Source organism: Bacillus sp. bc15 (assembly GCF_900142585.1).
In the GTDB taxonomy this organism is placed as follows: Bacteria; Bacillota; Bacilli; order Bacillales; family Bacillaceae_G; genus Bacillus_A; species Bacillus_A cereus.
The window spans coordinates 1-57,671 of record NZ_FRBJ01000013.1 but is presented as its reverse complement, the minus strand read 5'-3'; the positions used below and the strand labels follow the sequence as shown (position 1 = coordinate 57,671).

The window sequence follows — 57,671 nt, the reverse complement described above, 5'->3', positions numbered from 1 at the left end:
GAAACTAAACTTGAGCCTAAAAAAGAAGAACCTAAAAAGGAACTTTCTAAAGAGGGCGAATCTTCTAAAGTTAAAATTGCGGTAGGTTCTGTTGAATCAAAAGATTCAGTAGGTGGAGAATACTTAAACGAAAAAGCGCAAGGCGTGTTTAAAGTAGTTGAAATTACAATTACAAATAATCAAAAAGACGCTATCACTGTTGATGCTAACAGCTTCAAATTAGTTGATAATAAAGATCGTGAATTTACATACTCTACACAAGCTCAAACTGCTTTCGATGTAGGCAACGGTGGTAAATCTGATTTCTTCTTAAAACAACTTAACCCTGGCTTATCTCAAACAGGGAAAATTATCTTTGATGTTCCCGCTGACGCACAAGGCTTAGTTTTAAAAGCTCGTGGCGGTATGATGGGTAAAGAAATTAAATTAAAAGTAGAATAGTCGAAGGCACTCGAAAGAGTGCTTTTATTATTTCAAATTAAGAGGACATGTATTCTTGAGTATTCGGGTGAATCCGTAACGAAGTGGAAGAATTGCACGAAATGGAAAGGTAAAAAAATAATGGATATGTTAGGGAGGAAATAACAACATGACAAGCAACAAGAAAAACATCAAACAAAAAGCACTATATGGAACATTGGCGGCTTCTCTGCTATTCTCTGGATTTATGGTTTATACCTGGGATAAGGTAGCAAATGACTATAACAATTTAGTAGACGAGTACAACAAGTTAAAGAAAACGGAAGGGGGTACGGCCACTACTAAATGGGACAGTAAGAATATTAATAAGTTCTTATATCATGCGGAAAAAATGGTAAACGAGGCTAAAAATCCTCTTTATGATGAAATGACAGCGGATATCATTCTAATGGAGATAAAAAACGCCTTTTTGGAGGTAAAACAATTGAAGTTACCGAGAGAGTATGAGGATGCTATTTTCTGGGTTTATTCTTCAGCTGATACTTTACAAAGTGTATATACTAACGATTCTTTTAGTAGCCAAACGAGGGAAACACAAAGAAAAACGTTAGAGAAGCAAATTGAAATTGTAAAGGAACTTACTGACAAATACAAGGCCTAGAATACATAAAAAAAGATTTTTATTAACATATGGACTTGGAGTAACCTCCTTAGACATCCCAAGAGATTTTTTACAATAATATAATTACTAGGAGGAAGCATATTGAAGAGAGTTATTTTAACAGTAGGATTATTTACAATACTATTAACAGGCTGTAAATCAGGAGAACCAACAACAGAAAATTATAAAGTAACAGAGGTAGGACGTGACTATGTTTATGCTAAATGCATCGAACATAATGGAAAACACGATCTTGAATTTGATACATCAGATGAACGCTTTTGGGATAATAAAGAATACGGTTATATAGCCAAAGGAGATGTGTTTGAGATAGTTTCCTATGAAGAATCAGACGAGGTAATTTCACATCGTAAACTTGATGTAGAAGAAGCTATGAAGGTTGAAGGGCTTATTGACTAATAATCCCCTAATAAAGTAAGGAAAAGGCACCTTAGGGTGTCTTTTTTCATTTCAACATAATACGACAAAATAGTTATGATTATATTTGTTATGATAGTTCAGGTGAATCTTACATTTTAAACGCTGGGGGATACATACTATGAACAAAAAACTATTAACAATACTTACTTGTTTAGCTTTATTCATGGGATTAGCAGCATGTTCATCTAACGAGACAGCAAGTACTTCCAAAGAATCTAAAGCTGAGCAAGAAGCACAAAAGGAAGCTGAGAAAGCGAAGAAAGCTGAAGAAAAAGGGACTGTGAAAAAGGAGAAAGCTGAACAAGAGACGGCTGAAAAGCAACGCAAACAGCAAGAAGAGGCTACAAAAAAGGAACAACCAACAACTACTTCTGGTAACACTATTAAAGGTTTAAAAGACGAACTATCCATTGGTATGCCATTTAAAGATTATCTTGCTAAAAAGAAATCATTAAATGTAGAGAATCCCTTCAGTATTTCACTCGGAAAAGGTAATGTAGGTAGTGTTCTTCAAGCTCAAGATGGAGTATTAGTTGTATGTATTGATGGAGAAAAGATATTCGATTTAAAAACATTTAAAAATGTTGAAGAAGCTAAAGAATACGAAAAGAGCTTAAAAGTAAAATAATAGATTCAATTCATATTTCTCAATCACCAATATAACTTAACATGGTAAAATATTATTTGGATGAAAGTCCAAATGCATATTATTAAAATTAAAGTGGTTCAAGTCGCAGGAAGGCACCTTAGGGTGTCTTTTCTTTTGTACATTAAAAAGCTCACCATCCAACAGAAATGGCGAGATCCTTGTATATTATTTAATATCTTGTTTTCTCTAATACTTTTCTTCTTAGTTAAAAATTTATTAGCGTCATAAACCAATAACCAAAAATTATTACAGAAATTACAAGTCCCATAGCAGCACCTACCAACATTTTCCCCTCAGGACCATTAATAAGCTCTTTTAAAACTTCTTTTGCAATTCGCTGACCTTTACCACTTAAAGATATAGAAAGAATAAAGAATACTACCACTAATAAAAATGAAGAAATTATTAGCTCCATGACTTATGTACCTCCCTCATATATGTGAACCATTAATTAACCAATAATTGCCTTATACATTATATCAGCTAGGGTACACGGAAGTATAACAAATTATTTTTATAATTTAATTTATTAATTGGAACGGTATTAATACAGGATAGTTCAAGTCGGAGGAAGGCGCCTTTGGGTGTCTTTTTTTTATGAAAAAACCCTACATGATATGTAGGGCCCAAAATTACTTTTTATGAAATTTCAATATTTTAAGAGAAACTCCACCACATTCCACCCTTACCATAGAAATAAGGTCGTAATCCAAGTGCAATTGGCATTGGACGTAAGAAATCATAAGGATGTACAATGTAAAAATTGCTTACTGGGAATAAATCTACCCCTGCTCCATCTCTAAATGATAAGTAAACTAATTTAGAACAATATGTTTTATAATCGTTACTCTTTGCAGAAGTTCCGAAAATATCATATCGATATTTAGACCCATTCTGATAAAAATGATTATACGCGTAATCAGCAGCTCTAAATGCAGCTCCCTTATCCTTTTTATACCTTAAATATACAAAGTTAGAGTATTCCTGATTTCCCTTATGGATAAACTCCCATTTTGATAAAGGCATTATTTTAATTGCAGGCGATGCTGATGTTCCTGGTGCATGTACTAATAGATATTCTCCTTTATTAGTACCAGAGAACCCTTGTGTTTCAGTGAAGTCTTTACCAATAATACCAGAATGTCCTGTAACACCATAGTTAGAGTCTGGTGTAATAACAATGTCACCTTTTTGCACCCAATCATCTGGTATGTTCCAGGATGAAGTTACTGTTCCAGCACGTGCTACGCCTTGTTTTGGATTCTGTTGTTTTTCTGCTTCTTTTCTTAAAAACTCAGCTTTTTCTTCTTCTGTAGGTATTCTTACAGGTTCATATGTATCATCAAGACCTTGTGCTTTTAAGGCAGCTCTTGTTTCCACAATTCTTTGTTGAGGTGTTTTATCTGGTCCAATATCATTTTCGTTGTATCCTAATGCCTGACGTAGAGGTTCCCTTTTTTCATTGAACTCTTTTTCACCATTAAGAGACATCCATTTCTGTCCCAAATACGTACCGACTAGATAAAAATCTCCCTGCTCTGTCTTTTTTCCATCGTAAGCAATTAAATTTTGTGGATCGAAAGTACCACTTTTCTTTGCTTCTAAATAAGGCTCATCGAAAGTCGTGAATTTAGTATATACTGACATTTTAATTCCATTAGGGGCAACCCATTTGTCACCTTCTGCAGTACTAATTCTCCACCATCCATCAGAACGTTGTTCTTTTACAACAACAAATTGCGGATTATACTGATTTCCATTGTTACCTTTTTGAGCGATAAATGAAGGTTCATTATATACATAGAACTTTTCTTTTACTTGGATTTCTTCCATATTGGGATTAATCCACTTATCGCCTTCCCATGTTGCTATTTTTAACCAACCATCTGTATTTCCATCTCTTACATTCACATTTTGCGGATTTAATTGAACACCCAGATTAGCTTTGGCAGATGAAAAAGATGGCTCATTATATACATAAAATGCTTTTGACATCGCTTTCACTTCACCGTTTAATGAAATCCACTTATCTCCTTGAGATGTAGCGATTTTCCACCATCCATTAGAACGCTTTTCTTTAACTGTAACTACCTGTGGATTAAATTGATTACCCCAATTACTTTTTGGAGATGTAAATGACGGTTCATCATATGCATAGAATTTCTTTGTAATGTTCTCTTGAACACTAGTTTCAGCTGATGCAATTCCATTAAAAGAAGATATTACTAGAATAAATAATAAAAACGATAGAATTCCTTTTTTAAACACACATTTTTCCTCCTTATACAAAAATATTAATATACAAAACACAATACCTAGTAATAATGGCATATTTTACATTTTGTTTCTACATTTTTTTACAAAATAAAACAAAATATGGTCATCTGATGAAATCTGAGAGTGTCTTTTAATGAGGAATACTATTTGGAGGGGAGTCCAATACATATTATTAAAATTAAAGTGGTTTAAGTCGGAGGAAGGCACCTTAGGGTGTCTTTTTTCTACCTATAACTGTTTAATTGTTATATAATAATAATATTGTATTTTAGGAGGAACATAAATGAATAAAAAACTAATCATTGGAATTATCGCTGTACTAGTAGCTATCATTGCTTCCGTAGCTATTTTTAAAGATTCCAAATCAGAAGATATGAAACCTAAGTATTCACAAAAAGATATGGATAAACTTATCGATCAACACTTTAATGAACAGCAAGAATTAAAAACACAAATCAAAGAGTTGAAATCTAAAGTAGACTCCTATGAAAAAGAGCAAACTAGGTCACTTCAAAAAACTACACAGCCGAGTCAAGAAACACCTAAACCGCAAGAACAAGAACAGCCTAAAAAAGAAGACGTAAAGCCGGAGTCTCAACCGGAAAAGAAAGAAGTACCTAAACCAGAACAAACTACTGGAACATTAGCGAACCCAGTAAAGAACATCGACAAAACAGAAGCTATGAATAAGGTTAAAGAAAAAGCTAAGAAAGACTTCCCAGATGATTATTCTACTCAAAATTATGTTGCAAATAAACAATCCAAAGCATTTGACTATTTAAATAACATTGAAATTAAATCGCAAGAAGAATTAAATATTATAAATAAGGCACTACGTGATTTTCCTACTGATTTTTCAACAGCAAAATATGTATATGAAAAACAAATGAAAGCTAAAGGTGAGCAAGAGGCCCAGTAATAATTTAATAAAATAGATAATAAATATGGTAAAATAATATTTGGATGGGAGTCCAATACATATTATTAAAATTAAAGTGGTTCAAGTCGGAAGGCACCTTTGGGTGTCTTTTTTTATAAAAAAGGACTCATAAAACGCCTTGAATTATTTAATTCAAATATTTATATTATATTAATACATTATAACTAAATATATTAATATAAATACTAAAAATTTGTTATAATTAGTAAAGAATTCTATTAATTAGATAGAGAGGATACAATATTATGAGTTATAAATTTCGTAGAATTATCCAGTTTTCCCCGGGTGTGAAAATTAACTTTACATACACAGGTATGGGAGGGAACTCTATTTCACCTGAATCAAGAACAACAACTTATGTACCTGGAACTGGAATCTCGTATACACCACGAATAGCTGAGTCAAACAACTATTATATACAACGAGGGTATCAAGGACCAAACACTTCCTATCCCACTATGGATGAACAAGATTACAATACGGTAAATGCATTTGAGCCAATAAAAGAAACCCAAACTTACCTTGTTACTGCTTTTCGTAAAAAGGATAATCAAGTAAACTCCGTAGGTAGAAAACTAATGAAACCACTTTCCATAATTACAGGCTTGTTTGCGGGCCTATTCTTAATTATGATGCTTATTATACCTGCTCTAATCATGGCATTCTTTTCTTTCCTATGCTATAAAAATATAAAAACACCATTTGCAGTTGTATGCCCAGAATGTGATGCTGAAAATCTATTCATTTTTGAAGAAGAGAAGATTGCTTGTCGTAAATGTGAGAGTACTCTTATAATCCAAAAATAAATGGTTCTCAAATTAACGTCTCTTTATTAGTCAAAACAATATAAATCTAATTATAAATATAAATAGATAAAAAAGAGGGATAAGTGAATATCATTATTAACTTTGAAGCGTTTAATCCAACTATAAACGACTTAGCTATCAAACTTGCTATGGTACTGTTTATACCGTTATTCTTAGCATTGATTGTCAAAGTGATACTTATGAAATTTATGAAAGAATCAATTGCTGGCAGATTAGCAAGTCTATCTTTGTTATTCTTTATGTACTATGTATTTAAATTTATTACAGCGTAAAAGGCACCTTTGTGTGTCTTTTCTTTATGATTAGCAATAATTTTTAAATTTTGCAACGACATCCAAAGAGCTTATGAGAAGCTAGACGGACGTTAGCAATGCCGTTTTGCAAAACAAGTTTCATTGTACGTGAAAATGTTGCAAAACAAAGAGGATATACTGTGATTTGATTTCATCATAAAAGAAATCATTTCCAAAGGGAAGAGGTGATATTTTACATAATTTTACCAATTATACCAACAGGACTAATTGGTCCTGTTTTTTATTTTTCTCCGACAAAATATGACAATATAGTTGTAACTGTTTTTGTTATGCTTGCTGTAAATCTTACATTTTGAAGGGGAGTAAAGTCATGGGGAAAAAGAAAAAAGAAAAACAGCCAAGTGAATTAGAACTTGCTAAACAAACTATAGCTGCTAAGTATCAAAAAGAATATGGAATTACCCCTATTATCGTAACTGTTGCTCTTGGGGGAATTAAAACAGGGTACGCTGCGGTTTCAAAAGAACACATTCAAACATTCACTTACGATAGAGATGCAAAGGATGTAGTTAGTATCTCTACACATCATTTCAATGACTATACTGATGTGTTTATTGATCACTACGCTATTAAATCTAACTTTGAGTTCAAGGGGATAAAAGATACTTTCGCCTTTATTCCAAATGGATCTGGAAAAGAAATAGAAAGCTTGATCAAAAGCTATACAGATATTGAAATACATAAAACTGAGCGTAAATGGTATCAAAAGATACTTGGATTCCGCTCTGGTAATAAAGCGAAAATGGTGCTTGCTTCTTTAATTTATCTGGTCATTGTTGTTTCTATCTTTAATACGGTTACTGGAAAGAAAGAAGAACCAAAACAAGAAGTGAAACCTGCTGTCACTACAAAAACAGCCCCTGTAAAGGAAGAAAAACAAGTTGAACCGAAGCTGGTAGAACAACCAGTTGATAAGAAACAAGATAAAATTAATAAATTTAAAGATGATACTCAAAAGAAATTAACAGAAACCTATAAGAAGATTGATGGTGTTAATCCTATGGTAGCTATTAGTGATGATGGGAAATTAATTACTTTGGCTTTCGATTTGGATGCATATGCAAAACACGATAAGGTAGACAAAGAGTTGTCTGTGTCCACTTTTAAAACATCTGCTGGACCATACGAAAGGTATAGAGGTACAGCATTCAGAGCTTATGGAAAAGAAGCCAATATTGCTAGCAAAGATGACATTGTGGTTAAAATTGTAGATTCATCTAATAATCAAGTGGTAATTGATGATGTAAGGAATTATAAGGAAGAACAAAAACAGACTACTACTCCAGCAAGTCAGCCTGAGGAACAACAAAAACAATCAGAGCAAAATAATGTGGTGTACGAAAATTGTACGCAAGTGAAAAAAGCCGGTAAAGCTCCAATTAAACAAGGAGAACCTGGATATAGCAAGAAATTAGACAAAGATGGCGATGGGATCGCTTGCGATAAGTAATGGGCACTCCAAAAAAGTGCTTTTCTTTATTTTCAAAAGGACCTGCTCAATTCATTCTTAAATACATAAGGTAATGTAAACCCATTAAATCACATGGAATGAACCCTAGTTTTTCCCTCTGAGCTAAAGGAGGCACTATTGTTATGGGATATGGTGGTAGTTGCGGCGAAGGCTGCGGTTTCGCTGGAGGATTTGCTTTATTAGTTGTATTGTTTATTTTATTAATCATTATCGGATGCAGTTGCTTCTGCTAAAAAAACTATTGGAAAAGGCACCCTTATATGGGCGCCTTTTTGTATATTAAAAACCTACCTATTTTCATAGGCAGGCTAAATATAATTTTGCACATTTGAATTATAGCAAAATCATTTATATTGAAAGTAATTAAATTTAACTTAGTAATCCTAATACCCTAATAATCTCAATTGTTTTATTATCTTTTATTTTAAAATGAAGTCTTTTCCCTATACGTTCACTAATTACAATATTTCCAGAGGCTAATTTACGTAAATGTTGTACAATCAAATCTTCTGTAATTTTTGTTTGCTTACTTAAATCAGAAACTGACAACGATCCATATGTAATCAATTTACAAACAATTGATAATCGAGTAGAATTCCCTAATAACCCTAAAACTTTTATATTTTCTGTATAGAAACTAAAATCCATATGAAAAGCATGTAACAGATCTTCCAACCTCCTAAAATAGGATGAGTATCAACCAAAATATCTTAACATAAAAATAGTAAAAAACACCCTAAAATATACCAATTATTCATTGAGAAAAATGATACTTGAATGGGGTTCCAATACATATTCTTAGAATTAAAGTGATTCAAATCGGAGGAAGGCACCTTTGGCGTGCTTTTTTATTTATGGATTTTTTTAGAAAATATTTGAAATATAATACAGTATATTATATTATTGTGCGTATGATTTCTGGTTTTAAAAATTACAAAAATTAATAGGGGGAAACAATAATGAAGTTAGGAAAATTAGCATTAATTGGGGCGTTAACTTTTAGCGGTTTTACTGCAATAGAAATGAGTAAGCCTACCTCACAAGCAGCTGCAGCTTACTCAGATCCACTTAATGATGATTGGGGATTTAAAACCATTGTGGATTTACAAAATTCAGAGGAAAGTACATATCAATCAGATTGGAAGATTGGGAATTTAATAACTGGTGATACATTTTATTTAACACAGCACTTTGGTAGAGAACATTTTGGTGCGCAAATGAAAATTTTTAAAATCCACACAAATGGTACCCTAGAACGATTCCAAACAATAGCACCAGAATTTATTCCTGGAACAGAAATTTGGCAAACCCCTATCACAGATAGCTATACAAGCGGTACTTATGTCGCTGCAATTAAATATCGTGGTGAATTCACGTATTCAAACCAATTTACAATCAATTAGGGATGTAATAAATTGAAAAAAGGCACCCTTGGGTTTCTTTTCTTCTGTACATTATATCTATTACGTGCTCATTGATTTTTTATGTACGTTTGAATTACTGTAGTAGTATTACAGTAATAGCTTGTGTATATAATAAAAGAAGAGATGCGCTAACATCTCTTCTAATAACTGCTACCGTCAGGGTGGTGGTTATATCATTAATTTTTTACGAAACCCACCCTTTTGCTTTGGACGGCGACGAGGAGTGGGTCTTTGTTATCTTTTTCTAAAATTTGTTTCCTAAAAACTTACCCAGAAACTTCACGTACAATGGCTTTTACAAATTCTTTTAGAAGCTCCAACAAAAACTCCATAGGTATATCACCCGCTTTCCTATCAAATGGAAAGAAGGGATAACTAATCACCTCACAATATACAGTTAAATCTACCCTATTATACTAGTACAATCTTACCAATATAAAAAAGACCACCAATACTGGCAGTCCTTTTTAGGTAGTTTTAGAAATTAAATTATAACATATCGATATATGGATTATAAATATATTTTTCCAAAAGATACTATAAGTTTTTGATAATTCTTGATTTCTCAATCTTCATTGCATGATAAATTTTCCTATAAGGATTAACAAATAACATTAAAATTATCAATCCACTAGATTATTAGAAAAAACTGGTTATCTATATAATTATTTGGTAAAATATTGATATAATTTAAGAGAGTAAAGTTAATATAGCTCAACTAAGTAATGGAAAGAAAATGTTTTATTGCATAGAAAAAGGCTCCATTGCTGGAGCACTCAAAATAAATAAATAAACGAATTAAAACAAGAAACAGACAATTTAATTATATAGATAAAATATAAAAAAATCTATATATATGCAAAATTACATATAAAAACTCTATTTATTAATGCTATAATAAACTTACTCGATGAATGTTATATTTTTTTATGGTTTTTAAGCAATACAATACCTTCTTAAACCAAGTGTACAAGTAAAAGAAGACATCTAAATCAATGTCTTCTTTTCTTATATAATAACAACACAATAAAATTAAGATGGTTCAAGTCGGAGGAAGGCACTTTTGGGTGTCTTTTTTTATTTTCATTCGACACTATATGACAATATACGAATATCAATTTTGATAAGATTGTGCAGAAATAGTACATTTTATATATCTTGGAGGAATTAAATTATGAGCAAAAAATTATTAATGGCTTTAGCATGCAGCGTGTTACTTATGGGATTGGCTGCTTGTGGTTCAAATGATAAAGCGAGTACATCAGAAGAACCAAAACAAGAGACTAAAAAAGAAGATGAACAAAAGAAATTAGATGAGCAAAAACAGGAAGAGGAACAAAAGAAAATAGAAGAACAGAAAAAAGCCGAAGAACAAAAGAAGTTAGAAGAACAGAAAAAAGCCGAGGAGCAAAAGCAATTAGAAGAACAGAAAAAGGCTGAAGAGCAAAAGCGATTAGATGAACAACGCAAACAAGAAGAGACTCAAAGACAACAGGAAGAACAAAAGAAACAACAAGAAGCAGCTCGAGCAAAAGAACAGGAACAACAAAAAGCTGCAGCTAATACAGTACCACAGCAACAAGCTGCACCTAAGCAAGAGAAAGTTCACTTTGCAAACTGTACAGATGCAAATAATGCTGGTTACTATGATATAACTCCAGATAGCCCAGCTTATGCTTCGCATCTAGATCGTGATGGCGATGGCGTGGCTTGTGAACGAAATAAAGGACATAAAAAATCTAGTAAAAAACATTAGATTTATGGAAAAGCACTCTTATGAGTGCTTTTTTCTTTTCGTTCGACAGAATATGAAAATATTCAGATTGATTGTTTGCTATGATAGGCTCGGAAATCTTACATTTCATTCAAAAAATACCAAAAAAGGCGGATTGCATATGGAAACACTAGCGGTATTAATTTTTCTAGCTTCAATAGTGCTGTTTGTATTATTTATCATTGCTCTGTTCAAAAGAAAACCTAAGGCGAAACTTTTTATTAGTTCGATTGTATGCCTTGTGTTAGCTATGATATTAATACCAACAAAAGATAAAGAAGAGAAACCTAAAGCTAAAGAAACAACTCAACAAGCTTCTACAGAGGTAAAAAAAGAGCCTAAAAAAGAAGAACCTAAAAAGAAGGATGAGCCAAAGGAAGAGGAACTTAAAAAAGAAGAGCCTAAAAAGGAACTTTCTAAAGAGGGAGAATCCTCTAAAGTGAAAATTACTGTAGGATCTGTTGAATCAGTAGACTCTGTTGGTGGAGAATATTTAAATGAAAAGGCAAAAGGTATATATAAAGTAGTTGAAATTTCAATTACTACTAACCAAAAAGATGCTATCACTGTAGACGCAAATAGCTTTAAATTAATGGATAATCAGGACCGTGAATTTAAGTATTCTACACAAGCTCAAACAGCTTATGATATTGGAAATAGTGGTAAATCAGATTTCTTCTTAAAACAACTTAACCCCGGTTTAACTCAAACAGGTAAAATTATTTTCGATGTTCCTGCTGACGCACAAGGCTTAGTTTTAAAAGCTCGCGGCGGAATGATGGGTAAAGAAATTAAATTAAAAGTAGAATAGTTGAAGGCACTCGTAAGAGTGCTTTTATTTTACTCTCTGACATAAATAAAATTAGAGGTGATGTGGTTGAAAAAACTATTACTTATTATTTCTGTTCTTGGAATACTAACGGTGGGTTGCGAAAATAAAACTGTTGAAAAAAAAGAAAAACCAAGTTCAAGTGAAACAACCTCTAGTAATACAAACGATAAGAAAGAAACCTTAACCGATTCTGAATATAGAGCCAAACTGGATCAATCGTTTAACGATATTGATCCATATACAACAGCATACTTAAAAAGTGTAAACTCAGGATCTATACAGATGGATAATGAAGACTGGAGAAAAGAAGTAATTACTATTTTAAGAGGATTTGAAACAGTATCAAATGATATGCTATCAATTAGCGCATCTAATAAGTACAGCAAGCTACATAGTACGATGGTAGAAGCAATGCAAGGATTCTCAGATGCATCTTTTATTATGAAAAACGCATTAACAGCTAAAGATGTAAATGAATTTCAAAAAGGTCATGATTTGATGCAAAAATCAGCTAGAAAATATACAGAAATTTTCCCTTTGTTACGCGAAATCGACGGAAAACAAACTACTACACCAAATATCCCTAATCCAACACCAAAAACAACACCAGTACCTAAAACAGAAGAGCCTGCTGTTCCTAAAGAACAAGTTCCACCATCTACTTATGACCCTAAGAAAGATTCGGCCAACTATGATAAACACGGAAATTATAAACCAGTTGACCAACTGACTCCAGAAGAGATAAAAAAAGAAGCCGAAGAATTCATGACAGATTATTTAAATCGATAAAATATAGATTTTGTTCACTTTTACGATACATTTATGAAACATTCGTATGTTATGTTATATAAGTCCTTTTTTAAAATCATTTTCATTCTGTCAAAAAGTCCTAGCCCCTCTAGGACTTTTTACATTTAGATAAAGAGGTATAACAAATTTCTCAATGTACAACATTACTTAATGTGGTAAAATAATAATTGGATTGGCGTCCAATACATATTATTAAAATTAAGATGGTTCAAGTCGGAGGAAGGCACCTTAGGGTGTCTTTTTTTTATGAAAAAATCCCCACACATTGTGAAGGGATTATCATGCTACGAATATATATAACTAATTATTTAATATATAACGAAGTGCGCCACGTATCTCTTGGATAGTTTATTGAAGTCTTTTGATATTCAAAAGTCCCTTCTTGATGATTTGATGCGTCCCATTTATATTCCCAACCTATAATAGGATTACCACCAATTATTTGTGAACCAATACTTTTTACATCAAATCCATTCATTTTGGCAAAAGGAAACTGTCCATACCCTATTTCTTTTGTGTAAACATATAAGTAACTTCCCCCATGATCTTTAGTTGTACTAAAACTATTAGGGGTAATGTATTCAACTCCACCCAATTGTGATTCTACTTTTACTACACTTAAAGAAGTTAGAGGTGCTGCTGGCCCTGCTGATGCCTCCGATGCCATTCCTAACCCAACTACTGTTGCCACCGCTAATGATGATATCCCCAATGTAACTTTTTTAAACATATAAACATCCCCTTGTTTTATAATAAGTACAAGTTTGATATTAACAGAAAATTATAAGAATATTCCTTATTTTGAAAACGTTAACAAATTCTACTTTTTTAGATATGCAATTTAGCATATTGATTGACATGCAGGATAATTAATCCTCTACTTTCGATATACAAACTATTTTCAAAAGGACCTGCTCAATTAATCCATAAAAACATAAAGTAATTTGAATCCATTAAAATACATGAGTGACTCCTTATTTTTCTCCTACTATTTAAAGGAGGAATTATTATGGGCTTTGGTGGTAGCTGCGGTGGCGGCTGTGGCTTTGCAGGAGGGTTTGCTTTATTAGTTGTATTATTTATTTTATTAATTATTGTTGGAGCTTCTTGCTTCTGCTAAAAACTATGGGAAAAGACACTCTTATTTGGGTGTCTTTTCTTTTTTCTCAATATAAGAGCTATAAAAATATGCTATGGTTTTAATAGAAATTCCCTTTTGTGCAATGAGATAGAAATACCCAACAAAAAACCCACCTATTTCCGTAGGTGGGCCTTATCTTTATTACACAATACCAAATTATACTCTCATTTTTTCATAAACTTTATGCAATTATACATATTCATAAAAATTACACCAAATAAATATTACATATAGTAAAATATAAAATGTGGATACATTCTATAAAGCAGATTCTTTTGAAAGGCGTAACATGTCGATCGTTATAGAAGGTGTGGCGTCACTCTAATACTGATCTCAAATCTCTTGTACTTTATGAACTAACAATCTGGTGTATATAGACGATTCTGTTTTATAGGATGTGTTTACACGTATAACAAAGGGGTAATACGTGTATATTTATATAAAATTAAAGTGGTTCAAGTCGGAGGAAGGCACCTTAGGGTGTCTTTTCTTTATGCATACAAAAGCCTTATCTTCCTATAAAAAAGATAAGTCCTTTATATACTACCTATTATCCGATTCATCAGTTTTATTATAAACACATTTAGCTTCTCCAAAAAGACCATCTGTGTCCCATCCTCTACCATAATGAGCACATCCTAAAGGATTACGATCGTCTCGCATACTTGGATGTGTATTTGGTTCATAGCCAGTATTCACAATACTACCAACAATAAATACGCCTCCAATTACAAATACCACAGCAACGATTAATAGTGTCTTCCCATTAAGACCAGTAACAATGTCGTTTATAACTTCTTTTGCTTCTTGCTGAGTTCCGATTTTTGAAAATAATGGAAAAATAATAGAAGGTTATAAATATGAAAAATAGCACAATTATAAATTTCAGAAAATATTTCTAAAAAGCTTAGTTTCTTAGCTAAAAGTAACAATAATTCAAGTAGAAGTATTATTTTTGAACTTTATAAATATTGAACGAGGGAGAGGAGATATTTTTATGGATTCAAAAACGTATAAAAAGCTACAGGGACTACGTAGATATAAAGAGCCAATTCAAGCCGTATTGAGAACGGTTAAAAGACACGATAAAGACGATCCAGATACTGAATATGCTGAGTTCGCCCTTGAAAACGGAAAGATTATAGGTATTTGTAAAAAAGAGGACTTCTCAGATTATTCTTTTAGAGGTATTACACAATTCACAGGTAATATTTTTAACGTAGTAATTACTCAAATGTCTGATGAACTGGATGGAAATAAAGTTCAGGTTTCAGTAAAAGAAGCAAGTAGACGATCTGCAGATGCTTTAATGCGTGAGTTAATAGAATTGGAACAAGATGAAAGACTGCAAGAGCCAATCTACGAAGCAGAAGTAACTGGATACAACATGAATGCTCAGGTTCCAACTATATTCTTACGCATCAATGGTGCCGAATGTTTCATGAAATTACATGAACTAAACTATGGAAGAGTGTATAAAAACGCTGTGGATCGTTATGCACCTATTGGTGAACGCATCCCAGTTAAGGTTCTACAATTTAATCCAGAGCAACGATTAATCCACGTTTCTAGAAAAGCAGCAGTGGAAAACCCTTATCAGTTATTATCTGAATTAGCTGAAGGAGATACAATTGTAGGAAGGGTAGTAAATGTTGACCCGCGTTTTGGAGTTTTTGTTGAATTGGACCAAGGCTGCACAATTAAAGGAATTGTCCCTAAAACAATCGAACAGCCAGTATTGGATGAAGTAGTAAGTATGAGAATTGTGAATGTGGATGTAGAAAAAGAGCGAGGGTCGGGGGTTATCTTCAAGTTTCCTTTTGGACGCAAAAAAGTTAACGACCCAACGGCATTTTTATATAACTAATGAGTGCGCCGCAGGTTTCCGTACAAGAGAATGGAAAGGCGGTTCAATATTGGCTTAATAGGGATCAATCTTTATCACTTTGGGATGACCCCTCTTTGCAGGGGGGACCAATTCTTCCAGATAAATTCAAACCACTCACAGATTTACGTAGTATTTATGACAGAATTAATTCAGGTTTTATAAATGAAAAAGATAATTTAATACTAAAGCTTATTTGGGATTCATTAGCGATTACTGAAGCTCAAATTAAGAATTTTGTGGAATCTAAAATTAGTAGGTCACAGGTTTCAGAATCGCTGAAAAAACTGGTACTGTATGGATTTGTTAGTAGATGGGAGATAAAATCGGAGCTATTTCCGGATCAGCCCAAAACCTCTGCTCCAATCACTTTAAATACTGCTGGTCATTTGATGATGTGGGCTTATCATAACCGTAATACAAACTATTCTTTAAAGCCAGAACAGTGGTTAAGGCTTGGAGTAGCAGGGGTACAAAGATTTGTCACTATGAATCAAATAAAATATGAGTTTGCAGTAGGCCAACAGCTATTAAAAAACTGGTGCTGGTATCCAAGGCTAAAAGGTACTGGTAATGGATATAATCCAATTGCTGTTGGGGAAATTAAAACTCCGATTGGAAATCAAAACTTCATATTTGAAAGGGTACAACAAGGTCAGCGATATGCACAACATTTAAAATCGCGATTGAAAATTTGGGAAGATCAGATTCAAAATGGACCAGATAATTTATTGAATTTCGAAAATACGAAGAGTTTACCAGGTATTTTTATTTTATCTATATCAAATCTCGCTTTAGCAGAACATGTTAGAAAGGAGCTAATGTTAGACTTACGAAAGATTCCTATAATGCTCATAATAGACGAATGTATTCACAGTGAGGGATTCGCAAAATCTTTTTATATTTCAACTCAAAACGGAATTCAGCAAGCACCATTACCATTTTTAAGATAACAAGAGCTGCTTCAGGTAAATATGCTGAAGCAGCTCTTTTAGTTAAAAGGTAAAGTAGATAACAGTCATTTATAGTGTACTAAATAAGATGAAGATGAATGAACTGAATGATTTAAATCGAGGTCAAAAATGATTAGTAAGATACAAATATAAAACTAACTTTGAAGATTGGCAGTTAGAGTTAAGTGCCGATGAAGAAGAATTATATTATTTTGAAGAAGCAAAACCAAAAAAGGAACCTATAGAATTTGCAATTTATATTTAATATAGGAATTGTTTAACAGGAAAGGCGGTAGTGAAAAGCATTGAAAAAAACAGTTGTAGTAAAGGGAATTACTGTTTTATATGGTTATAGATATGTATCACCACGTTGAAAATATTTTAACTTTTAAACAAAATAAACAACAAGGGGTAGATAAAATGGGGAAATATGTGAAAGACCAAAAGGTAGTTGCCTATACACTATTAGGATTAGAACCTTGTACAGTTGTAAGAGTTGGTTGGATTTTTATTACGGTAAGAGAAGAAGAAACGGGTCATCTATATTCTGTTAGAAAAAGTAAAATGACACCTATAGAGGAAGAGGAACACTATCTTGTAGAAGAAAGTATTGATGATGAAGGGTTATTCGGTATAGGTAGATTGTTTGCTAAAATAGAAGCAGAAGACATGGAAGTTGCAAAGAAATCATTTGAAGAGAATGAAGACTTCCCTAAATACGAAGATTTCCATAAACCATCAGAAGGGAAACTGTATGGTGGAGAGTACTATACTACAATTAAAACAGGTAAAGAGTTACTAGAACAATACTTTAATCGAGAAGAGCTAGAACGTAATGGTACTAATTAAATTAGATGTGTAAACAGTTAAAGGTCAAATCTTATTTATGTTAGGTATATAGACTAAGAAAATTTATATTTGTTTTTTGGGAGGACAAAATAATGGATTTGGTAAACAAATTTTTAAACGGTTTGAAAGCAGCGTTATCAACAGATGATCTCGAAGCACTAAATAAAGCATACGGTGCTACAAAAGGAGATATTGATATATTAAGGACGAAATATCCAAATTGTCCAGAATCATTAATCACTTTACTTGAAAATATCGATGGTACATATTGGCGGAAATATGGAGAAAACGAAGTCACGGTATGTATTTTAGGTTCAGATGTTGAAGAGTATCCATATTATTTGCTTTCTACACAGGAGATGATTGAAAGTTCAAAAGAAGAAGAAGACGTCTCCTATCTTTTAGAATACCAAGATGACGAGGATGCTGTTGACTCCAAGATAAATCCAGAAGGACTTCTCCCTGGCACGTATATTCACTTTTCAGATTGTATGAACAACGGTGGAACATCAAAGCTGTATATTGATTTTAACCCTTCTGATGAAGGTGTATGTGGTCAAATCATTCGTTTTTTACATGATCCTGATGAATATGAAGTGATTGCAAACAGCTTTGATGAGTATTTACAGAATCTTATTGATGGTAATTTTAATTTTCTAGACGAAGAAGAATCTTAATAATGTGTGAAGAATTTTACTCAAATATTGGAGGAGATTGCGATGAATCAAGATCCAATTTTACAAAAGGAAATAAATAAAGGGGAAAATATGAGCTATGATTCTTCTTTCCGAACAGCATATGAAGCTCGAGAGAAATTACTTCTAGATGAACAAGCTAAGTTAGCGCATGCAGAACAAGAGGGCATGGAAAAAGGAATTGAGCAAGGTAAGATGCAGATAATCCGAGGGATGTATGAAGTTGGTGTACCGCTTGAAACTATTGCAAAAGCAAGTAAGTTGAGTGTGAAGGAAATAGAACGTATCTTAAATCTAAAATAAATATATGTGAGTATATAGAACTCATGAGTAGAAAAAAATAGACGTTCGTTATCATAGTACGTTTAATGGGAAAGCATTGCTGAAGATTTTGGCAGTGCTTTTTCTTAATCAATTTTTTGATGTTTTTCATGCTGCTCACAATTATATAAAAAATTCGAAAGAAGAACGTGAAATGTATTCACGATTAATAAATATGATGCAAATCTAATGTAATGTTGAGAACAGAATTCTTTAGTAATTCAATATGTTTTTTAATGATTCTTCTCCCTGAGATTTTGTAGGAAGAAAATACAAAAATGTTTACTATAAGGTCTCAATATATGAGGTTTTTTATATGTGTAAAGTTACTTTCCAAAAAGAATAGTTAACTTAAGGAGCCCTTCTCAAACTTGAACCGTCTTAATTTTATTATATGTATTGAATTCTCATCCACATCTTATTTTCCCGCGTTATGTAATGATGGTCAGTGAGAAAAAAGGTACTCTTTCGAGTACCTTTTTTCTATTCTACTTTTAACTTAATTTCTTTACCCGTCATACCACCACTAGCTTTTAAGAAAATTCCTTCAGCATCTTTTGGTATATCAAATACAATTTTACCTGTTTGTGTTAGACCAGGATTCAATTGTTTTAAGAAGAAGTCAGTTTTTCCACCGTTAGCTAAGTCAAAAGATGTTTGACCTTGTGTTGAATATGTAAATTCGCGACCTTTACTATCTACTAATTTAAAGCTGTTAGCATCAACAGTGATAGCGTCTTTTTGATTATTAGTAAGTGTAACTTCTAAAATTTTAAATACACCTTGTGCTTGTTCTTTTGTATATTCATTGCCCACAGAATCTACTGTTTCCATAGACCCTACAGCGATTTTTACATCAGAAGATACACCTTCTTTTGATACTGCTTTAGTGTCTGTTGAAGTTGTTTCTGTTGAATCTCCGCCACCAGCAACCATAGCAATTATTCCGATTACAAATAAAGCTATAATGCCTAGGCATCCAAACTTAAATATTTTTCCCACGTTTGTTCCTCCAATTATGTAAAATTTAAGATTGCAACATTAATAATAACACATTATATATATTTATATTGTCATATTATGTAGAATGGAAATAAAAAGATAGTTTGGAAGTTTCAGATTTCATTTTTGTTCTATGACCTATCTTTCCCCGTATTTCGTCTGTATCTCATATTCATAAAGGTAAATGCGCTATAGCCAAAAATTTTCATCTATTTTTGGTAATTGATTCATGTAAAATTTGTTTGTTGGTACATAACTTCATCTGTTTTTAATATTGTGTTATTAGGATATATGAGTGAAAATATTTATGTATATGGGTTTTGTCAATCAGGATGATTGATAAAGTATTGAGAATTACTGGACTGTCTGGCCAAATTTATGAATTTAAACAAATGCATTATTAAAAAAGGAACTCTTATGGAAAGATAAGGGTTCTTTAAAAAATGTTGTATTTGAAACCCTTGATGTTTCACAAAAATATTACGTATATGTAATATAATGAGTCAATGAAAATAATAAAGGTGCATATAATCTATATTTTAATTAGTTCAGCCCCTTGGAGGGCGCTCCAAGGGGCTGAGATTCGAGAATTTTTAAACTCTTGTTAATTTATATGAGAACTCCGTGAACTACTCGCCACTTAGCAAAGCTTGAAGTGGGAGCTTCTCAGTTCCACGACGAAAGTAACCTTTCGTCTCCCTGAGCGTTACTTCGGGGTGTTCCACCCCTAGATGTCCAACGCATGGATGCTCTGTTGGTACGGTTGATATTTTATGCAGGAACCGAATGGCTTGGTTTTCGCACTCTATTTTCTTCCTGCAACCTTCTATACCAAGTTATCAAAGAACTTCATATAGCAAGTTTATCAAAAGTTTTTGGCTATGCCAAACCGAAAGTCATCTCCCACCTATCGTAGGGCTACGCCCTTCACACGCTTGAGGAAGGAGAATTCTTTCGGGGAATACGTTAAAGAGTACCTATGCAAATTTAACACTCAACCATATATTTTTGAAACTATATATAGAGATTTATATGTTAGTAGGTATCATGTTGCGTAACCATAATTGGTGAGAGAAGGTGAGGGGACAAAAGAAGTACTGACTGGACCTACGGAGTATAAATGAGAAGATTCTTGGTTTTCTCCCAACCACCAAACATAAAGCGATTAGTTAAGAAAGATAGAAAGTTATATGATGCAGGTGCTTTTTTTAGTTATATAGAAATTATACATTAAACATACTTAAGGAGTCATTTAAGTATAAAGATAATTGATAATCATACAATGATATGGAAAGGTCTTTTCGAACATGTTAGTTAATTCAAAGTATATGTATTATTTGGAACCTGTGCGAGGGTGCTTTTTTAATTCACATTATTATAAGGACAAGCATATTATGTAATAGGACGAGTTCCTCGTGTCCTATTCAATGCTCAGGATAACCCCGATTCACATTGAGAGCACCGGTAGCGGGGGTGCTCTCTTTTTATTGAAAAATATATTTAAATGTATATAATATGATTATTAAATTTATTTTTCAATATAAGGGGTACAAATTCGATGCGACGTAAAGAGGATTTGTTAAAACAATGGAAGGTGGATCTGCAAGCTGTTCAAGAAGAAAAGAGGATGAAGAAGAAAGCTAAGAATAAAAAATATAGCATTCCTGGTAATACAGCGGGATTCATGAATGGAAAGAATACTTATCGTAAAGAGAATGGGGTATGGAAACAAAGAAGTAAATGACGTGAAGGTAAATAAGTTTAGTTAAGTTTATAGCAAGTATTGTAGGCGCTTCCGTGATCTGGTTGGCGTCTTGTTTGTTGTTAAGGAAAAATAACAAAATCAAAGAATATAAGTACGGGATTAGGAGAAAAAATAATAGTCTTGTCGTTTGCTATAACCTACTAGGAAAAAGATAATAGACAAGTAGTGAGAGGGAATTCCCATTCCCGATTGAAATAATATTGCGAAATCCAAATGCCGTATAAGAAATATTAAGATTATAAATGAAAAAAGAAACATGCTAGTGTTCCAAAAACATAAGTTTTTAAGATTCTACCAGGATATGAATTGCAGGTACATCCCCGTATCGGTATGACGTGGAATATAATGTTCTTGGAACGATAGACAGTAGTTGTCACGGAGAAGTCGGAGTGTTAGTTGTAAACAATGAAGTGCCTAAAGAGGAAAATTATGCAAGATCATGAAATTGAAAGAGGTACTCGTATTGCTAAAGGCGACATAGCTTCGGTGGAAAAAGCTCATTTATAGAAAAAAAGAATGAGGAAAGTGGATTGGATTATTAGCTAAATCCAACCATAATCATTTCTTCATTTTTTATTTCAATATCATAAGCAACCCAATTATTATATAGAAATACAAATTCAATGACTTGAATTCAATGTTTTGTTACGCTATAAATAGCTTGATTTGTTTTTGACTTAAACATATTAAGAGTACTTAATAATTTTTAGGAGGCTTTTTTGAATGAAGTTATGTAAGGCGAAAACCTGGTTACCATTATCTGCTGCAATGATTACAGTAGTATCAAATCCAATAGGGACTGCGGCTTCAACGGTTTATACGGTTCAAAAGAATGATACCCTAGAAGCGATAGGTAAACAATATGAGGTGTCCGTACAATCACTTAAACAAGAAAACAATAAAGCAAATGATCAAATTAATATTGGAGAACGTTTAACAATTCCAGTATCATCAACTGCAAACAAATATTTTCAAAAAACTAATTCAACAGTTTCAACTAATACATATCAAGCAATTTACCAGGTGAAAAGCGGGGATACATTAAGTTCTATATCACAACAATATAAGGTTTCAATACAGTCCATAAAACAAAACAATAACGTAGAAGAAAATCATATTTTTGTCGGTCAGCACTTAAAGATTGATACTGGTATTTCATTACAAGAAGTGGATTTAATGGCTCGATTAGTAAATGCAGAAGCAGGGGGAGAACCGCATGCAGGAAAGGTTGCAGTTGCAAAGGTAGTATTAAATCGTACTAACGCAAATGGTTTTCCAAATACAATTACAGGCGTAATTTATGAACCCATTAAAAATGGTTATGCATTTACTCCTGTTACAGACGGTAGAATTAATCAGCCTGCTACACAGGAAGCAAGAATGGCAGTAGAAGAGGCTCTCACTTCAAAAGGAACAAATTCTGATTGGCTTTATTTCTACAATCCAAAAACCTCGACTGATAAATGGATTACAACACGTCAAACCGTTGCACAAATTGGGAACCATTTGTTTGCTAAATAAAATAATCGTACATTAATAGGTTTCCAATGAGATAAGGAGAGGTTATTTTTGCGTGTAGTTCATTCACTATTAGCAATATTAGCTGTTATATTTTTAATTTGTGGTGTTATTATTCACGAGTATGTATTGGTTTTTTTAGTAGGGATTTGTTGCATGGTGATAGTAAGTTTTATAATTTCCAGTATACGTAATTGGAAAGAGAATAGAAAGCGTATTTCTATCGTGTATTTTACTTGTGTATTAATATTATTGCTATTGACAATATATCTTTTGTTTGTCACTTTTTATACACGTTCTTTGGAATTTTAGCACTTTTATATAAGCTAACATGGCACAAAAATCAAAAAGAATGATGAATTCTTCAAAAAATAATCAGCTCGGTTTAACGAGCTGATTATTACATCCAGAAATCCTCAAAGTCTACGCTGTAACCTTTTCTTTTTAAGGCCCTAATTAATTTTTGGCCATTCCCTAATGAAGGTTTGTATGTATTTGAACGAGAAATACGACTAATTGTATTTTGATTTACTCCACTCCATTCCTTTAATTCGGTTTGAGTAATACTATTTCTTTTTAAAAATTTACCAAACCTTGATAATGGTTTCCCCAAGCCAAACATTGTGAACACTCCTATTCATAAATTCTCTATTAATCACATCTTTACCAAAGCATGATTTTTTTAAACAAAAGTGTTAATAATGTACAAGCCCCACGCAATATGATGTATCAAGGTAGCCACTCTGGTATTTAGCAAACTTATTACCAAATTAGATACCAAATCAACCAGCCTATGTACTAGAAAGGTATCTACCAAGTTAACAGTCAAGATAGTGCTATCAAGGTAATAGGCACATAAACCCTATATTTTATCTAGTTTGTTCATTTTGTTTATAGAGGAGGGCAATTAAATGCGTGGTAGGAAGGAAACAATTTCTTTTCGTGAGTGTATGAATCGATCTTACGAAGAGAAAGAAAAGAAAATACGTAAATACAATTCAGTTAGTCCTTTCGCATTTCTTCATATGTCGGATCAGGTACTACATACTTACATTGCATTAGGAGTAATGGGAACGGTTTTAATAGGGGCAGTCATATTAGAAAAATATTTAGTGCGACATGACCATATATCAGCAGCTAAATTTATAAGTGAAGGTATTTATTACGGCATGCGAATAGGTGGAGTTTGTTTGATTGGGTATGTATTTATTCGCATCCTAATCATGTTTTAGGGGGAAGTATATGAGAATGATAAAGAATTGGCTTCATGCAAAAAGGTTAAGGAATCAACTTATAGAGGTATTTGGAAAAGCAGGTCTATATACGGAACATCAAACACGCGGGGGAAAAGTGCCTATTTATCCAAAGATATATAATATATCTTCTTCAGCGGAAAGCGTGAGGTATGTATTTACCATACCAAACGGATTAGATCCACAGAAGATTGAAAAGAAGTGGTTTTGTTTTCAGCAAATATTAGGACGGAATATTACGATTGAAGGGGATGTGAAAAAGTTTGTCCTACATGTATTTCATTCGAATGCTGGGCTAAAGCCGTATACTTATTGTTATGGAGAATGGCAGCCTCAATTAAAAGGTTACGGTTTACCTGTTGTGGTAGGCAGGGACCAATACGGAAAAATAATTGCGTACGATATGATTGGTTCCAATTCACCGCACTTATTAATCGCAGGAGAAACGGGAAGTGGGAAAAGTAGTATGGTACGTGTTGTACTATCCACACTCATTCAATATATGTCTCCTGAAAAGTTGCATTTGTATCTTGGTGACTTAAAAAACTCTGAATTTCATTTTTTACGTAGAGTGAAGCATGTAAAAGAAGTTTGTATGGAAGAAATCGAAATGAAAATAATGCTCCAAAATTTATGGAAGGAAATCAGGGAACGAAGAAAACTTATGGAAGAATATGAAGTTGATCATATTGATACGTACAACAAATTAAATCCAAATCATCAAAAGCCATATATCCTACTTGCTATTGATGAAGTGGCTATGCTTAAAGATGAAAAAGAGTGTATGGCTACGATTGAAAAGATTTCAGCAGTCGGGCGATCACTTGGGGTTTTTCTTTTGCTTAGTATGCAGAGGCCAGATGCCAAGGTGTTAGATGGTAAGTTAAAACTTAATATGACTGTAAGAATGGGCTTTAAATGTGATAGTGTGATTAATAGTAATATTATGGGTACTCCTGGTTCAGAGTATTTAGAGCGAACTGGACAAATGATTTTTAAACGCAATGGATTAAAGAAAGTGCAAGCTCCTTATTTGGAATTAAGTAAGGCGAAACAAATTGTTGAACCATATCTCATGTCTAAAGGGGAGAAGATACTCAAAAATTCATTGCAAGAAGAAATTCCTTTATTTGGGGTGTTAGATGATGAAGAGTAGAGATAAAGGAATTCTGAATGATTTGAAGCAATTTAGATGTATGTCCCGAGATGATATTATTGATTTGCATTTTCAAGGCTTAAAGAATGCGATAACCTGCTGTAATACGGTTATGAAACGATTAAGAAGAGACGGTCATGTTGATGCTAACGTATTGCAACACCCATACATTTATTTTCCGCAACCTAGTTCTATCAGAAAAACCAGTCAAAAAATCCCTCATTTCCTTGGTATTGTGGACGTATACAAACAACTTGTTCATTATGAAAATCCTAAGTTATTCAAAGTGGAACCAAAGTATGGGAAGGAATATATGGAGCCGGATGCTTTTACTATATGGCGTAGGTCGCCATTCTTTATTGAAGTTCAAAAGTCAGTGTACAGTAAAAAGATAATGCAAGATAAGATATATAGATATGAGTTATACTACCATAGCCAAGAATGGCATAATGAACCTTGGCAACCGAGAACTTCTAAATTCTTTCCTTCAATTCTTATCATTACCGATAAATATTACGACGTTCAATCTTCTTATTTCCTTATATTTCAGGCGAATTCTATAGAGAGTTTTATGAATAATTTAATAGTGAAATCATAAAGAAAGCCTGCATAGTGCAGAGCTTTTTTCCTTTCAATAATGTATTAAGTCATGTGTGATGATCGTTAGACGGCAATAAATGCGAAGAGTGAATTTGAAGCAAGTTATGAAATAGTAAAAAAATGAAGAAAGTAATCGTTTAAATAATTTTTAATGGTTACGCGAATATCTCATTTATAAACATTGATATAGGTAACTTTATTATCTTTCGAAAATGTAATGTTGACGTAAGGTTTTTGAATTTCTCTTCAACCGAAAACAGATTAAGATTACAGTAGCATAGAAAATTAATGAGGTGAACAATGTGAAAAAATATATGGCAATTTTTAGCCTTTTAGTTGTATTTGCAAGTCTACTAGTTGGATGTGATATTAATCGTATGGGTAAAGATGAATATTACGTCCAAATTACAATGGATGGAAAAGAGGGAGTTTCAAAATCTATGGATGGTAAAGTGATGGGAAAGGAGTATGAATATACATTATCGGGTTTTGATAAGGAAGGTAAAGAAAAAGAGTTACAATTTATGGCACAAAAGAATCTTCGTAAAGAAGCATTCCTACGTGTATATCATTCAGATAAAAAAGGTGTAACAGCTTGGGAGGAAGTGCAGGAAGACGAGCTTCCTAAGAAAGCAAAAGAAAAACTAGGTGTGAAATAATCATTTATTTGTGATGGTGGATTCTCCTACGTGGAGGGTTCGCCGTTTTTTATTATATGTTATTTTGTAGTTTTTTATATAAAGCATATTGAAAAAATAAGGTAAATCTTCCGGAATGAGATCTCCATAATTAATAATTTGTACGTTAACCTTTCCGTTATTACTAAATCCATTTATATCAACAATTTGTCCCACATATCCCGTTGTACCAATATCTTTTAAAGTACGTATAAAAAATGCCCTTTATCTTATCTTTATCTTATCTTTACCTTATCTTTAAACTTTTATATTAAACTTAAAACCTTAAAGTATTGATGTTTGAGTCTAAAGAGGGCGGGAGATAGATGTCCATTACATAGTTTGTAAATAACCAATTACCTTTGAAAAATTGAATTTTTTATACGAGGAGGAATATATGAAGGATACAAGTAAAAAACAAATTATAAAAGTGTTCCTTATTAGTATTTTGGGCTTAGGAATTATACTTGGAATGCTATATTTTAATCATAAAACTAATATTCAACAAAATAAAGCGCTAGCCACCGAAAAACGTGTATTGCAATATGAATCTACCTTGAAAAAAGAATTAGAAAAATATAATTTAGGAGAGAAAACAGCAGTTTTATTAGGAATTATGTACCAAGAGAGTAGAGGTGAGGGAAACGATCCTATGCAGTCATCCGAATCACTTGGATTAAAGCCAAATGAAATTCAAGAGACAAGCTTGAGCATTGAACAAGGAGTAAAACACTTTGCTAAAATGTACAAATATGGAACGGACAAGGATGTTAGCATGGATACAATTATTCAAAGCTATAATATGGGGCCAGGGTATATTGATTTTGTTGCTAGTCAAGAAGTTAAACAACACTCGGAGGATTCAGCCAAAAAGTTTTCTAAGATGAAAGTTGATCAAAATCCAGCGATGTATACTTGTGGTGGAAATAAAAATAATTTTAGGTATCCATATTGTTATGGTGATTTCACATATGCCACAAAGGTAAATGAAAAAACAAAATTTATTGAAGAACTTCTTCGAAATGTACATGCCTCTTCTAAATAAGCTGTAAAATGATACTGTCAGTTATCAACAATAAAATATTAGAATGTAACTTATACTTTAAATAATTCTTTTTTGCTTATATTTTTGTTATGCTCTGATGCAGGATTCTTATAATAGGGGTCACGCAATATAGCTATCAGGCTAACAATACAAAATATTCCCTAAAATAAAAAAAGACGTTATTCTTTCTGAGAAATCATTGGAAAAAATAACGTCTTTTTATCGATGTGAAGGTATCCTATATAAAAAATTTCAATCTTATTTCAATAAGGTGAAATAAGATTGAGACTCTTTTGTTATTTACTTTATGGATAATGGAATGGTAATTAAAAATTGTACGCCTTGTTTTGTATTACTCATAGAATACGTGATAAAAAGGGATTCTAAAATTTGTTTTACAATATATAACCCTAAGCCACTCCCTCCTGTATTTCGATTTCTTGACTTTTCGATTCGATAAAATGGTTTGAAAATATGTTGTATTTCTTCTTCTTTTATTTTGACACCTGTATTGATAACTCGTATTTGGATGTTGTTTTGTTTAGAATCCTTTGTTAACTTTATATAGACTTTTTCGTTATAAGGTGAATACATAATCGCATTATGAATGATGTTTTTACAAGCTTTTTCTAAAAGAACATAATCCGTATAAACAAAAATGTCAGAATCGACTTCTTTTATTATTTGAATGCCTTTTTGAGAAGCAAAAAATTCGAGTTTTTTTGTGATTGTATCTATTGATTTCGAAAGATTTACTTCTTCCACTTGAAGTTTAAAGGTATGTTGTTCTAATCTTGACATGCTTAAAATTTCGCGAACTAGCTGTTCCAGATTTTCGATTATTTGGAAATTTTTATTTAAATATTGGTCGCGATTTTGATAAGGACCGATATTATATATCATCCCTTCTAAGTATCCTTTCATAACAGTAAGAGGAGTTTTTAATTCATGTGCTACAATAGCAAAGAATTCCCTTCGCTTTGTTTCTATTTCTCTTTCTTTTTCAATATCACTTTTTAATTGCTGATTAGCTTTTTGTAAATCAAAAATTGCCTGTTGTAAATTTATAGACATATCATTCAAGCTATTGGACAATTCCCCTAATTCATCCATAGAGCGAACCTCAATTTTTTCGGAGAAATCCAAGTTTGCCATCTTTTGTGCACCTTTATTAATATAAATAAGTGGTTTAGTAATAAACCTTGAATAGAGATAAGCACTTCCTAAACCAATAACTAGTACAATGATACTAATATAGGGTAGAAAACGTACTAAGACCTGTGAAGCTTCATCAATCGGCTGAAATGTTGCGAACACCACAAGCGTTAAGTTAACATCTTGGAATTGTATTGGCTTGCTAACCTCATATGAATTACGAGGATTATCTAAACTCCTTGCTGGTACTGTTTTAACAAAACCTTTTGCTTGAGTACCGCCTTGAATAGTACCCTCTTGAATAGTACTTTGAAGAAAAGCAATAGAAGGAGAATAAATAAGTCTTCCCTCATTATTTTGAAGGTAGATTACCGCATTATTTTTTTGTGCGTATTCATCAACAAGTGGTATTGCATTTTGAAGCGTAAGATCTTTAGATTTATCAATTATTTCTTCGATTCCCGTTTGAAGCTGATCTGTTTTGTATTGCTCATAAAATTTAGGGAGAAAGAAGTATAAAGTTACATAAATCAAGGTTGCAAAGGCTAATAAAATGAGGGATGTAGTCATAAAGAGTTTATAGGTAATTCTCTTCATCTTCATGATTTCTACAATCTTATTCATCAATTTTATAACCAATGCCCTTTACTGTTTTAATATAGGGTATATCTAATTTTTTTCGTATGTTTTTCATATGCGTATCAATCATTCGTGTGTCCCCGGCATACTCATATCCCCAAATTTTTTCTACAATATTATCTCTTGTGAGTACCTTTTTTTCATTTTGAAGTAGTAGTTGCAAAATTTCAAATTCTTTTGTCGTTAGGGGAACCTCGACTTTATTTACATATACTTTATATGCATCGCCATCGACATGTAGTTCTCTAAATACAAAATGATTATCCGTACTTTGATTATTACTTCTTCTCAGTACCGCTTCGACTCGTCTCATCAAAACATGAAAAGAAAAAGGTTTTGTAATATAATCATCGATTCCAAGATCAAATCCTTTCATTTGATCTTGTTCTTCTTCTAACGCAGTTAGCATAATAATTGGTATATTTGACTGACTTCGAATCATTTTGGCAACTTCAAATCCATTCAGGTTTGGCATCATCACATCGAGAAGAATTAAATCGAAGGACTGCTTATTAAATTGTTTCATGCCCTCTAATCCGTCGGATGCAACTATAACTTTATACTGTTGTGTCATTAAAAATTGTTTGATTAATTCTTGTATTTCTTGATCATCTTCTACCACCAGAATGTGATAGTTCTTCATAATATCACCTCTTGTAGTCATTATAACCTTCTAATCTGGAGTTGATGTGGAGACGTATTAGAAACACTATAAAAACTTCACAAGAAAACTACATGTATTTCAGATTAGCTCCAGATGCATGAGATAGGTTATATACATAACAAGACAGAGGGAGGTAATTAAGATGTCACTAGAAGCAAACATCATTCTTTCTTTATTAGATGTACAACTGTGGATAGCTCCTCATTCGAATAATAGACGCATAAAAGAGAAATAACAAAAATTGAAACCAGCATCGTGCTTAAACAAATACACAAGTGTAAATAAAAGAAAGCTATATAAGTCTAGTGAATAAAAATAGGGAGGATCAAATTGATTCTCTCTATTTTTGTATTCCATAATTAGGTACTGAAAGTCTTTACTATAACTCTAGATTAACTCCATATAGAATACAGATTAAGTTTGTATGATACATGTACCAAATAGAAAGGAATGATACATGATGTTGACGACTTACACAATCTATCAAATTTTATCCCTTCCTTCTTATTTACACACAAACCTATTACCATCCATTCTTACGAGAATGCTAGGATCTAAGTTTATAACAAAAGAATAAATAGGATAATGGATGTTTATTGTCCCTTGTTTCCACTTTTTGCAAAACACCTGTATAAACGCGCATGCTACTTTGTACATTGATTACACTATTTGTTGAGAGCCGAATAGGCTCTTTTTTTTAGAAACAAGTTCGAAGTGTGTTTGAATATCGTTATACATATATTCATAGGAAATTTCAAATATAATGTTACCCCTACGAAAAAACAGTTGATTTATGTTTAAACCATGCCCAAAGGTAAAATTTTCTTTTTTTGAAATGATGATTCTTAAATATTACATTCATACATCGTATTTCAAATATCAAGATAAAAATATTCAATTGTAAATTAAAGGAGAAAGGGATGTTCACAATGGGATACTATGATACAAATCAAACAGAAAGCAATAGGAATAAAGCCTATAAAAAAACAGGGTATTTTTTCACAGGAATAATTGGTGCAGTGATTGGTGCAATTACCATTGGATTGACCACGCCTTATATAAATGAAATCAAAGGAAGTGCAGGTCAATCTCCTAAGCATAACGAAGTAAATCAGGCTACGCCGATCTCTTACAAACCAGAAGATGTGAGCAATCCTCAAAATATGATTGAATCTGCAAAAGAAGTTGTCGTAGGTGTCATTAACTATAAACAAAATGCAGATTTATTTAATACGCAAGACCAATCAGAAGAAGCTGGTTCGGGGTCGGGGGTCATATATAAAAAAACTGGCAATAAGGCTTTTATTGTTACAAATAATCATGTGATAGACGGTGCGAATAAAGTAGAAGTGAAATTGAATAATGGTAAAAAGGTTCCCGCTAAAGTAGTAGGGACAGATCCATTATTAGATTTAGCGGTATTAGAAATTGACGGGATAGATGTAAAAAGAGTCGCAAAACTTGGAGACTCAGAAAAAATTCGTACAGGGGAAACGGTAATAGCCATTGGGAATCCATTAGGACTAGAAGGTAGTGTAACAAAGGGGATTATTAGTAGCAAGGAACGAGAAATACCTGTTAGTACCCTCGGAAATCAACAAGTGGATTGGCAAGCACAGGTAATTCAAACAGATGCAGCTATTAATCCTGGGAATAGTGGAGGAGCTTTGTTTAATGAACAGGGTGAAGTCATTGGAATTAATTCGAGTAAAATTGCACAACAAGCTGTTGAAGGAATTGGATTTGCAATTCCGATTCATATAGCCAAAATGATCCTAGAGTCTCTTGAGAAAGATGGGACAGTTAAACGTCCGATGATGGGTGTACAGTTATTAGATGTGGAGAAACTGACAGATTCTGCACGCCATCAATTAAAATTACCAAAAGAGATATCGAATGGTGCAGTATTGAGGAATATCTCAAACCAATCACCAGCAGAAAAAGGTGGATTACAACAATATGATGTTGTGATTGCATTAGATGGACAAAAAATAGAAAATGTCGTTCAATTCCGTAAATATTTATATGAAAAGAAAAAATTGGGGGATACAATTAAAGTAACAGTTTATCGAAATGGTGAAAAACTAACAAAAAACGTGGAATTAACGGATTAAATAAGTGACGCTTAAAAATATAGCCACCTTTGGGTGGTTTTTTTATATGTGCTTTTTGTGTGGGTACTAGATAGATTAGGAGTGGTAAATGTAATGAACCAAAAAGAATGCCCACATTGATATTCCATACAGGAGGTTAATTTGCCAGCTATAGAATCTCACCCTGTACTGTATGGGTCAAAAATAAAAGGAGTTATCCCTTGTTTGAATTCCTTCCTCTAGTTAATCAATCGGTGACCGTATTTATTTTATATTTATTATTATTCCGTTTGTCCTCATTCCACAATAAATGGACTGATTCCTTACTAATGTTCAAAATTGATTACGTATTTTAATTTGTGTTCCAGTTTCTCTTACTATATTAATGAATCACTACATATAAACTCCAGATAAGCCCTAATATCTTTAGATAATCTACTGAATATCTTCATATAAACTCCAGATAGTGTATTTAGAATAACAACTATCAAGGAGGTTAGGAAAAATGAATTTTATAAAACGTGCAATTCTCAGTATGAAAAAAAGAATAGGAACATCATTAATTTTGGTGGCGGTCTTTCTGATTGTTACAAACTTAGTGCTGGCAGGATTTGCAATCCAAAATGCATCAAAAAAAGCTGCGGATGCAGCAAGAAAAAAATTAGGTGCAGATGTCACTTTAGGTCTTGATTTTGATAAATTAGGTCAACAAGCTAGGGAAACTGGAGAGATGCCTAAACCACCAAAGCTTAACTCAAAAGAAGCAGATCAATTAGCTAAGTCCAAGTTTGTAAAAGATTATAATTACATAACCAATACTTTCGGAATTTCGGATGGATTTAAACTAGTAGGTGCTTCAGAAGGAGAAGACGAAGGAAAAGGTAGAGTTGGAATGGTGGCAGCAGCGGGTGGATCAGGTTCGGGCTCAGAAATAGATATGAATTCTTCTCTTTTAATAGAAGGAGTTCGTAAAACTGTATTACAAGAAACTTTTAAAAATGGAAAAAGTAAAATCATTGATGGGAAACCAATTACAGAAAAGATGAAAGATCAGAATGTAACTTTAATGGAAAAACGATTAGCGGAACAAAACAATTTGAAAGTAGGAGATAAGATTAAAATTCAATCAGGGGATAAGAAGCAAACTCTTGAATTTGAAATTATTGGTATTTATGAAACGAATGAGCAACCAATGGGTCAGCATGCTCCTCCTATGATGGATCCAGCTAATAAGCTATATATGCCTTACTCTACTTTAAAAAAATTAGAAACCGATGACGGTATGGGTAATAGTATTCAAGCCGTGTACTTCTTGAACGATCCACAATACATTGATGGATTTAAAAAAGAAGCAAAAAAATCTGATATTGATTTTAATTATTTTAAGTTAGATGCACATGATTCATTGTACAAACAAATGATTGGTCCTATCGAAAATATCGCTTCTACTTCTCAAATGATTATCTATATGGTATCTATTGCAGGTGCAATTATCTTAGGATTAATTATTATGTTATCGATTAAAGCACGTCGTAAGGAAATGGGAATTTTATTGTCCATTGGAGAGAAAAAATGGAAATTGATGGCACAGTTCGTAGTAGAAGTAGTATGTATCGCTATTTTAGCATTTGGATTATCTCTAACAACAGGAGCTAAAGTTTCTCAATTCGTAGGGGATAATTTACTTTCGAGTGAAGTTACTACAGCAGGTGAAGAAACAGACACTTCACAAAATGGAACTGTAATGGTGGCTGGACCAGGCGGAACTGTACAAAATCCAAAAGAGGATCCAATAGATAAAATTAATGTAAGTGTAACAGGAGAAGACGTAGGAAAAATGGGAGGGATTGGACTAGCTATTGCTATATTAGCAACGCTTCTTCCGGCATTATCTATTCTACGCTTAAATCCAAAACAAATTCTTTTAAAAGATGAATAAGGAGGCTCGATATGGAGACAATTTTACAATTTAAAAACTTAGATTATTATTATGAAAGTAACGGAAAAAAAGTAACGATACTAGATAATGTGAATTTTTCTTTTCAAAAAGGGCATTTCTACACGATTTTAGGGCCATCTGGATCTGGTAAAACTACAACTCTTAGCTTAGGTTGTGGGCTGGATATACCTAAAAATGGTTATGTACTGTATAACGGCAAGGATATTAGAAAAATTGGCTTGGATCGATACCGTAATCAACATGTATCTGTAATTTTCCAATCTTATAATTTGATTACCTATATGACTGCTCTTCAGAATGTATTAACGGCAATGGAAATTACAGGTGTGAAGGTACAAAATAAAAAAGCAAGAGCATTAGAATTATTAGAGAAGGTAGGGCTCACAGAAGTAGAAGCGAAACGAAATGTTTTGCAATTAAGTGGCGGGCAACAACAACGTGTAGCAATTGCTCGAGCGCTATCTTGTAATGTCGATTTACTAATCGCTGATGAACCAACCGGTAACCTTGATGGAGAAACAGCGAAAGAGATTATTGAGTTATTTCAGGAGCTCGCTCATCAAGAGAATAAATGTGTAATCGTTGTTACACATTCACAAGAAGTTGCAAAAATATCAGATAGAGCAGTTTATTTAAGTAAAAAGAAGTTAGTAGTAAACGAAATTAATAATAGTTAAGAAAAAGGTTACTATTGTTCTTAATTCACATAATTTTCGAAATTTAAATCCGTGGCTGTTAATATTTGTTATATAATGTATTTGTCAAAGCATTATCCCTGTAGTTTCTGTGATGAATCTGTAAGATAGTTTGTTTGTCACTTCTATTCATCTGAAACTAAAAAGAACTTGTAGAGATTTCTACAAGTTCTTTTTGTTTTAAGGGTTAAATATGGATTTAAAATATAATTGCAATTTTTTGAGGGGGGAAAAGTACATGTTTGTAAAAGCAGAAAGATTATTAATACGGAAATTTGAGTTCAAAGATTGGCAAGCTGTCCATGAGTATACATCAGATATCAATGTCATGAAATACATACCTGAAGGGGTTTTTACAGAAGAAGATACAAGGAACTTTGTGAATGAAAACATTGGTAAAAACGCTAAGAACTTTCCTGTGGTATTAATAGAGGAAGATATCCTGATTGGTCATATAGTATTTCATAAATATTTTGGTGAGCATACTTATGAGATTGGTTGGGTGTTCAATCAAAAATACTGCAATAAAGGATATGCTTCTGAAGCAGCACAAGCTACATTGAAATATGGTTTTAAGGAAATGAAATTACATAGGGTTATCGATACATGTCAGCCACAAAATATCCCCATCTTATCGAGTAATGGAGAAGATTGGAATGAGAAGAGAAGGATATTTCAGGAAGTGTATACCACATGGGAATGAATGGTGGGATGAATATTATTACGCTATTTTGGAAGAAGAGTAGTGTCTCAGAACGCATTTTTAAAATTGGGAAATTTATAGTTTTTATCATATTTTATTAGATTCATTCTATAAAATTCAAAAGGATTTCTCATTACAGCCTTTCCCGAACGAGAAAGCCCCTCGCCTTTAGGCATGGGATGAAAGTGAGGTTGGATAAGGAGTGCTACTAAAAACCGCAAGGTTTGTGGCACTCTAAGTATCCAAAATGTCGGTATCTTTTATTTTTTCATCTTTTGCGTTGCAGTTTTATAATCTAACTGATACAATGCAAACGTGATGAATGATTATAGAAGAACCAAAACAACCGTGTCATTAATTAACTATCATTTTGTGTTTTGCCCACGATACAGAAGAAAGATTTTTCTTAATACAAAAGTAGAAGAACGTTTCAAAGAGTTGGTTCAAGAAATATGCGGAAAATTGGATATTTCTATTGTTGCAATAGAATGCGACAAAGACCACGTTCACTTGTTCTTAAATACACCACCAACACTTAGTCCTGCTGATACAATGGCAAAAATTAAAGGAGTGACATCAAAACGTTTGAGAGAAGAGTTTCCTCATCTTCAACACTTGCCGAGCCTATGGACGCGTTCTTATTTTGTTTCTACTGCTGGAAATGTATCAAGTGAGACAATAAAACATTATGTTGAAAATCAAAAAACGAGGGGGTGAAACTTGTGCCACAAACCATCACAGTTAAAGTTAAATTGCTTCCAACAAAACAACAAATCATGCTATTGGAACAAAGTAGCCACGAGTATATAAAAGTCATTAATGCCCTTGTATCTGAAATGGTTGAAGCAAAGAAAAGCACGAAGAAAAGTACAAAGGATATTGAGGCTAATATCCCAAGTGCGGTGAAAAATCAAGCAATTAAAGATGCGAAAAGTGTATTTTCTACAAAGGTAAAAAAGAGTAAATACAAAATCGTTCCGATTCTAAAAAGACCTGTTTGTGTATGGAATAACCAAAACTATTCATTTGACTTCACGCACATTTCAATTCCGTTTATGGTAAACGGAAAGTCAACTCGTTTAAAGGTTCGCGCTTTATTAAACGACAAATATAATCGCAATTTCGAATTGTTGAAGCACAAGTTAGGTACACTCCGTATCACTAAGAAATCTGCTAAATGGATTGCTCAAATATCTGTCACGATTCCTACAAACGAAAAAACGGGAACAAAGATTTTAGGAGTAGACTTAGGTCTTAAAGTTCCTGCGGTAGTCATCACAGATGATGATAAAGTTCGTTTCTTCGGGAACGGTAGGCAAAACAAATTTATGAAACGTAAGTTTCGCAGTGTTCGCAAGAAGTTAGGAGAAGCTAAGAAACTAAATGCCCTTCGTCAACTTGATGATAAAGAACAAAGATGGATGCAAGACCAAGACCACAAAGTAAGTCGTGAAATTGTTGATTTTGCAACGGATAATAATATTTCTGTCATTCGATTAGAGCAACTAACGAACATTAGACAGACGGCACGAACAAGCCGTAAAAACGAAAAAAATCTACACACTTGGTCATTCCATCGTTTAGCACAATTCATCGAGTACAAAGCAACATTAGTTGGCATAAAGGTCGAATATGTGAACCCTTCTTATACAAGTCAAACATGTCCGAAATGTTCTGAAAAGAACAAGGCGCAAGACAGAAAATACAAGTGCCAATGTGGATTTGAGAAACATCGTGATATCGTTGGGGCGATGAATATTCGCTACGCAACTGTGGTTGGCGGTAATAGTCAATCAGCCTAAGAACCTATATGGTCTGTCTTAGGAGGGGTGATGGCGCACCCTCATCTTGAAGGCTGTTCAAAACAGAAATGGACTGCGAATGCTTAGTCATTCAAGAACCCCATCCGTTACACCGTAAGGTGTAGGACTTGCGGCTTTAGCCGTGGGAGTGTCAATCTGTCTATTATAAAATGTTAATATTGTTGTTGATATTGTCTTATAAGAAGGAATTCATTTAAGATATTAATTGAAAATATTAATTGGGAGGATGTTAGAAATGGAATTAAATAATGGGGATAGAATTAATATAGAAAAAAGTACAAGTATTAACATGGAAGAAATGGAGTTATTATTGCTAGCCGATCCCTCAACAGAAGTAGTTAATGGGTATCTTAAAAAGGGAGATTGTTTTGTTTTAAAAAAAGATGCTGTTACTGTAGGTATTATGATTTTAATTCCTACCCGAACTGAAACAATTGAGATTATAAATATAGCAGTTTCCGAAAAAGAGCAAGGAAAAGGATATGGGAAATACCTACTTAAATTTGCTATAGATTATGCTAAAAAAGAAAAATATAAAACTATAGAAATAGGCACAGGAAATTCTAGTTTAATGCAATTAGGCCTTTATCAAAAATGTGGTTTTAGAATAACTAGTGTGGATAAGGACTTTTTCTTACGAAATTATAATGAAGAAATATATGAAAATGGTATTCAATGTATGGATATGATTAGGTTAACGCAAAATTTATAAAAATTATTTACATCAAAAAAATCGCAACACCCATTAAATGTAGAGGGTTGCGATTTTTTTGATGTAATGCGTCATTATGATTTATGGGTAGCATTATGGAGTATATGTATTTGAGAATTATTACAAAATCAACAAGTGTTAATAAATTCATCTGTTATGTCAACAATTTGAATATATTTCAAATTGTTTTTTATAATTCAGATAGTTCTTTTTCCATTAATTCTAATAAAAAGTAAAAATATGAAATTCATTCATTTTAGTTATGGTAAATGTTCATTTAAACAACCAACTGATGGGACTTATTGGATAATTATTGGCGTGATTTTTTTATTTATTCAAGGATGAAAATCGTACTAAATGTAGATATAACAACTATTATATTGGTTTAATGATATAAAAATATTCGGTTTTTTAAAAAAGAATTTTCTGAATTGTAAATATTATTATATATTGAGAAAGTAAAAAAATAGAAAAATATCAATTGAATCCCAAAAAATAACGTGTGAATATTATAGATATAAATTACACCTTGATATTTCACATGAATTTCTACAAATTTAGATGTTTATTAAATTAGGAGGATTGATAGTGCTAAAAATGTAGTTTGTTGCTAATTCAGTATTTTATATGCATCCATGGGATTTTAGAACGCACAGTTATTATTTGCTAGTTGGCATTTTAATATCAAATCTTTTGGGGAAGTGATAAGTAATGGTCACAGTATTAAATAATGAAACTAAGAGTTTATTAGTTGAAAAAATTGCAAATAAAAATGCGTGTATTGGATATGTAGGCCTAGGTTATGTTGGACTACCATCAGCTCTTAAATGTTTAGAAGTAGGTTATGCGGTAAGAGGTTTTGATAAAAACTCAGCAAAAATAAGAAAACTAGAACGTGGAATAAGTTATATCAGTGATATTCAAGATACTGAAATCCAAGATGCTTTACATACAAATAGATTTTTTGTTAGTACAGAAATGAATTATATAAACGAATGTGATGTTGTAGTTATATGTGTTCCTACACCATTAGAAAGAACTAGTAAACAACCAGATTTAACATATATTCATTCAGCAGTTGATGAAATAGTTAAATACATTAAAAAAGGTACATTAATTATCTTAGAAAGTACTACTTATCCAGGTACTACAAGAGAAGAAGTTTTATACAAATTAGAAAAGAAAACTAATTTTAAAATTGGTGTAGATATATTTGTAGCATACTCTCCAGAGCGAATCGATCCTGCAAATCAATCGTTTTCAATTCAAGATATTATAAAAATCGTAGGTGGAGTTACATCTAATTGTACCGATTGTGCAGCAGCCTTCTATAGTAATTTAATTAAGGATATTCATAAGGTAAGCAGTCCAGAAGTAGCAGAGACAGCTAAGTTATTAGAAAATACGTATCGTTTTATAAATATCGCTTTTATTAATGAAATGACGCAAATTTGTAATGAGTTAAATATAAATATTTGGGAAGTAATTGATGCCTCAGGAACTAAGCCATTTGGATTTCAAAAATTCTATCCTGGTCCTGGCGTAGGAGGACACTGCATTCCGATTGATCCTATTTATTTTAAGTGGATTGCAAATAATAAGGACTTAGCAACAAAAATGATTGATGTGGCAAGAGAAATTAATGAAAATATGCCTAAATATGTTCTTAATAGAGCACTACAGTTACTAGGTGATCAAGATGGTAAGGATATTCTTATGGTTGGCGTTGCATATAAAAAGAATGTGAATGATGCTAGGGAATCGCCAGCTTTGGATATTATGAATGATTTAATGATAGAAGACTATAACGTGGATTATTACGATCCGTTTATAGAGGAACTCATTGTGGGCGATAACACATTGAAAAAATCTATAGATTTAAACATAAGTCAATTAGACAAATACACTTTAATTATTGTTCATACAGATCATGATTGCATTAATTTTAAATTGCTTAATGAGGTAAATTGTTTAATTTTAGACACAAGAAACATATTTAAAGATGAATCAGTATATAAAAAAAATATTATAAGTTTGTAGGTGATTACATGGTAGAGTTTATTCCTTTTTATCGACCAGAAATCAATGATGAAGATATAGATAGGGTAGTTTCTGCTCTTAAATCTGGATGGCTTTCAAAGGGGCCAAAAGTGATAGAGTTTGAAGAGAATTTAAAAGAATATCTGAATACTGAACATGTAGTAAGTTGTAATTCAGGGACTGCCGCATTACATTTAGCATTACTGTCTCTGGGAGTTGGATTAGAAGACGAAGTAATAGTTCCAAGTTTTACTTTTTGTTCAAGTGTAAACGTTATTATGCATGTAGGTGCAAAACCTGTATTTGTAGACATAGATGAAGAGGATTTATGTCTTGATCTTCAAGATGTTAAAAGAAAAATCACTAAAAAAACGAAAGCAATTATTGCAGTTCACTTTGCTGGATATCCGGCTAAATTAAAAGAACTTCAAAAATTATGTAAAGAATACGGACTGTTTTTGATAGAGGATGCAGCGCATGCATTGGGGACAAAATATGATAATACTTTAATTGGTACACATGGAGATGTTATTTGTTTTAGTTTTTATGCAACAAAAAACATAACAACAGGTGAAGGCGGAGCGTTAGTCACTAAAAATGAATCGATTGCTGAAAAAGCTAGATTATATGGTTGGCATGGTATCACCAAAAATGCATGGAATCGTTATGGTGAGGAAGGAAGCTGGCGTTATGATGTTCTACTACCTGGGTTTAAATATAACATGATGGATCTACAAGCTAGTTTGGGTATTAGTCAGTTAAAAAGAGCTGATGAAATGATTGAAAAACGCAAGAGAATAGCTGAAAGGTACCAAGAGGAATTAAAAGATGTTCAAGAGTATATAACGTTACCTAATTATACTAACGATCCAAGTGTAAAACACGCATGGCATTTATTTGTTATAAAAATTAATTCTAATTCTCCTGTTAGTAGGGATCAGGTAATTCAGGAAATGAAAAAGAGAAATATTGGGCTTAGTGTTCACTTTATTCCTGTTCATATGCATCCGTATTATGAAGAGGGATTTAACGTATATTTACCTAAAACGGAAGAAATATTTAATCAAATTATTTCATTACCACTGTATAGTGCTCTTACAGACAATGAAGTTGAACATATTATAACGTCTTTAAAAAGTCTATATCAATTAAAAATAGGGAGGTAAATATTTATGAAAATTGGGGTTATTGGTGGCAGCGGATTTATTGGTAAGCATGTTACAAAGGAGTTATTAGCAAGGGGTTATGAAGTAGTTATATTTGATAAATTTAAACCAAGTATTGATGTTCCTTTTAAGGAAATTGATATTTTAGATATTGCAACTTTAAGAGAAAATCTTATTAATGTCGATGGGGTAATTCATTTAGCTGCATTAGTGGGTGTTGATAATTGCCGTTTAAATGAAGAAGATGTAGTGAGGGTGAACTTTGAAGGTACGAAAAATATTGTACAGGTTTGTAGCGAAAATAGTATAGAAAAATTATTATTTTCTTCCAGTTCAGAGGTATATGGGGATGGCGTGAGTGTTCCGTTTAAAGAAAATGATATTAAAATGCCAAAATCAGCTTATGGAAAAGCTAAACTAATGTCCGAAGATTATTTGAAAGAATATGCTAGTGATAGTTTCAAAATCAGAGTGGTACGTTATTTTAATGTATACGGTTCACAACAAAATGATAACTTTGTAATTTCTAAGTTTTTAAAACAAGCTCATAGTGGTGAAGATATTACTATTTATGGAGATGGACAGCAAATTAGATGTTTTAGTTATATAAGTGATATTGTTAACGGAACTATACTAGCCTTTGAATATGAAGGAGAGAACTTTGCAGATTTTAATGTTGGCAATAACAAACCTATATCTATGGAAGAACTAGCAATAAAAATTAATGAATTAATGGGAAATAAAAGTAAAATTAAATTTCTTGATTTAGGTGAAGAGGGAGTCAGAAATTCTAGCATTGAAATCTTTAGAAGAATTCCTTCAATAGAGAAAGCTAAATTATTTTTAAACTATCAACCAATTATTTCATTAGATAAAGGACTAGAGAAAATAATAGGGGAGAAGTATGGAAACACAGTATCTATATCCTAAGAACCCAAAGAAAATTAAGTATCCTATATATTCTTCTTTTTGGAGTATATCTGATCATGTGTTTTTTTTGAAAAGTGTATATAGACCTAATGATTCTAACCTTAAAAAAAATCTTCAAGATTTTTATCCGGATGCAGAAATTATATTAACTAATAGCGGTACATCTGCATTAGTGGTTGGTTTAAAGTACTTAAAAGTAGCAAAGGGAGATGAAGTGATTCTATCAAACTTTAATTGTCCTAATGTGATAGAAGCAATATTAACAGTGGGAGCAAAACCTGTATTAATTGATTTAAACACAAATCATTCAATTTCTCTTAATAAAATAAAAAAACATTTGAATGCTAATACAAAGGCAATTATTCTTACACACTTGTATGGATGTCATGACGATTTAGAAATTATTGACTGGGCTAGAGAAAATAATATTTATATCATCGATGATGCTGCACAAGCAATGTTTTCTTATCAAAATGGAAAGCCAGTTGGTAGTTTAGGCGACATTGGTATTTTAAGTTTTGGTGGAACGAAACCAATCCCTAGTATAGGGGGAGGGGCGTTACTACTTAATCGTACCATAAGTGAATTGTGTGACATGGATGAAGAAAAGAAAGAAGAAGTGATTTTAGATTATAAGAATCATTTAAAAACACAATTCGCTATAAGAATAAAAAAGAGTAGAGTACTGAGTTTATTTACTAATTATTGGAGGAAATTCGAGATTCTGCCCTTCTATAATAATAGTAAATTAGATTCTTTACCGGAGAAAGCGGACGTTATAAATCCAAAAAGAATGTCTATAGTACGTTCATTATTAATTGATAAACACCTACAAAAAACAAAGAGGATTTTAGACATAAATATATGTAACGCTAGTCTGTGTTATACAATGCTGCAGGAAATTGAAGAAAAGTATGGCGTTAAGATTATATTTTCAGCTCAGAACGTTTATTTGAACTATTTTACCATTATATTCAAAGAACCATCTGATAGGTATGAGTGTTCTGTACATTTAGCGGAAAAAGGTATACAAACTTGTTGGAATTATTTACCCCTAAGTGAGATCCCTATTTTTTCGAAGTACGCAACTGAGTCAGAAAATATAGATTATTTATGGCCAAGGGTATTATCAATACCTTTTAAATATCCTTTAGTGAATAAGGACCTTAAGTATATATGTAGTCAAATTCTGAAATATTTAGAGAATAAGAATTAAAAGGTGATTATATGGAAATCGAAATATGTACTGACGCCCAATATTGGGATGCCTGTATGGAAGAATACAATGGTTCTGTATTTCATAGTTACGAATGGGGAAAGTTAATGGAATTATTACCTGGTGTTCAATTTTTCCCAGTACTAATAGAAACACGAGATACAGTAGTTTTAACTCCTATGTATGTACAGGATGGTAGGCTTTTGGGAAGTTTAATTGGTTATGGAGGTCCAATAATAATTGGCCAAGACAAAATAGATTTTTCAGTTTATGAATCCATAATAAATAAGAAGTTTGAAAATAAAATTCAAAAGCTTTTATTACCTATAACGATAAATCCTTTTCAAAGTTATAGTAAGGAAAAGTGGGATTATAAAGAAACTTATATGTTAGACCTACCAAATAGGTTTGAGGATTTATGGACATCGTGTTCTGGTAAAGCTAGGACAAGTGTTAGGTATGCACGTAAACAGAATGTTGAAGTTCGTCCTATAACTGTAGCGGAATTAGATGAGTTTTACCAATTATATCAAGAACATAATAATAGTATAGGAGCAAGTTATTCATTTAGTAGAGAGTTTTTTTATCATTTAGTTCTTAATTTACAAGAAAAAATCCTTTTCTTAGGGGCATTCTTAGAAGAAGAACTAATTAGTTCCAGCATTTTTATAATGGATAAACAGGTTTTATATTATTGGATTAATATTAATAATACCAAGGGGAAAAATTCGCAATCTTCATATTTACTACTAAATGATGCGTTTGAATTAGCAATTCATAATAAATTAAAGTATGCAGATTTAGGATATTCACATAATAAAGGGATTGCTAGACCTAAGATATACTGGGGGGCAGCTTTGAAAAAATGTTTTTGTTTAAAAGAGGGGATTTAAACTATGATTATTAGTGGCCACCAACCAAGTTACTTACCTTGGTATGGTTTTTTTGAAAAAATTCATAAATCAGATGTGTTTGTTTTTCATGATATAGCACAATTTGAAAAAAAAGGTTTTTTAAATAGGAATCGTATTAAAACTTCACAAGGGGCGTCTTGGCTAACGGTTCCAATACAAATGAAGAATTATAAAGAAATTCCATTTAATAAGATAAAGATAGACAATACTCAAGATTGGGAACGGAAGCATTGGAAAGCGATAAGAATTAATTATTCTAATGCACCTTACTTTAATGTATATAAGGATTATTTAGAAAGTTTTTATTCAGAAGATTGGCTTGATTTAAATGATATGAACATGAATTTTATTCATTTTATTATCCGTGAATTAAACATTGATACGGAGTTATATTATGTATCAGAGTTAGAAGGGATTACAGGTAAGAAAAGTGATTTTGTATTAGAGTTGTGTCAGAAATTTAATGCCAGTACTTATTATTCTGGAAGTTTAGGGCAAGATTATTTAAACGAAAACGACTTTGAGAATGAGAATATAGAAATTATTTACCAAAGAATAAGAGATTATTCGTACAAGCAATTATTTGGGGAATTTATACCACATTTATCTATTTTAGATATTTTACTAAATTGTGGGCCAAAGGAAACAGAAAAATTAATTAAAGGAGTCTAAAATTCTATGAATGTACTTGTATTTGCCGCTCATCCGGATGATGAAATAATTGGTGTTGGTGGAACAATAGCGAAACACGTGAAACAAGGTGATGATGTACATGTTGTAATACTTGCAGAGGGAAAATCTTCTAGAGCTAAAGAATATAAAGAGCTAGATTTAGAGGTTAAGAACTTATCTTATAAAGAAACGGAGGGGGCATGTACTACACTTGGTGTAAAAAGTTTTGCAAGACTAGATTTCCCTGATAATCGTCTTGATACATTACCCTTACTTGATGTAGTGAAAGAGATTGAACATCACATTAAAAAAATAAATCCTACAATTATTTATACTCAATATGGTGGAGATATAAATATTGATCATACTGTTGTTTACAGAGCAGTAATGACAGCGACACGCCCTCTGCCAAATACTAATATTAAATGGGTATTTGCATATGAAACTTTATCTTCTACAGAGTGGAATTATAATGAAAAAGATAAGTTCCTTCCTAATTATTTTGTGAATATTGAAGATCATTTGGAGGAGAAATTAACTGCGATGAGACATTATGAATCAGAGTTAAGGGAATTTCCTCATCCACGCTCTATAGAAGCAATGAGACATAACGCATTTGTATGGGGTGCCAAATCTGGATACCAAGCGGCTGAGGCATTTATGTTAGTAAGGGGGACATGGTAGGTGAAGAGAATATGTTAATACCACAGGTCCCGTTCTTTGGTTTAGATAGTAAACAGATTGATTTAAAATGGGTTGAAAAAGGCTATGGATTAGAAGCAAATATTTTTGATGGGAAATCTTTATTTGATAACTCATATACAAAAAGGTTTTCTGAGGTCCTTTCTTTTGTTCAAACCCTTAATCTACCCTTGTTAACGCTGCATTTTCCTACTGATAATGCAGACTATCTCAATGATGAATTTATTAAAAAGCAACTATATGAATTTATTGACCTTGCTATAAAGTATAATGCATCTGGTATAACGGTGCATGCTAATCAATTCATGAATGTCGCGGAATTTCAGAGCTATAATCTTCTTGATAATAGAAAAAGGATTATAGAATTCTTTAACATGCTAGATGAAGAAATAAAAGGAACTGATATATGGATTGGCGTTGAAAACCTACCCATTATTGGAAACTTGGGCGATGATTTTGATCCTATATTTATATATCCCGAAGATTTTACTGATTTGGTTAATTTGGAGTTATCTAACGTTGGAATAACATGGGATATATGTCATTGGTCTATAACCTATCTTACACGTTTAGGTATTTCTAAATTATTAAGGCAAGAGGAAATTGAATATAAGGATTTTCATAAGTATTTAAGCTTAATGGATCATATTAAACATTTTCATTTTAGTTCTTTTAAGCATTTAACGATTCCTTATAGTGAGGTACGTTGCTTTGAGGGAGAGAATCCGGTTAATGGATCTATTGATGAAAATTTATTACATGAAACTTTATTAAAAGTGAAGAACAATACCTTGGATAAAAACATAGGAATTGTATTTGAGGTTCAGGAAACTGATTATACGAATAGAAAGAGGTCATGGGAGACTCTTAATTGGTTTCAAAAGAATATTGCTGGTATGCAAACAAAAATGAATTTTTTGGAGATATAAAAAGCAATATCAGTTTATTTATTTTTACATGCAATTTGAGTTAGAGATTATTTTAATGAACCTTTTCTTCTAAGTAAGTGTGTTAGGAGGGAAGGTTTTACTATTAATCTTTTTTTATTATAGGGAGGACAAATGAAGAAACTAATTCTGACAAAGAAGTCTATTGTAACTTTTGGGGTTGTATTGCTTTTCCTTTTTAGTAATTTATCTGGAAAAGCAATACCAGTACATGCTATGACTAAGAACGATCAGCGTTCTCTCATGGCAGATAAGGTTCGTGCTAGTCGAGCTATTGAACATATACGTTTTCTGTCTGAGAAAATTGGTCCACGTCCAAGTGGAACTAAGGACGAACATAAAGCAGCTACATACATTGGAAATACATTGAAAAAATTAGGGTATGAAGTTGAGTATCAGGCATTTCCTGTACCAGATCAATATATTGGGAGTATTTCTTTTAGTATGTATGGAGAAAAAGAATGGCAAGTTGGAGCAGCGTCTAATGCATCTATACCTAAAGATCCTGTCGTGGGACAGGTAGTTTCTATTGGAAAAGAGAATGATATTAAAAATTCACCTGAGCCAATTCATGGGAAAATAGTATTATTAGAACAAGCTGATACGTATGAGAAATATAATGAGCAAGTTGAGTATGCAGCAGAAAAGGGAGCAAAAGCCGTATTGTTATATAGTACGATTGGGGATAGAGGCAACTATGGAGAAGCCTTTAACCCAGTTCTAAAAAAGAAACAATCAATACCTGTATTTGGGCTTGCTTATAATCAGGGAATTAGAATGAAAGAAAAGATAGTGCATAATAAAAATATAGTTAGTTTAAAGGCAAAACACGAAATGAATTTAAGTTCATTAAATGTTATTGCGAAAAAAAAGCCCAAATACAAGACAGACAATGAGGATGTAGCAATAATGAGTGCTCATTATGATAGTGTTATTGGAGCACCTGGAGCAAATGACAATGCTTCTGGCGTAGGACTTTTATTAGAGTTAGCATACAATTTTAAAGATATAGAGACTAATAAAGAAATTCAATTCATAGCCTTTGGAGCAGAAGAAAATGAATCTTTAGGTGCTTACCATTATGTTAATCAGTTATCTACAACAGATAAGAAACATATTCTAGGGGTTTTTAATGCAGATATGATAGCGACAAGTTACCAGCAGGCTAAGGATTTATATGCAATGACACTAGATGGTTCTCAAAATGAAGTAACAAATACTGCGGTAGCCACTAGTAAAGCATTAGGGAAATCGGTTGTATTAACTGGAAAGTTTGATTCTAGTGATCATGTACCATTTTACGAAGCTGGAATTTCCTCGGCACTATTTATTTGGATGGACGTAGAGAGTTGGAATCCCCTTGTTTATCATGTTGAAAAGGTATTCCATACACCTCAAGATAACGTTTTAGAAAATATTTCTCCTCAACGTATGCAGGAGGCACTAGAAATTATAGGGACAAGTTTGTATTACTTTATCAAAAGATAGGTTTTTTCGGAGGTTTTAGCATAGCCAGCTAAATTTAGATTTTAATAATAATATAGTAAAACTTTTGTTGGGATAAAAATATACTTTGAGCATAGGCGAGGTAACTATATGAGGAGTACATGGAAAGAATTAAGGGGGATGGACCTTAATGTCTGGATCCGCTTTATCGGGGAAGCTTTAAATGGTATTGCAATGATGATGTTAATGCCATTTTTTGCATTATATTTGAAGGACAAGGTGGATTCTCTACTTGAGGTAGGCATAATTATAGCCTTATCTCCAATTGCAGCAAGTTTTGGTTCATTAATTGGAGGGCATATAGCGGATACTTATGGACGGAAACCAACTATGGTACTCTCTATGGCCAGTAATGGGCTACTAATGCTTGTCTTTTTGTTTATTGATAGTTTTATAGGGTATGCCATTTTATCAATTGGTTTAGGGCTATGTAATTCTTTCTTTGAACCAGCGGCATCTGCAATGGTTACCGATGTAACAGAACCTGAAAAAAGAACTGAGGCATATGGATTACTTAGAATGGCTCATAATATAGGAGCTGCGATAGGCCCTATAATTGGTGCAGCAGTTGTGGTTGTATCAAAAGATGTCATATTTTTGATTACTTCTGGAACCATGCTGTTTTATACAATATTAATGTTATTGTTTCTAAAGGAAACAAAACCTAAAAATATAATGATACATGAGGAAACACATAAACAGTCAATAAGATTTACGTTAAGAGTTGTTATAAGAGATAGAATATTTCTATTCTATATAGTGACGGGAATCATTATATTTATGGGATTCTCACAATCGGAAGGTATGTTACCACTTCATTTTAGTAATGAGGATACAATGATTTTTGGAAATAGTAATCCATTTCCATATTTAATGACTTTAAATGGCTTATTGGTTGTATGTTTTCAATTTCCAATTTCAAAGTGGTTAACTCACAAATCAATTGGTAAATCAATGCTATATGGTGCCATTCTTTTTGGAATTGGCCTTTTAGCAATAGGATGGTTACCAAAGTGGTTTCATGTAATAGACGCAAATGATTTAGTTATCCTAAGCTCATTATTAATAGCTTATACAGTTTATACAGTAGGGGAAATGATTATGTCACCTGTCCAAATGACATTTGTTGCTAATATAGCTCCAGAACATTTGAGGGGGACTTATATGGGAGCAGCTAATCTGCAATGGATTACAGGTAATGTATTTGGACCTCTTCTAGGTGGTGTATTACTGGATCAGCTTTTAGGGCATATGTTATTTACAATCTTAGGTGTAGGTTGTATTATTTCTGGATTTGTTTACTTACTTTTAGATAGACTTATTGAGAATAGAAGTAAAGAATTACCTATAAAACAAACATCTTAATTTTAATATTGTTAATGAGTTGAAAATTAAATTTTATGTTTTAAGAATTAAATAAAGTGCACGTTTATTATTAGTAAATGTGCACTTTATTTATTAGTATTTAAAAACTCGTATATATATATTAGGTTACGACCTAAGTATATAAAAGTAATTTACTGCTTCTTTTAATCAATTACAACTAAACTTCTTGACCTATCAATATGATTAAGTAACATACGATACTCTTCTTCGTACATAGTTACACGTTGTAGAAGGGACTGGTTTTCTGTTTCTAAATTTTTTATTTGGTTTTGTAAGTTTGTAAATTCATTTGTTTTTTTATAATTTTGTAGAAAAAGAATAATATCCTCTAATGTCATAGATAAAGAGTTTGTTTCTTTTTTTTGTTGAGAGGGAGAAATATTGTTTCCCACTTTTCGATTTTGTTTTGCTTGTTGTATTTCCTCTTGGTATTGTTTTCTTACGTATGAATTCCAACGAAATCCACAAGCTGCAGGTGTCCTATTTAGTAGTTTTGCTACTTCTTTGAATGCAGCTAACTGTGTTCCACCGTTACAAATATTCTGGAGTACTGTTGATGCGAGAAGTAAATCGTTATCGTTAGTCCAGGAGTCTTGTCTTGAGATTACCACGTTTTAACCTCCTTATATGCTTTATATTACATATATGCAATTACTTAAAATGATAGAAGTCCAGCTTTTCTTAATTTAACTAGTAGTAAGTTGATAAAAGTATGTATTTTTTAAACGCGAAATTGTATAAAGGATCCTTAATTTTGTTTAGGTATTTGTAGGAGTTAAAAGGATTTTGGGTTGGTTATGATATAATAAGGTTCAAGTATACTAAGGGGGATTAATTAAATGATTTTTCAAAGCATGATTACAGCTATTATAGAAAAATTACAAGAGACGGTGAATCCCTATTGGATAATTGTATTTGGATCAACGGCTGAGAATAGAGAACGGGAAGATAGTGATATTGATATAGCTTATGTAAGTGATACAACTTTAGGGAATTATGAACGTTTTTTATTAGCACAGGAGTTAGCTAACATTGTTCATAGAGATGTTGATTTAGTTGATTTATCCGAAGCTTCTACAGTTTTTCAAGCTCAGATTATACATACAGGAAAGACAATATTTTGTTCGGATGAAAAGCGTAAGGTTATTTTTGAAATGAAAACCTTAAAAATGTATTCAAAATTGAATGAAGAACGACAGGTAGTATTTGATGATATAAAGAAAAGAGGTTCTATATATGAAGAATGAGGTTATTTTAAATAAAATTTCTACAATAGAGCGTTGTATAAAAAGAATCCAAGATGTGTATGGAAATGACCCTGAAAATTTAGAGGACTTTACAAAACAAGATTCAATAATATTGAATATACAAAGAGCTTGTGAAGCGAGTATTGATTTAGCAATGCATATTGTTGCAGGGAAAAAATTAGGACTACCCCAATCTAGTCGAGAGGCCTTTGATTTATTGGTTACAGCAGGATTACTTAGCGCTGATCTAGCAAATAAGTTAAAGGCGATGGTTGGATTTCGTAATATTGCTGTTCATGATTATCAAAGTGTAAATTTAGATATTGTTCGTCAAATTATTGAAAAACATTTAACTGATTTTAAACTATTTACAAAAGAAGTAATGGGGATATTGGAATTTTAGTAAAAAGAACAGAATAATAGGGCTAAGAAAGAAAGTAATTCTATGATTCCCAAACCAGCTATTGAAACAATCACTTAATTTCGTAAGAAGAAACGTGGTCATAAGATGAATTTGTTTATGTTGTAGTGAGGCTTTGCATGAGATGTGTGTAGATAAATAGTAGGGAAAATATCCATACACAATTTTATCAACAAATAAGTAAATATTTTCAAAATAAATTTTTATACATATAATGTATATCCAAAACAAAAAAGTTTCCGTAAGGAAACTTTTTTGTTTTGGGTGAATTTATAGCAGTTAATTTATATACAGTTTTTGAAAAAAATGATGACTCATGTCAAATCATCTTCATTTACACGAACATGAACGTAGTATAAAAATGAAGCATATCCAAAATAATTAAAGGGGCTGAAAAAATGATTAAAAAACTTATTATTAGTTCTATTGCTTTAGGTGCAACAATAGGAGTGAGCAAACCTACATTTGCTACTACAATACATTCTCCATCACAGTTTAAAGAAACTCGAAATGTTCATGTGCAATCCCTGTATTCTCCATGGCAGTATTTAGGGCAAACTTCAAGGAAACTTCAAATTAAAAGTAAGGATCCAAAAGTACTAGCTTTTGAACTAGCAAAAGAAGCACCGTTTTACGAAGAAGAATTAGTAGACATATGTTCTGAAATTTTAGATGCAAATGTAGATGTTGTATATTGGACAAGTAAGGAATGGGTTAGATTTGAAGAAGGAAATTATGAATTTAAACATGAAATTAAAATTTTTAGAGATAAAGAACGTCAGCAATTAATTACGACACTAGAATCTTAGTTCTTTTACAAAAAAGAAGCTATCTTTAGTATGCTATTCTCCCCTCATAGTAGATAGGAAAAAGAAAACACATTAACCTATTTATTATGGAGGGGATTTTTCTATGGGGTAAATTAGAATTACTTGCTATGCAAAATGAAAGGAAAAGGAAGTAGGTGTATACTTAAAAGAAGATATAAAACTGTTAAGAAAGAAATAGACATTTATTATCCAATTGTAAGATGTTAAATGAAATGATTCGAAACTTTAGGTACTAAAGAACTAGAAGAAGAACGTGGGAAAGCAAAAGGGTTATGTTTAGGTAGAATGAAACCTAAAGGTTCGGGTACTAAGACTAAACGATTGGAAGAAGAGGATGGGATGTTAGAAAAATGAAGGAAAGTATGTTGCGAAAGTAAAACTTTTAGGATAATGCACATAAAAAAGACTTCTTCATCTATCATAAGTCCGCAAATATATACAATGTTATAATCATCAAAGATTTCAAGAGATATTAAATAACCTGAGCCCATACAAATATAGACTCAGGTGGCTTAGCTGTGTTTTGAAAATACTGTCTACCTGACAAATCCCTCTCTTTTATTCTTCAAATAAACAGACTAAAACAAGACTATTTAGAAGTATTAGTGAATTAGCCTCTCTTTAACTTTTATTTCGTGTCTCTTAGCTTTAATAAGTACAAACATAATTCATTAATCTATATTACCTTTAAAACATTTATAAATTTGATGCTATAAAAGCAATAGAATTATGTAATAAGTGAATCAAAAAAACAACTCCAAAAGCAGACATGGTAACCTGATATTTTGCATTCTTTTTTTTATATACCCAATAAGCATAGTTATATAAAAGACCAATTATCGTTGTACCAACTATATAAGTGATTCCATATTGATGATTTAATCCAAATATAAATGAAGCTATTAAAATGATAAGGTAATCGCGATTTTTAATGTAAGGAATCCAACTTAATAGCCAAAATAAAAATACTTGAAAAACTACTGTTTCATACATAGGTGCCGCTAATACCCCTAATAAAACTTGAAGAATAAGAGGTGCTTCTGTTATTGGGTTTTTTTGTATTTCAGGTAAGAATAGATCTAATGGTATTACAAATAAAAATGATCCTAATAAAATAAGAAAAATAAAAGAAATTGTAGGCAAAGCAAACATAAATCTATTTATTTTTTTGAGCATATATATTTCTCCTATAATTTTTTATTACATCTATACGAAAAGTAATAAATAATTGAGTCTCTTTTTGTTTGACATGTTTTTGTCTACTATTGATGAAAACCGTTCTGTAATTGAATTCTTGGCTTATATGTAGGTGTAGCGATAAAGTAGGGATATATTAACACCATATTGTTAATATTAAAATATTAAAGAATTAAGTGAGATATTAAGGTCACACCAATTTTATAATGAATATAATATCAAGCCCGTTAAGGAAATATGCTGTATAGGACACGCTTGTACTTTTTATTTTACTATATGAATATTTAAGTGCATATAGTTTTGAAGGAGTATGTATTTTTGCATTTTTTAATACAAAAGTTTTTTATTAAAAATTTACTTTCTGCGCTACCTTATATGAATTTAAGACAATTGAAGGATAAAGGCCAAAAGAGTCCGAGTTCAGATTGTACAGGTAAATATTATAATGTTATAGAAAAATAAGGAAAAAAGTTATAAAATAGGAGATTGAATTAAACTTTCAGGTTTTATTGTTCTGCAAGATAAAAATAACTAAAGATGAGGCTCTTAAAAATTCTTATCTTTATTTAAAACTAACGATATTATAAAAAATCCTCGCTGAAGGTACTGAAACAAATCTAATTTGAAAATCTTTAGGAGATAAATATGGAATTTTAAATATTCTTAGTCGTCTATTAAACATTATAGCAATTATTATAGGCAAATCTTTTAATATCATTGATTTAGAAGAAATCAGTACAAATAGAAAAGATGAAGTGGTAGAAGTATTACGTCTTCCTTTTAATAGATTTCCAGGAGCAGCTGGACATATAAAAGATGAAATTGTAAATGAAAAAAATTGGAACGTTTGGTTGAACGATTAGTATGCTATTTTAAAGTTTAAATTAATAACAGAAAGAGAACCTCTTAATATGTTACTACTTTGTTTTTGTATTGTTGAAAATAAGAAAGGAGAAATCAATGAAAAAATATTGGCATAAGCTATCGTTGCTTCAAAAAAATGTATTACTAACGGTATTAGTAATTCTGACCCTTGTTGGAAGTATGGGAGCGTTAAGTTTTAATATGTTTCAAAGTAGTATGATGTCTATATTTGAGAGGCAGTCTTTTGAAACAGGTGATGCGGTATTAAATCAATTAGATCTAGAAATAGTAAAAGATGTAGCAAAAGACCCCACAGCTCAAAGAGTGAAGAAAGAAAAATTGACAGAGCAATTAGATAAAGCTATAAAAGATATGAAAAGTGTTGGGCAAACATATGTTACAGGAGCCAAGCTAAATGATAAAGCTGAATTACAAATAGTAGCTTTGGATACAAAATTAGCAAATACTGTTTCTGTCAAACCAGGTGAAGATTATGAGCAGCCTACTTATTGGATGAAAACATATGATAAAGTAATACAAACAAAACAGGCACAAATGACAGAAGTGTATGAAGATGAATTAGGGTTCTGGGTAACAATTTTAGAGCCAGTTACAGATGAAAATAAAAATATAATTGCAATTGTTGCAGCGGATTTGGATGCTTCTATTATTCCTCTTACAAAGAAACAATTTATGATACAAGGTTTACTATTTATTATAATTTCATTAACAATCGCAATTACAATTCAAATATTTATCTCACGAAACTCTCTATCGCCTTTAAAGGATTTACAAGAAGGGTTACGTAAAGTTGGTGAAGGGGATTTAAGTATTAAATTGAATGAAAGATCTGATGATATAGGAATAACTAATATCTATTTTAATAATACTATTAAAAAGTTTAATAGTATTATAGATAAAGTAAGGCAGACTGCTGAACAGGTGTCGACATCTTCACAGGAATTGTCGGTAAGTACAAAAGAGAATAGCATAGCCTTTAAAGAAATTGCAAGTGCTATTACAGGATTAAATTTAGGAGCACATTCTCATGAATATGTAGTGCAAAAATGTTTAGGGATTGTTCAAGAAATGGAAAGTAAGATGAAAGAAATTAAAGGAGCTGCAAGACAAGTTGGCAATGCTTTGGAAGACATGGACCAGCATTCTGTAGAAGGAAAAGATTTGATTAAGCAAATCGTGAATCAAATGAAAAGAATCAAAGATACAGTTCAGGATGTATCTTCTAGTATTTATGCAGTAGAAGTACGATCTAAGGAAATTCATGAAATTCTTACTGTAATTACAACCATTTCAAATCAAACAAATTCATTAGCTTTAAATGCTTCTACTGAATCCTCATGTGCTGGAGAGATGGGAGAAGAATTTTCAGGTGTTGCGGACGAGGTACGTATATTAGCGGAAAGAACCGAGGCATCTGCAAGGGATATAGCTAAATTAATTGGTGAAACCCAGGCTGAAGCAGAGAGAGCTGTAAGATCCATACAGAAGAGTTCAAAGGAAGTTGAATCAGGAATAACACTTGTTCAAAGTAGTGGTGCTTTCTTTGAAAAGATTTCAGAATCTGCACAATCTGTTACAAATCAAATTAAAGCGAATTCGAGTAATTCAAGAGATGTTTTAGAAAATAGTCAATCTATTGTTCAGATTGTAAATGAATTATCACATATTGCAAATACATATGAGTGTAGCAGTAGTAATGTTGAGATAAGTATGAAAGAGCAAGAAATGTATGTACAAGATATTGCAGAGCTGGCAAATTCTTTAAATTGGCTCTCCCGAGAATTACAGGAGTTAATAGGAGGGTTCAAAATTAAGTAGGATAGAAGAAGGTGTAGGTATGACCTATACCTTTATTTATTCCCACATAAGGGATGAAAGCTTAGATATATATGTAAAATAGTTAAAAGAGTAATTCTTTTGCATATTCCAATGGAAATAGAGCATTATATTACCAAATAAATGGAGGTGTGTTAGAAATGCAAATTCGAGAAAATAATAATTCAAACGAGATTTTGGTAGCAGCGGCAGCAAGTGCAATTGAGCAAATGAAGTATGAAATTGCTCAGGAGTTTGGCGTTACACTTGGACCAGATTCAACATCACGAGCAAATGGTTCAGTAGGTGGAGAGATTACGAAACGTTTAGTTCGTATGGCGCAAGAGCAGTTATCGGGTCAATATAAAATTCACTAAAGTTAAAGGTATATCCCATTGAAGGGATATACCTTTTTAATTTTCTTTTAAAGAGGATCGTTAAAATTTTTATTGTTGGTTAAGTTTAGAAACTGCAAATTTAGCTGTGAAATTCATTTTCTTCATGTAAGAAGAATTTACTCCTGCTTGAAATTGTACAGAAATATTACCGTCTTTTTGTGCTTTGAATACGCGACCATATGGTGAATTAGCATTGTATGTGCCAATTACTTGATTATCTGCATCAAAGACTGTATAAGAAATTGGGAAGCCGGAATTTTGTACAAAAACTGTAAGTTCTTCCCCTTTACTAAGATTAAATGATTCTTTTTGAGAAACTTCATAGGAATTCATAGAGTAATATTTTGTAACTTCTTGAATTTCTAAATTCGTAGTTGCTGCACTCGCTTTTGGTGCCTCTGCTCCTGGTAAATTCATACCTGATAGTACTGCAATTCCTAGTGCCCCTGCTAAAATAGCTTTTTTCATAATGCTAGTTCCTCCTTTAATATATTCTGAGATTTGAAAAGAAAGTGAAATTACCACTTCTTGAAACCATTATAGTTACAATGAGAATGATTTTCAATATAGTTTGATATGTAATTCTGCATACATAAGGTGGCGATATAAGACAATCTATCTGAGATTTAGAATATTCTTAGAAGAAGAGGAGGACAGATTTTTAAAACTATGAATGGAATTGTAGCTGTTTTTTTACATACGTCGGTTTTATAAGTAAATATTTCGTTGAGTTTATTTTTGTTCGTTTGCTTTAAATGAAATATTTTAATGTTGATAAAGTTTTATAATTTGGGATTATTAAACAAAAATGAGATATTGTATGTTATGCTAGAGGAGCAACAAAGCAAACCATCCTGATAATATTGTGTATATTTATCCTATGTATGTCGTTTGTATTAGAAATGAGAAGTCTCTTTAAAAAGGGGCTTCTTATTTTTGTTTGGAGGGGGTATTACAGATGATTGATTACTATCAAATTTTTTTAATTACTATGACAGGCATTGCCTTATTTTTTTATATACAACATGCTGGAAAACCAACGAAAAGAAACAAATGGATATTCTTTGTTGTAGTATTTTTATTTTTCTTTTTGAATTACTTATTTCTTAAATTCGTATAGGTAAATGTAGGTGGTGATACGTTATTTTATAATAGATATTTTTTAACGAATTTCCCGAAAGAATTCTCCTTCCTCAAGCGTGTGAAGGGCGTAGCCCAACGGTAGGTGGGAGATGAATTTCGGTTTGGCGTAGCC

57 protein-coding genes and 6 pseudogenes (1 of these 63 running past the window's edge) are annotated in these 57,671 nt (G+C 32.1%); 50 read left to right on the top strand and 13 right to left on the bottom strand.

Annotated elements, in window-relative coordinates; genetic code table 11:
• The 4 genes from BUA87_RS26580 to BUA87_RS26565 all read left to right on the top strand — a co-directional run.
• Positions 1 to 441 carry the 3' portion of a DUF4352 domain-containing protein gene (locus tag BUA87_RS26580; RefSeq protein WP_072941336.1) on the top strand. The gene continues 168 nt to the left of window position 1, outside the view, so the window shows 441 of its 609 coding nt (coding positions 169-609); its start codon lies beyond the left edge, outside the window; its stop codon occupies positions 439 to 441.
• A gap of 148 nt (positions 442 to 589) precedes the next feature.
• Positions 590 to 1,081, top strand: a complete 492-nt coding sequence (locus BUA87_RS26575; RefSeq protein WP_000203276.1) for a hypothetical protein — start codon at positions 590 to 592, stop codon at positions 1,079 to 1,081.
• A gap of 102 nt (positions 1,082 to 1,183) precedes the next feature.
• Positions 1,184 to 1,501: a hypothetical protein gene (locus BUA87_RS26570; RefSeq protein WP_000832199.1), complete on the top strand. Its 318-nt coding sequence runs from the start codon at positions 1,184 to 1,186 to the stop codon at positions 1,499 to 1,501.
• Positions 1,502 to 1,640: 139 nt separating this feature from the next.
• Positions 1,641 to 2,150, top strand: a complete 510-nt coding sequence (locus BUA87_RS26565) for a hypothetical protein (protein ID WP_072941333.1) — start codon at positions 1,641 to 1,643, stop codon at positions 2,148 to 2,150.
• Between the two features lie 226 nt (positions 2,151 to 2,376).
• On the opposite strand, the gene BUA87_RS26560 is transcribed toward BUA87_RS26565, so the two are convergent.
• Together BUA87_RS26560 and BUA87_RS26555 are read right to left on the bottom strand one after the other, a co-directional pair.
• A complete protein-coding gene (locus BUA87_RS26560; protein ID WP_072941330.1) occupies positions 2,377 to 2,586 on the bottom strand; it encodes a hypothetical protein in 210 nt (69 codons plus the stop codon).
• 242 nt (positions 2,587 to 2,828) lie between these two features.
• On the bottom strand, positions 2,829 to 4,439 hold the full coding sequence (locus BUA87_RS26555; protein WP_072941327.1) for a C40 family peptidase: 1,611 nt from the start codon (positions 4,437 to 4,439) through the stop codon (positions 2,829 to 2,831).
• A 292-nt stretch (positions 4,440 to 4,731) separates the two neighbouring features.
• On the opposite strand from BUA87_RS26555, the gene BUA87_RS26550 reads away from it, so the two are divergent.
• The 5 genes from BUA87_RS26550 (at position 4,732) to BUA87_RS26530 (ending at position 8,233) form a co-directional block, all read left to right on the top strand.
• Positions 4,732 to 5,367, top strand: coding sequence for a hypothetical protein (locus tag BUA87_RS26550; protein ID WP_001035532.1), 636 nt, complete (start codon positions 4,732 to 4,734; stop codon positions 5,365 to 5,367).
• Positions 5,368 to 5,633: 266 nt separating this feature from the next.
• Positions 5,634 to 6,194: a DUF4236 domain-containing protein gene (locus BUA87_RS26545; RefSeq protein WP_072941323.1), complete on the top strand. Its 561-nt coding sequence runs from the start codon at positions 5,634 to 5,636 to the stop codon at positions 6,192 to 6,194.
• Between the two features lie 83 nt (positions 6,195 to 6,277).
• Complete coding sequence (locus tag BUA87_RS26540; RefSeq protein WP_001021325.1) at positions 6,278 to 6,487, top strand: hypothetical protein; 210 nt, start codon at positions 6,278 to 6,280, stop codon at positions 6,485 to 6,487.
• 352 nt (positions 6,488 to 6,839) lie between these two features.
• The gene (locus BUA87_RS26535; protein WP_071714740.1) at positions 6,840 to 7,979 is read left to right on the top strand and encodes an excalibur calcium-binding domain-containing protein; all 1,140 of its coding nucleotides are present in this window, start codon (positions 6,840 to 6,842) and stop codon (positions 7,977 to 7,979) included.
• Positions 7,980 to 8,122: 143 nt separating this feature from the next.
• A complete protein-coding gene (locus tag BUA87_RS26530; protein WP_000540371.1) occupies positions 8,123 to 8,233 on the top strand; it encodes a YjcZ family sporulation protein in 111 nt (36 codons plus the stop codon).
• Positions 8,234 to 8,369: 136 nt separating this feature from the next.
• On the opposite strand, the gene BUA87_RS26525 is transcribed toward BUA87_RS26530, so the two are convergent.
• Entirely contained in the window at positions 8,370 to 8,648 is a 279-nt protein-coding gene (locus BUA87_RS26525; RefSeq protein ID WP_002153664.1) for an ArsR/SmtB family transcription factor, read from the bottom strand.
• 311 nt (positions 8,649 to 8,959) lie between these two features.
• Between BUA87_RS26525 and BUA87_RS26520 the strand changes: the two genes are divergently transcribed.
• The 4 genes from BUA87_RS26520 to BUA87_RS26505 all read left to right on the top strand — a co-directional run bounded on the left by BUA87_RS26520 (position 8,960) and on the right by BUA87_RS26505 (position 12,819).
• A complete protein-coding gene (locus BUA87_RS26520; protein ID WP_072941318.1) occupies positions 8,960 to 9,403 on the top strand; it encodes a DUF5065 family protein in 444 nt (147 codons plus the stop codon).
• A 1,195-nt stretch (positions 9,404 to 10,598) separates the two neighbouring features.
• On the top strand, positions 10,599 to 11,180 hold the full coding sequence (locus tag BUA87_RS26515) for an excalibur calcium-binding domain-containing protein (RefSeq protein ID WP_071714739.1): 582 nt from the start codon (positions 10,599 to 10,601) through the stop codon (positions 11,178 to 11,180).
• Between the two features lie 139 nt (positions 11,181 to 11,319).
• Positions 11,320 to 12,009 carry a DUF4352 domain-containing protein gene (locus tag BUA87_RS26510; protein WP_072941315.1) on the top strand — a complete coding sequence of 230 codons (690 nt, stop codon included), beginning with the start codon at positions 11,320 to 11,322 and terminating at the stop codon, positions 12,007 to 12,009.
• A gap of 66 nt (positions 12,010 to 12,075) precedes the next feature.
• A complete protein-coding gene (locus BUA87_RS26505) occupies positions 12,076 to 12,819 on the top strand; it encodes a hypothetical protein (RefSeq protein ID WP_000734951.1) in 744 nt (247 codons plus the stop codon).
• Positions 12,820 to 13,144: 325 nt separating this feature from the next.
• Here BUA87_RS26505 and BUA87_RS26495 read toward each other — a convergent pair whose 3' ends face one another.
• Entirely contained in the window at positions 13,145 to 13,570 is a 426-nt protein-coding gene (locus BUA87_RS26495; protein ID WP_072941309.1) for a DUF4879 domain-containing protein, read from the bottom strand.
• A 279-nt stretch (positions 13,571 to 13,849) separates the two neighbouring features.
• Here BUA87_RS26495 and BUA87_RS26490 point away from each other — a divergent pair, with 279 nt between their 5' ends.
• A complete protein-coding gene (locus BUA87_RS26490; RefSeq protein ID WP_000505681.1) occupies positions 13,850 to 13,960 on the top strand; it encodes a YjcZ family sporulation protein in 111 nt (36 codons plus the stop codon).
• 564 nt (positions 13,961 to 14,524) lie between these two features.
• On the opposite strand, the pseudogene BUA87_RS32000 reads toward BUA87_RS26490, so the two are convergent.
• Positions 14,525 to 14,870: pseudogene (locus BUA87_RS32000) on the bottom strand (hypothetical protein).
• Between the two features lie 108 nt (positions 14,871 to 14,978).
• On the opposite strand from BUA87_RS32000, the gene BUA87_RS26480 reads away from it, so the two are divergent.
• The 6 genes and pseudogenes from BUA87_RS26480 to BUA87_RS26455 all read left to right on the top strand — a co-directional run.
• Entirely contained in the window at positions 14,979 to 15,848 is an 870-nt protein-coding gene (locus tag BUA87_RS26480) for an RNA-binding protein (RefSeq protein WP_072941306.1), read from the top strand.
• Positions 15,848 to 16,819 (top strand): hypothetical protein, encoded by a 972-nt coding sequence (locus tag BUA87_RS26475; RefSeq protein ID WP_072941303.1) that lies wholly within the window; start codon positions 15,848 to 15,850, stop codon positions 16,817 to 16,819. The genes BUA87_RS26480 and BUA87_RS26475 overlap by 1 nt, the downstream gene beginning before the upstream one ends.
• A gap of 148 nt (positions 16,820 to 16,967) precedes the next feature.
• A pseudogene (locus tag BUA87_RS31995) lies at positions 16,968 to 17,193 on the top strand (transposase); the annotation flags it as partial.
• Between the two features lie 46 nt (positions 17,194 to 17,239).
• Positions 17,240 to 17,668 (top strand): hypothetical protein, encoded by a 429-nt coding sequence (locus tag BUA87_RS26465; RefSeq protein WP_003193323.1) that lies wholly within the window; start codon positions 17,240 to 17,242, stop codon positions 17,666 to 17,668.
• 92 nt (positions 17,669 to 17,760) lie between these two features.
• On the top strand, positions 17,761 to 18,345 hold the full coding sequence (locus tag BUA87_RS26460; RefSeq protein ID WP_071714735.1) for an SMI1/KNR4 family protein: 585 nt from the start codon (positions 17,761 to 17,763) through the stop codon (positions 18,343 to 18,345).
• A gap of 9 nt (positions 18,346 to 18,354) precedes the next feature.
• Positions 18,355 to 18,666, top strand: a pseudogene (locus BUA87_RS26455) (Rpn family recombination-promoting nuclease/putative transposase); the annotation flags it as partial.
• Positions 18,667 to 19,167: 501 nt separating this feature from the next.
• Here BUA87_RS26455 and BUA87_RS26450 read toward each other — a convergent pair.
• Positions 19,168 to 19,686: a DUF4352 domain-containing protein gene (locus BUA87_RS26450; RefSeq protein WP_071714734.1), complete on the bottom strand. Its 519-nt coding sequence runs from the start codon at positions 19,684 to 19,686 to the stop codon at positions 19,168 to 19,170.
• A 1,558-nt stretch (positions 19,687 to 21,244) separates the two neighbouring features.
• Between BUA87_RS26450 and BUA87_RS26440 the strand changes: the two genes are divergently transcribed.
• The 3 genes and pseudogenes from BUA87_RS26440 (at position 21,245) to BUA87_RS26435 (ending at position 22,972) form a co-directional block, all read left to right on the top strand.
• Positions 21,245 to 21,430, top strand: a complete 186-nt coding sequence (locus tag BUA87_RS26440; RefSeq protein WP_001253021.1) for a hypothetical protein — start codon at positions 21,245 to 21,247, stop codon at positions 21,428 to 21,430.
• Between the two features lie 303 nt (positions 21,431 to 21,733).
• Positions 21,734 to 21,952 (top strand): annotated as a pseudogene (locus tag BUA87_RS31990) (deoxyuridine 5'-triphosphate nucleotidohydrolase); the annotation flags it as partial.
• Positions 21,953 to 22,174: 222 nt separating this feature from the next.
• The gene (locus BUA87_RS26435) at positions 22,175 to 22,972 is read left to right on the top strand and encodes a cell wall hydrolase (RefSeq protein WP_000762315.1); all 798 of its coding nucleotides are present in this window, start codon (positions 22,175 to 22,177) and stop codon (positions 22,970 to 22,972) included.
• A gap of 397 nt (positions 22,973 to 23,369) precedes the next feature.
• Here the strand turns inward: BUA87_RS26435 and BUA87_RS26425 are convergent, their stop codons facing one another.
• A complete protein-coding gene (locus BUA87_RS26425; RefSeq protein ID WP_000467343.1) occupies positions 23,370 to 23,591 on the bottom strand; it encodes a helix-turn-helix domain-containing protein in 222 nt (73 codons plus the stop codon).
• 289 nt (positions 23,592 to 23,880) lie between these two features.
• Here BUA87_RS26425 and BUA87_RS26420 point away from each other — a divergent pair, with 289 nt between their 5' ends.
• The 4 genes from BUA87_RS26420 to BUA87_RS26405 all read left to right on the top strand — a co-directional run bounded on the left by BUA87_RS26420 (position 23,881) and on the right by BUA87_RS26405 (position 26,637).
• Positions 23,881 to 24,201 (top strand): hypothetical protein, encoded by a 321-nt coding sequence (locus BUA87_RS26420; protein ID WP_001214903.1) that lies wholly within the window; start codon positions 23,881 to 23,883, stop codon positions 24,199 to 24,201.
• Positions 24,202 to 24,211: 10 nt separating this feature from the next.
• A complete protein-coding gene (locus BUA87_RS26415) occupies positions 24,212 to 25,378 on the top strand; it encodes an FtsK/SpoIIIE domain-containing protein (protein ID WP_072941300.1) in 1,167 nt (388 codons plus the stop codon).
• Positions 25,379 to 25,400: 22 nt separating this feature from the next.
• The gene (locus BUA87_RS26410) at positions 25,401 to 25,976 is read left to right on the top strand and encodes a replication-relaxation family protein (protein WP_072941387.1); all 576 of its coding nucleotides are present in this window, start codon (positions 25,401 to 25,403) and stop codon (positions 25,974 to 25,976) included.
• Positions 25,977 to 26,280: 304 nt separating this feature from the next.
• Positions 26,281 to 26,637 (top strand): YxeA family protein, encoded by a 357-nt coding sequence (locus BUA87_RS26405; RefSeq protein ID WP_000760451.1) that lies wholly within the window; start codon positions 26,281 to 26,283, stop codon positions 26,635 to 26,637.
• Positions 26,638 to 26,715: 78 nt separating this feature from the next.
• On the opposite strand, the pseudogene BUA87_RS31985 reads toward BUA87_RS26405, so the two are convergent.
• Positions 26,716 to 26,838, bottom strand: a pseudogene (locus BUA87_RS31985) (histidine kinase); the annotation flags it as partial.
• Between the two features lie 214 nt (positions 26,839 to 27,052).
• Here BUA87_RS31985 and BUA87_RS26395 point away from each other — a divergent pair.
• Entirely contained in the window at positions 27,053 to 27,700 is a 648-nt protein-coding gene (locus tag BUA87_RS26395) for a lysozyme family protein (RefSeq protein ID WP_000655720.1), read from the top strand.
• A 300-nt stretch (positions 27,701 to 28,000) separates the two neighbouring features.
• On the opposite strand, the gene BUA87_RS26390 is transcribed toward BUA87_RS26395, so the two are convergent.
• Together BUA87_RS26390 and BUA87_RS26385 are read right to left on the bottom strand one after the other, a co-directional pair.
• Entirely contained in the window at positions 28,001 to 29,458 is a 1,458-nt protein-coding gene (locus tag BUA87_RS26390) for a sensor histidine kinase (RefSeq protein ID WP_002094251.1), read from the bottom strand.
• Between the two features lie 13 nt (positions 29,459 to 29,471).
• Positions 29,472 to 30,137, bottom strand: coding sequence for a response regulator transcription factor (locus BUA87_RS26385; RefSeq protein ID WP_000800734.1), 666 nt, complete (start codon positions 30,135 to 30,137; stop codon positions 29,472 to 29,474).
• Positions 30,138 to 31,078: 941 nt separating this feature from the next.
• Between BUA87_RS26385 and BUA87_RS26380 the strand changes: the two genes are divergently transcribed.
• The 17 genes and pseudogenes from BUA87_RS26380 to BUA87_RS26300 all read left to right on the top strand — a co-directional run bounded on the left by BUA87_RS26380 (position 31,079) and on the right by BUA87_RS26300 (position 49,602).
• A complete protein-coding gene (locus BUA87_RS26380) occupies positions 31,079 to 32,272 on the top strand; it encodes a S1C family serine protease (RefSeq protein ID WP_000494790.1) in 1,194 nt (397 codons plus the stop codon).
• A gap of 484 nt (positions 32,273 to 32,756) precedes the next feature.
• The gene (locus tag BUA87_RS26375; protein WP_072941297.1) at positions 32,757 to 34,190 is read left to right on the top strand and encodes an ABC transporter permease; all 1,434 of its coding nucleotides are present in this window, start codon (positions 32,757 to 32,759) and stop codon (positions 34,188 to 34,190) included.
• 11 nt (positions 34,191 to 34,201) lie between these two features.
• The gene (locus tag BUA87_RS26370; RefSeq protein WP_000447838.1) at positions 34,202 to 34,888 is read left to right on the top strand and encodes an ABC transporter ATP-binding protein; all 687 of its coding nucleotides are present in this window, start codon (positions 34,202 to 34,204) and stop codon (positions 34,886 to 34,888) included.
• A gap of 256 nt (positions 34,889 to 35,144) precedes the next feature.
• Positions 35,145 to 35,652 (top strand): annotated as a pseudogene (locus BUA87_RS26365) (GNAT family protein).
• A 272-nt stretch (positions 35,653 to 35,924) separates the two neighbouring features.
• Complete coding sequence (tnpA, locus tag BUA87_RS26360) at positions 35,925 to 36,326, top strand: IS200/IS605 family transposase (RefSeq protein ID WP_080017743.1); 402 nt, start codon at positions 35,925 to 35,927, stop codon at positions 36,324 to 36,326.
• A 5-nt stretch (positions 36,327 to 36,331) separates the two neighbouring features.
• The gene (locus BUA87_RS26355; RefSeq protein WP_072941294.1) at positions 36,332 to 37,411 is read left to right on the top strand and encodes an RNA-guided endonuclease TnpB family protein; all 1,080 of its coding nucleotides are present in this window, start codon (positions 36,332 to 36,334) and stop codon (positions 37,409 to 37,411) included.
• 256 nt (positions 37,412 to 37,667) lie between these two features.
• Positions 37,668 to 38,144 (top strand): GNAT family N-acetyltransferase, encoded by a 477-nt coding sequence (locus BUA87_RS26350; protein ID WP_000422450.1) that lies wholly within the window; start codon positions 37,668 to 37,670, stop codon positions 38,142 to 38,144.
• 711 nt (positions 38,145 to 38,855) lie between these two features.
• Positions 38,856 to 40,184 carry a nucleotide sugar dehydrogenase gene (locus BUA87_RS26345; RefSeq protein ID WP_072941292.1) on the top strand — a complete coding sequence of 443 codons (1,329 nt, stop codon included), beginning with the start codon at positions 38,856 to 38,858 and terminating at the stop codon, positions 40,182 to 40,184.
• An 8-nt stretch (positions 40,185 to 40,192) separates the two neighbouring features.
• Positions 40,193 to 41,350 carry a DegT/DnrJ/EryC1/StrS family aminotransferase gene (locus tag BUA87_RS26340; protein ID WP_072941289.1) on the top strand — a complete coding sequence of 386 codons (1,158 nt, stop codon included), beginning with the start codon at positions 40,193 to 40,195 and terminating at the stop codon, positions 41,348 to 41,350.
• Between the two features lie 6 nt (positions 41,351 to 41,356).
• The gene (locus tag BUA87_RS26335; protein ID WP_000690429.1) at positions 41,357 to 42,280 is read left to right on the top strand and encodes an NAD-dependent epimerase/dehydratase family protein; all 924 of its coding nucleotides are present in this window, start codon (positions 41,357 to 41,359) and stop codon (positions 42,278 to 42,280) included.
• Positions 42,255 to 43,496: an aminotransferase class V-fold PLP-dependent enzyme gene (locus BUA87_RS26330; protein ID WP_000449974.1), complete on the top strand. Its 1,242-nt coding sequence runs from the start codon at positions 42,255 to 42,257 to the stop codon at positions 43,494 to 43,496. The genes BUA87_RS26335 and BUA87_RS26330 overlap by 26 nt, the downstream gene beginning before the upstream one ends.
• An 11-nt stretch (positions 43,497 to 43,507) precedes the next feature.
• Positions 43,508 to 44,389, top strand: a complete 882-nt coding sequence (locus tag BUA87_RS26325) for a GNAT family N-acetyltransferase (RefSeq protein ID WP_000401944.1) — start codon at positions 43,508 to 43,510, stop codon at positions 44,387 to 44,389.
• Positions 44,390 to 44,392: 3 nt separating this feature from the next.
• Complete coding sequence (locus BUA87_RS26320) at positions 44,393 to 45,082, top strand: WbqC family protein (protein ID WP_071714920.1); 690 nt, start codon at positions 44,393 to 44,395, stop codon at positions 45,080 to 45,082.
• A 6-nt stretch (positions 45,083 to 45,088) separates the two neighbouring features.
• Positions 45,089 to 45,766: a PIG-L deacetylase family protein gene (locus tag BUA87_RS26315; RefSeq protein ID WP_072941284.1), complete on the top strand. Its 678-nt coding sequence runs from the start codon at positions 45,089 to 45,091 to the stop codon at positions 45,764 to 45,766.
• A gap of 11 nt (positions 45,767 to 45,777) precedes the next feature.
• Complete coding sequence (locus BUA87_RS26310) at positions 45,778 to 46,713, top strand: TIM barrel protein (RefSeq protein ID WP_072941383.1); 936 nt, start codon at positions 45,778 to 45,780, stop codon at positions 46,711 to 46,713.
• Between the two features lie 132 nt (positions 46,714 to 46,845).
• Positions 46,846 to 48,219 (top strand): M28 family peptidase, encoded by a 1,374-nt coding sequence (locus tag BUA87_RS26305; RefSeq protein WP_072941280.1) that lies wholly within the window; start codon positions 46,846 to 46,848, stop codon positions 48,217 to 48,219.
• Positions 48,220 to 48,327: 108 nt separating this feature from the next.
• Positions 48,328 to 49,602: an MDR family MFS transporter gene (locus tag BUA87_RS26300; RefSeq protein WP_025118683.1), complete on the top strand. Its 1,275-nt coding sequence runs from the start codon at positions 48,328 to 48,330 to the stop codon at positions 49,600 to 49,602.
• A 164-nt stretch (positions 49,603 to 49,766) separates the two neighbouring features.
• Here BUA87_RS26300 and BUA87_RS26295 read toward each other — a convergent pair whose 3' ends face one another.
• Positions 49,767 to 50,234 carry an RsfA family transcriptional regulator gene (locus BUA87_RS26295; protein ID WP_072941278.1) on the bottom strand — a complete coding sequence of 156 codons (468 nt, stop codon included), beginning with the start codon at positions 50,232 to 50,234 and terminating at the stop codon, positions 49,767 to 49,769.
• Between the two features lie 228 nt (positions 50,235 to 50,462).
• Here BUA87_RS26295 and BUA87_RS26290 point away from each other — a divergent pair, with 228 nt between their 5' ends.
• From BUA87_RS26290 to BUA87_RS26280, 3 genes are all read left to right on the top strand, one after another.
• The gene (locus BUA87_RS26290) at positions 50,463 to 50,870 is read left to right on the top strand and encodes a type VII toxin-antitoxin system MntA family adenylyltransferase antitoxin (protein WP_000577226.1); all 408 of its coding nucleotides are present in this window, start codon (positions 50,463 to 50,465) and stop codon (positions 50,868 to 50,870) included.
• Positions 50,860 to 51,273: a type VII toxin-antitoxin system HepT family RNase toxin gene (locus tag BUA87_RS26285; RefSeq protein WP_000787540.1), complete on the top strand. Its 414-nt coding sequence runs from the start codon at positions 50,860 to 50,862 to the stop codon at positions 51,271 to 51,273. Before BUA87_RS26290 ends, BUA87_RS26285 begins: the two co-directional genes overlap by 11 nt.
• A gap of 416 nt (positions 51,274 to 51,689) precedes the next feature.
• The gene (locus BUA87_RS26280) at positions 51,690 to 52,100 is read left to right on the top strand and encodes a hypothetical protein (protein WP_016513563.1); all 411 of its coding nucleotides are present in this window, start codon (positions 51,690 to 51,692) and stop codon (positions 52,098 to 52,100) included.
• A 717-nt stretch (positions 52,101 to 52,817) separates the two neighbouring features.
• On the opposite strand, the gene BUA87_RS26275 is transcribed toward BUA87_RS26280, so the two are convergent.
• Positions 52,818 to 53,297, bottom strand: a complete 480-nt coding sequence (locus BUA87_RS26275) for a CPBP family glutamic-type intramembrane protease (protein WP_071714923.1) — start codon at positions 53,295 to 53,297, stop codon at positions 52,818 to 52,820.
• A 981-nt stretch (positions 53,298 to 54,278) separates the two neighbouring features.
• Here BUA87_RS26275 and BUA87_RS26270 point away from each other — a divergent pair.
• Together BUA87_RS26270 and BUA87_RS26265 are read left to right on the top strand one after the other, a co-directional pair.
• Entirely contained in the window at positions 54,279 to 56,021 is a 1,743-nt protein-coding gene (locus BUA87_RS26270) for a methyl-accepting chemotaxis protein (protein ID WP_071714924.1), read from the top strand.
• 158 nt (positions 56,022 to 56,179) lie between these two features.
• The gene (locus BUA87_RS26265; protein ID WP_001167052.1) at positions 56,180 to 56,395 is read left to right on the top strand and encodes an alpha/beta-type small acid-soluble spore protein; all 216 of its coding nucleotides are present in this window, start codon (positions 56,180 to 56,182) and stop codon (positions 56,393 to 56,395) included.
• A gap of 69 nt (positions 56,396 to 56,464) precedes the next feature.
• On the opposite strand, the gene BUA87_RS26260 is transcribed toward BUA87_RS26265, so the two are convergent.
• On the bottom strand, positions 56,465 to 56,884 hold the full coding sequence (locus BUA87_RS26260; RefSeq protein WP_029443236.1) for a hypothetical protein: 420 nt from the start codon (positions 56,882 to 56,884) through the stop codon (positions 56,465 to 56,467).
• Positions 56,885 to 57,671 lie beyond the last annotated feature (787 nt).

What these genes read in the sequence shown, in the direction of transcription:
- BUA87_RS26565 (WP_072941333.1), top strand. Translation starts at nt 1,641, where the DNA reads ATGAACAAAAAACTATTAACAATACTTACTTGTTTAGCTTTATTCATG.
- BUA87_RS26290 (WP_000577226.1), top strand. Translation starts at nt 50,463, where the DNA reads ATGATTTTTCAAAGCATGATTACAGCTATTATAGAAAAATTACAAGAG.
- BUA87_RS26300 (WP_025118683.1), top strand. Translation starts at nt 48,328, where the DNA reads ATGAGGAGTACATGGAAAGAATTAAGGGGGATGGACCTTAATGTCTGG.
- BUA87_RS26530 (WP_000540371.1), top strand. Translation starts at nt 8,123, where the DNA reads ATGGGATATGGTGGTAGTTGCGGCGAAGGCTGCGGTTTCGCTGGAGGA.
- BUA87_RS26495 (WP_072941309.1), bottom strand. Translation starts at nt 13,570, where the DNA reads ATGTTTAAAAAAGTTACATTGGGGATATCATCATTAGCGGTGGCAACA.
- BUA87_RS26490 (WP_000505681.1), top strand. Translation starts at nt 13,850, where the DNA reads ATGGGCTTTGGTGGTAGCTGCGGTGGCGGCTGTGGCTTTGCAGGAGGG.
- BUA87_RS26425 (WP_000467343.1), bottom strand. Translation starts at nt 23,591, where the DNA reads ATGTTTGGCTTGGGGAAACCATTATCAAGGTTTGGTAAATTTTTAAAA.
- BUA87_RS26350 (WP_000422450.1), top strand. Translation starts at nt 37,668, where the DNA reads ATGGAATTAAATAATGGGGATAGAATTAATATAGAAAAAAGTACAAGT.
- BUA87_RS26285 (WP_000787540.1), top strand. Translation starts at nt 50,860, where the DNA reads ATGAAGAATGAGGTTATTTTAAATAAAATTTCTACAATAGAGCGTTGT.
- BUA87_RS26380 (WP_000494790.1), top strand. Translation starts at nt 31,079, where the DNA reads ATGTTCACAATGGGATACTATGATACAAATCAAACAGAAAGCAATAGG.
- BUA87_RS26275 (WP_071714923.1), bottom strand. Translation starts at nt 53,297, where the DNA reads ATGCTCAAAAAAATAAATAGATTTATGTTTGCTTTGCCTACAATTTCT.
- BUA87_RS26510 (WP_072941315.1), top strand. Translation starts at nt 11,320, where the DNA reads ATGGAAACACTAGCGGTATTAATTTTTCTAGCTTCAATAGTGCTGTTT.
- BUA87_RS26385 (WP_000800734.1), bottom strand. Translation starts at nt 30,137, where the DNA reads ATGAAGAACTATCACATTCTGGTGGTAGAAGATGATCAAGAAATACAA.
- BUA87_RS26415 (WP_072941300.1), top strand. Translation starts at nt 24,212, where the DNA reads ATGAGAATGATAAAGAATTGGCTTCATGCAAAAAGGTTAAGGAATCAA.
- BUA87_RS26370 (WP_000447838.1), top strand. Translation starts at nt 34,202, where the DNA reads ATGGAGACAATTTTACAATTTAAAAACTTAGATTATTATTATGAAAGT.
- BUA87_RS26315 (WP_072941284.1), top strand. Translation starts at nt 45,089, where the DNA reads ATGAATGTACTTGTATTTGCCGCTCATCCGGATGATGAAATAATTGGT.
- BUA87_RS26535 (WP_071714740.1), top strand. Translation starts at nt 6,840, where the DNA reads ATGGGGAAAAAGAAAAAAGAAAAACAGCCAAGTGAATTAGAACTTGCT.
- BUA87_RS26475 (WP_072941303.1), top strand. Translation starts at nt 15,848, where the DNA reads ATGAGTGCGCCGCAGGTTTCCGTACAAGAGAATGGAAAGGCGGTTCAA.
- BUA87_RS26335 (WP_000690429.1), top strand. Translation starts at nt 41,357, where the DNA reads ATGAAAATTGGGGTTATTGGTGGCAGCGGATTTATTGGTAAGCATGTT.
- BUA87_RS26545 (WP_072941323.1), top strand. Translation starts at nt 5,634, where the DNA reads ATGAGTTATAAATTTCGTAGAATTATCCAGTTTTCCCCGGGTGTGAAA.
- BUA87_RS26520 (WP_072941318.1), top strand. Translation starts at nt 8,960, where the DNA reads ATGAAGTTAGGAAAATTAGCATTAATTGGGGCGTTAACTTTTAGCGGT.
- BUA87_RS26395 (WP_000655720.1), top strand. Translation starts at nt 27,053, where the DNA reads ATGAAGGATACAAGTAAAAAACAAATTATAAAAGTGTTCCTTATTAGT.
- BUA87_RS26375 (WP_072941297.1), top strand. Translation starts at nt 32,757, where the DNA reads ATGAATTTTATAAAACGTGCAATTCTCAGTATGAAAAAAAGAATAGGA.
- BUA87_RS26280 (WP_016513563.1), top strand. Translation starts at nt 51,690, where the DNA reads ATGATTAAAAAACTTATTATTAGTTCTATTGCTTTAGGTGCAACAATA.
- BUA87_RS26435 (WP_000762315.1), top strand. Translation starts at nt 22,175, where the DNA reads ATGAAGTTATGTAAGGCGAAAACCTGGTTACCATTATCTGCTGCAATG.
- BUA87_RS26465 (WP_003193323.1), top strand. Translation starts at nt 17,240, where the DNA reads ATGGGGAAATATGTGAAAGACCAAAAGGTAGTTGCCTATACACTATTA.
- BUA87_RS26320 (WP_071714920.1), top strand. Translation starts at nt 44,393, where the DNA reads ATGATTATTAGTGGCCACCAACCAAGTTACTTACCTTGGTATGGTTTT.
- BUA87_RS26345 (WP_072941292.1), top strand. Translation starts at nt 38,856, where the DNA reads ATGGTCACAGTATTAAATAATGAAACTAAGAGTTTATTAGTTGAAAAA.
- BUA87_RS26340 (WP_072941289.1), top strand. Translation starts at nt 40,193, where the DNA reads ATGGTAGAGTTTATTCCTTTTTATCGACCAGAAATCAATGATGAAGAT.
- BUA87_RS26265 (WP_001167052.1), top strand. Translation starts at nt 56,180, where the DNA reads ATGCAAATTCGAGAAAATAATAATTCAAACGAGATTTTGGTAGCAGCG.
- BUA87_RS26325 (WP_000401944.1), top strand. Translation starts at nt 43,508, where the DNA reads ATGGAAATCGAAATATGTACTGACGCCCAATATTGGGATGCCTGTATG.
- BUA87_RS26260 (WP_029443236.1), bottom strand. Translation starts at nt 56,884, where the DNA reads ATGAAAAAAGCTATTTTAGCAGGGGCACTAGGAATTGCAGTACTATCA.
- BUA87_RS26390 (WP_002094251.1), bottom strand. Translation starts at nt 29,458, where the DNA reads ATGAAGATGAAGAGAATTACCTATAAACTCTTTATGACTACATCCCTC.
- BUA87_RS26560 (WP_072941330.1), bottom strand. Translation starts at nt 2,586, where the DNA reads ATGGAGCTAATAATTTCTTCATTTTTATTAGTGGTAGTATTCTTTATT.
- BUA87_RS26460 (WP_071714735.1), top strand. Translation starts at nt 17,761, where the DNA reads ATGGATTTGGTAAACAAATTTTTAAACGGTTTGAAAGCAGCGTTATCA.
- BUA87_RS26330 (WP_000449974.1), top strand. Translation starts at nt 42,255, where the DNA reads ATGGAAACACAGTATCTATATCCTAAGAACCCAAAGAAAATTAAGTAT.
- BUA87_RS26440 (WP_001253021.1), top strand. Translation starts at nt 21,245, where the DNA reads ATGCGACGTAAAGAGGATTTGTTAAAACAATGGAAGGTGGATCTGCAA.
- BUA87_RS26305 (WP_072941280.1), top strand. Translation starts at nt 46,846, where the DNA reads ATGAAGAAACTAATTCTGACAAAGAAGTCTATTGTAACTTTTGGGGTT.
- BUA87_RS26525 (WP_002153664.1), bottom strand. Translation starts at nt 8,648, where the DNA reads ATGGATTTTAGTTTCTATACAGAAAATATAAAAGTTTTAGGGTTATTA.
- BUA87_RS26550 (WP_001035532.1), top strand. Translation starts at nt 4,732, where the DNA reads ATGAATAAAAAACTAATCATTGGAATTATCGCTGTACTAGTAGCTATC.
- BUA87_RS26575 (WP_000203276.1), top strand. Translation starts at nt 590, where the DNA reads ATGACAAGCAACAAGAAAAACATCAAACAAAAAGCACTATATGGAACA.
- BUA87_RS26310 (WP_072941383.1), top strand. Translation starts at nt 45,778, where the DNA reads ATGTTAATACCACAGGTCCCGTTCTTTGGTTTAGATAGTAAACAGATT.
- BUA87_RS26270 (WP_071714924.1), top strand. Translation starts at nt 54,279, where the DNA reads ATGAAAAAATATTGGCATAAGCTATCGTTGCTTCAAAAAAATGTATTA.
- BUA87_RS26480 (WP_072941306.1), top strand. Translation starts at nt 14,979, where the DNA reads ATGGATTCAAAAACGTATAAAAAGCTACAGGGACTACGTAGATATAAA.
- BUA87_RS26420 (WP_001214903.1), top strand. Translation starts at nt 23,881, where the DNA reads ATGCGTGGTAGGAAGGAAACAATTTCTTTTCGTGAGTGTATGAATCGA.
- BUA87_RS26515 (WP_071714739.1), top strand. Translation starts at nt 10,599, where the DNA reads ATGAGCAAAAAATTATTAATGGCTTTAGCATGCAGCGTGTTACTTATG.